51 protein-coding genes and 7 pseudogenes (1 of these 58 cut by a window edge) are annotated in these 56,410 nt (G+C 70.1%); 27 read left to right on the top strand and 31 right to left on the bottom strand.

Annotated elements, in window-relative coordinates; genetic code table 11:
• Positions 1-49 (top strand): annotated as a pseudogene (locus AB0C96_RS35120) (hypothetical protein); its annotated part reaches 298 nt to the left of the window's first position; the annotation flags it as partial.
• Positions 50-164: 115 nt separating this feature from the next.
• On the opposite strand, the gene AB0C96_RS35115 reads toward AB0C96_RS35120, so the two are convergent.
• Positions 165-584 (bottom strand): CBS domain-containing protein, encoded by a 420-nt coding sequence (locus AB0C96_RS35115; protein WP_362923242.1) that lies wholly within the window; start codon positions 582-584, stop codon positions 165-167.
• A gap of 527 nt (positions 585-1,111) precedes the next feature.
• Here AB0C96_RS35115 and AB0C96_RS35110 point away from each other — a divergent pair.
• Positions 1,112-1,495 (top strand): hypothetical protein, encoded by a 384-nt coding sequence (locus tag AB0C96_RS35110; protein ID WP_362923240.1) that lies wholly within the window; start codon positions 1,112-1,114, stop codon positions 1,493-1,495.
• Positions 1,496-1,641: 146 nt separating this feature from the next.
• Here the strand turns inward: AB0C96_RS35110 and AB0C96_RS35105 are convergent, their stop codons facing one another.
• The 4 genes and pseudogenes from AB0C96_RS35105 to AB0C96_RS35090 form a co-directional block, all read right to left on the bottom strand.
• Entirely contained in the window at positions 1,642-1,941 is a 300-nt protein-coding gene (locus AB0C96_RS35105) for an Hsp20/alpha crystallin family protein (RefSeq protein WP_362923238.1), read from the bottom strand.
• A 58-nt stretch (positions 1,942-1,999) separates the two neighbouring features.
• Positions 2,000-2,125 (bottom strand): hypothetical protein, encoded by a 126-nt coding sequence (locus tag AB0C96_RS35100; protein ID WP_362923236.1) that lies wholly within the window; start codon positions 2,123-2,125, stop codon positions 2,000-2,002.
• Between the two features lie 332 nt (positions 2,126-2,457).
• Positions 2,458-2,673 (bottom strand): DUF1918 domain-containing protein, encoded by a 216-nt coding sequence (locus AB0C96_RS35095; protein ID WP_362923235.1) that lies wholly within the window; start codon positions 2,671-2,673, stop codon positions 2,458-2,460.
• Between the two features lie 200 nt (positions 2,674-2,873).
• Positions 2,874-3,037 (bottom strand): annotated as a pseudogene (locus tag AB0C96_RS35090) (CBS domain-containing protein); the annotation flags it as partial.
• Between the two features lie 305 nt (positions 3,038-3,342).
• On the opposite strand from AB0C96_RS35090, the gene AB0C96_RS35085 reads away from it, so the two are divergent.
• The 3 genes and pseudogenes from AB0C96_RS35085 to AB0C96_RS35075 form a co-directional block, all read left to right on the top strand.
• On the top strand, positions 3,343-3,729 hold the full coding sequence (locus tag AB0C96_RS35085; protein ID WP_362923233.1) for a universal stress protein: 387 nt from the start codon (positions 3,343-3,345) through the stop codon (positions 3,727-3,729).
• Positions 3,730-3,744: 15 nt separating this feature from the next.
• A complete protein-coding gene (locus AB0C96_RS35080) occupies positions 3,745-4,245 on the top strand; it encodes a universal stress protein (protein WP_362923231.1) in 501 nt (166 codons plus the stop codon).
• Positions 4,246-4,347: 102 nt separating this feature from the next.
• A pseudogene (locus AB0C96_RS35075) lies at positions 4,348-4,953 on the top strand (PEP/pyruvate-binding domain-containing protein); the annotation flags it as partial.
• 289 nt (positions 4,954-5,242) lie between these two features.
• Here AB0C96_RS35075 and AB0C96_RS35070 read toward each other — a convergent pair.
• Together AB0C96_RS35070 and AB0C96_RS35065 are read right to left on the bottom strand one after the other, a co-directional pair.
• Positions 5,243-5,635, bottom strand: coding sequence for a group 1 truncated hemoglobin (locus AB0C96_RS35070; protein WP_362923230.1), 393 nt, complete (start codon positions 5,633-5,635; stop codon positions 5,243-5,245).
• Positions 5,636-5,675: 40 nt separating this feature from the next.
• Positions 5,676-6,533, bottom strand: a complete 858-nt coding sequence (locus AB0C96_RS35065; protein ID WP_362923228.1) for an MOSC N-terminal beta barrel domain-containing protein — start codon at positions 6,531-6,533, stop codon at positions 5,676-5,678.
• A gap of 499 nt (positions 6,534-7,032) precedes the next feature.
• Here AB0C96_RS35065 and AB0C96_RS35060 point away from each other — a divergent pair, with 499 nt between their 5' ends.
• From AB0C96_RS35060 to AB0C96_RS35045, 4 genes are all read left to right on the top strand, one after another.
• Positions 7,033-8,718 carry an NAD(P)H-dependent oxidoreductase subunit E gene (locus tag AB0C96_RS35060; RefSeq protein WP_362923226.1) on the top strand — a complete coding sequence of 562 codons (1,686 nt, stop codon included), beginning with the start codon at positions 7,033-7,035 and terminating at the stop codon, positions 8,716-8,718.
• A complete protein-coding gene (fdhF, locus tag AB0C96_RS35055) occupies positions 8,715-11,429 on the top strand; it encodes a formate dehydrogenase subunit alpha (RefSeq protein WP_362923225.1) in 2,715 nt (904 codons plus the stop codon). The genes AB0C96_RS35060 and fdhF overlap by 4 nt, the downstream gene beginning before the upstream one ends.
• Positions 11,430-11,897: 468 nt before the next feature.
• Positions 11,898-12,248: a hypothetical protein gene (locus AB0C96_RS35050; RefSeq protein ID WP_362923223.1), complete on the top strand. Its 351-nt coding sequence runs from the start codon at positions 11,898-11,900 to the stop codon at positions 12,246-12,248.
• 313 nt (positions 12,249-12,561) lie between these two features.
• Positions 12,562-13,389: a hypothetical protein gene (locus AB0C96_RS35045; protein WP_362923222.1), complete on the top strand. Its 828-nt coding sequence runs from the start codon at positions 12,562-12,564 to the stop codon at positions 13,387-13,389.
• A gap of 276 nt (positions 13,390-13,665) precedes the next feature.
• On the opposite strand, the gene AB0C96_RS35040 is transcribed toward AB0C96_RS35045, so the two are convergent.
• Positions 13,666-15,090, bottom strand: a complete 1,425-nt coding sequence (locus tag AB0C96_RS35040; protein WP_362923220.1) for an RtcB family protein — start codon at positions 15,088-15,090, stop codon at positions 13,666-13,668.
• A gap of 46 nt (positions 15,091-15,136) precedes the next feature.
• Positions 15,137-15,580, bottom strand: coding sequence for an archease (locus tag AB0C96_RS35035; protein WP_362923219.1), 444 nt, complete (start codon positions 15,578-15,580; stop codon positions 15,137-15,139).
• A gap of 395 nt (positions 15,581-15,975) precedes the next feature.
• Between AB0C96_RS35035 and AB0C96_RS35030 the strand changes: the two are divergent.
• A pseudogene (locus AB0C96_RS35030) lies at positions 15,976-16,071 on the top strand (hypothetical protein); the annotation flags it as partial.
• Between the two features lie 88 nt (positions 16,072-16,159).
• Here AB0C96_RS35030 and AB0C96_RS35025 read toward each other — a convergent pair.
• Together AB0C96_RS35025 and AB0C96_RS35020 are read right to left on the bottom strand one after the other, a co-directional pair.
• Positions 16,160-17,557 (bottom strand): GAF domain-containing SpoIIE family protein phosphatase, encoded by a 1,398-nt coding sequence (locus AB0C96_RS35025; RefSeq protein ID WP_362923217.1) that lies wholly within the window; start codon positions 17,555-17,557, stop codon positions 16,160-16,162.
• A gap of 127 nt (positions 17,558-17,684) precedes the next feature.
• Complete coding sequence (locus tag AB0C96_RS35020) at positions 17,685-18,356, bottom strand: CBS domain-containing protein (protein WP_362923215.1); 672 nt, start codon at positions 18,354-18,356, stop codon at positions 17,685-17,687.
• Between the two features lie 251 nt (positions 18,357-18,607).
• Between AB0C96_RS35020 and AB0C96_RS35015 the strand changes: the two genes are divergently transcribed.
• A complete protein-coding gene (locus AB0C96_RS35015; protein WP_362923213.1) occupies positions 18,608-19,498 on the top strand; it encodes a universal stress protein in 891 nt (296 codons plus the stop codon).
• 67 nt (positions 19,499-19,565) lie between these two features.
• Here the strand turns inward: AB0C96_RS35015 and AB0C96_RS35010 are convergent, their stop codons facing one another.
• From AB0C96_RS35010 to AB0C96_RS34990, 5 genes are all read right to left on the bottom strand, one after another.
• Positions 19,566-20,591, bottom strand: coding sequence for a 6-phosphofructokinase (locus tag AB0C96_RS35010; RefSeq protein WP_362923211.1), 1,026 nt, complete (start codon positions 20,589-20,591; stop codon positions 19,566-19,568).
• Positions 20,592-21,099: 508 nt separating this feature from the next.
• Positions 21,100-21,984, bottom strand: a complete 885-nt coding sequence (locus AB0C96_RS35005) for a universal stress protein (protein ID WP_362923209.1) — start codon at positions 21,982-21,984, stop codon at positions 21,100-21,102.
• 451 nt (positions 21,985-22,435) lie between these two features.
• Positions 22,436-23,488 (bottom strand): class I fructose-bisphosphate aldolase, encoded by a 1,053-nt coding sequence (locus tag AB0C96_RS35000; RefSeq protein ID WP_362923207.1) that lies wholly within the window; start codon positions 23,486-23,488, stop codon positions 22,436-22,438.
• The gene (locus AB0C96_RS34995) at positions 23,485-24,093 is read right to left on the bottom strand and encodes a universal stress protein (RefSeq protein WP_362923206.1); all 609 of its coding nucleotides are present in this window, start codon (positions 24,091-24,093) and stop codon (positions 23,485-23,487) included. The genes AB0C96_RS35000 and AB0C96_RS34995 overlap by 4 nt, the downstream gene beginning before the upstream one ends.
• A gap of 701 nt (positions 24,094-24,794) precedes the next feature.
• Positions 24,795-25,724 carry a pyridoxamine 5'-phosphate oxidase family protein gene (locus AB0C96_RS34990; RefSeq protein ID WP_362923204.1) on the bottom strand — a complete coding sequence of 310 codons (930 nt, stop codon included), beginning with the start codon at positions 25,722-25,724 and terminating at the stop codon, positions 24,795-24,797.
• Between the two features lie 228 nt (positions 25,725-25,952).
• Between AB0C96_RS34990 and AB0C96_RS34985 the strand changes: the two are divergent.
• A pseudogene (locus AB0C96_RS34985) lies at positions 25,953-26,123 on the top strand (CBS domain-containing protein); the annotation flags it as partial.
• A 407-nt stretch (positions 26,124-26,530) separates the two neighbouring features.
• Here the strand turns inward: AB0C96_RS34985 and AB0C96_RS34980 are convergent.
• Entirely contained in the window at positions 26,531-27,301 is a 771-nt protein-coding gene (locus tag AB0C96_RS34980; protein WP_362923202.1) for a universal stress protein, read from the bottom strand.
• A 241-nt stretch (positions 27,302-27,542) separates the two neighbouring features.
• On the opposite strand from AB0C96_RS34980, the gene AB0C96_RS34975 reads away from it, so the two are divergent.
• From AB0C96_RS34975 to AB0C96_RS34950, 6 genes are all read left to right on the top strand, one after another.
• Complete coding sequence (locus tag AB0C96_RS34975) at positions 27,543-28,418, top strand: universal stress protein (RefSeq protein ID WP_362923200.1); 876 nt, start codon at positions 27,543-27,545, stop codon at positions 28,416-28,418.
• Positions 28,419-28,851: 433 nt separating this feature from the next.
• The gene (gene acsA, locus AB0C96_RS34970; RefSeq protein ID WP_362923198.1) at positions 28,852-30,642 is read left to right on the top strand and encodes an acetate--CoA ligase; all 1,791 of its coding nucleotides are present in this window, start codon (positions 28,852-28,854) and stop codon (positions 30,640-30,642) included.
• Positions 30,639-31,721, top strand: a complete 1,083-nt coding sequence (pdhA, locus tag AB0C96_RS34965; RefSeq protein WP_362923197.1) for a pyruvate dehydrogenase (acetyl-transferring) E1 component subunit alpha — start codon at positions 30,639-30,641, stop codon at positions 31,719-31,721. Before acsA ends, pdhA begins: the two co-directional genes overlap by 4 nt.
• Positions 31,722-31,723: 2 nt before the next feature.
• Positions 31,724-32,722 (top strand): alpha-ketoacid dehydrogenase subunit beta, encoded by a 999-nt coding sequence (locus tag AB0C96_RS34960; RefSeq protein ID WP_362923195.1) that lies wholly within the window; start codon positions 31,724-31,726, stop codon positions 32,720-32,722.
• 2 nt (positions 32,723-32,724) lie between these two features.
• On the top strand, positions 32,725-34,110 hold the full coding sequence (locus AB0C96_RS34955; protein ID WP_362923193.1) for a 2-oxo acid dehydrogenase subunit E2: 1,386 nt from the start codon (positions 32,725-32,727) through the stop codon (positions 34,108-34,110).
• Complete coding sequence (locus AB0C96_RS34950) at positions 34,107-34,352, top strand: acyl carrier protein (protein WP_362923191.1); 246 nt, start codon at positions 34,107-34,109, stop codon at positions 34,350-34,352. Before AB0C96_RS34955 ends, AB0C96_RS34950 begins: the two co-directional genes overlap by 4 nt.
• A 173-nt stretch (positions 34,353-34,525) precedes the next feature.
• Here AB0C96_RS34950 and AB0C96_RS34945 read toward each other — a convergent pair whose 3' ends face one another.
• From AB0C96_RS34945 to AB0C96_RS34900, 10 genes are all read right to left on the bottom strand, one after another.
• Positions 34,526-35,158 (bottom strand): V-type ATP synthase subunit D, encoded by a 633-nt coding sequence (locus AB0C96_RS34945; RefSeq protein ID WP_362923189.1) that lies wholly within the window; start codon positions 35,156-35,158, stop codon positions 34,526-34,528.
• A 5-nt stretch (positions 35,159-35,163) separates the two neighbouring features.
• Positions 35,164-36,546: a V-type ATP synthase subunit B gene (locus AB0C96_RS34940; RefSeq protein ID WP_362923187.1), complete on the bottom strand. Its 1,383-nt coding sequence runs from the start codon at positions 36,544-36,546 to the stop codon at positions 35,164-35,166.
• A complete protein-coding gene (locus AB0C96_RS34935) occupies positions 36,543-38,303 on the bottom strand; it encodes a V-type ATP synthase subunit A (RefSeq protein ID WP_362923185.1) in 1,761 nt (586 codons plus the stop codon). The genes AB0C96_RS34940 and AB0C96_RS34935 overlap by 4 nt, the downstream gene beginning before the upstream one ends.
• 5 nt (positions 38,304-38,308) lie before the next feature.
• Positions 38,309-38,836 (bottom strand): hypothetical protein, encoded by a 528-nt coding sequence (locus AB0C96_RS34930; RefSeq protein WP_362923184.1) that lies wholly within the window; start codon positions 38,834-38,836, stop codon positions 38,309-38,311.
• Positions 38,833-39,054: a V-type ATP synthase subunit F gene (locus AB0C96_RS34925; protein ID WP_362923182.1), complete on the bottom strand. Its 222-nt coding sequence runs from the start codon at positions 39,052-39,054 to the stop codon at positions 38,833-38,835. The genes AB0C96_RS34930 and AB0C96_RS34925 overlap by 4 nt, the downstream gene beginning before the upstream one ends.
• A gap of 2 nt (positions 39,055-39,056) precedes the next feature.
• Positions 39,057-39,479: an ATP synthase subunit C gene (locus AB0C96_RS34920; protein WP_362923180.1), complete on the bottom strand. Its 423-nt coding sequence runs from the start codon at positions 39,477-39,479 to the stop codon at positions 39,057-39,059.
• Complete coding sequence (locus tag AB0C96_RS34915) at positions 39,476-40,882, bottom strand: V-type ATPase 116kDa subunit family protein (protein WP_362923179.1); 1,407 nt, start codon at positions 40,880-40,882, stop codon at positions 39,476-39,478. The genes AB0C96_RS34920 and AB0C96_RS34915 overlap by 4 nt, the downstream gene beginning before the upstream one ends.
• Positions 40,869-41,777 (bottom strand): V-type ATPase subunit, encoded by a 909-nt coding sequence (locus AB0C96_RS34910; RefSeq protein ID WP_362923177.1) that lies wholly within the window; start codon positions 41,775-41,777, stop codon positions 40,869-40,871. The genes AB0C96_RS34915 and AB0C96_RS34910 overlap by 14 nt, the downstream gene beginning before the upstream one ends.
• 29 nt (positions 41,778-41,806) lie before the next feature.
• Positions 41,807-42,262: a hypothetical protein gene (locus AB0C96_RS34905; RefSeq protein WP_362923175.1), complete on the bottom strand. Its 456-nt coding sequence runs from the start codon at positions 42,260-42,262 to the stop codon at positions 41,807-41,809.
• Between the two features lie 126 nt (positions 42,263-42,388).
• Positions 42,389-42,547, bottom strand: coding sequence for a hypothetical protein (locus tag AB0C96_RS34900; protein ID WP_362923173.1), 159 nt, complete (start codon positions 42,545-42,547; stop codon positions 42,389-42,391).
• Positions 42,548-42,794: 247 nt separating this feature from the next.
• Here AB0C96_RS34900 and AB0C96_RS34895 point away from each other — a divergent pair, with 247 nt between their 5' ends.
• The 3 genes from AB0C96_RS34895 (at position 42,795) to AB0C96_RS34885 (ending at position 44,646) form a co-directional block, all read left to right on the top strand.
• On the top strand, positions 42,795-43,061 hold the full coding sequence (locus AB0C96_RS34895; protein WP_362923172.1) for an Hsp20/alpha crystallin family protein: 267 nt from the start codon (positions 42,795-42,797) through the stop codon (positions 43,059-43,061).
• A gap of 270 nt (positions 43,062-43,331) precedes the next feature.
• A complete protein-coding gene (locus tag AB0C96_RS34890) occupies positions 43,332-43,709 on the top strand; it encodes a carboxymuconolactone decarboxylase family protein (protein WP_362923170.1) in 378 nt (125 codons plus the stop codon).
• Between the two features lie 58 nt (positions 43,710-43,767).
• Positions 43,768-44,646, top strand: coding sequence for a universal stress protein (locus AB0C96_RS34885; RefSeq protein ID WP_362923168.1), 879 nt, complete (start codon positions 43,768-43,770; stop codon positions 44,644-44,646).
• Positions 44,647-44,848: 202 nt separating this feature from the next.
• Here AB0C96_RS34885 and AB0C96_RS34880 read toward each other — a convergent pair whose 3' ends face one another.
• Positions 44,849-45,991 carry a substrate-binding domain-containing protein gene (locus AB0C96_RS34880; RefSeq protein ID WP_362923167.1) on the bottom strand — a complete coding sequence of 381 codons (1,143 nt, stop codon included), beginning with the start codon at positions 45,989-45,991 and terminating at the stop codon, positions 44,849-44,851.
• 566 nt (positions 45,992-46,557) lie between these two features.
• Between AB0C96_RS34880 and AB0C96_RS34875 the strand changes: the two genes are divergently transcribed.
• Genes AB0C96_RS34875 through AB0C96_RS34860 form a run of 4 tightly spaced genes read left to right on the top strand, consistent with a single transcriptional unit; the run spans position 46,558 to position 50,441 of the window.
• Positions 46,558-48,927 (top strand): ATP-binding protein, encoded by a 2,370-nt coding sequence (locus tag AB0C96_RS34875; protein ID WP_362923252.1) that lies wholly within the window; start codon positions 46,558-46,560, stop codon positions 48,925-48,927.
• On the top strand, positions 48,908-49,384 hold the full coding sequence (locus AB0C96_RS34870; protein ID WP_362923165.1) for a roadblock/LC7 domain-containing protein: 477 nt from the start codon (positions 48,908-48,910) through the stop codon (positions 49,382-49,384). Before AB0C96_RS34875 ends, AB0C96_RS34870 begins: the two co-directional genes overlap by 20 nt.
• 51 nt (positions 49,385-49,435) lie before the next feature.
• Entirely contained in the window at positions 49,436-49,879 is a 444-nt protein-coding gene (locus tag AB0C96_RS34865; protein WP_362923250.1) for a DUF742 domain-containing protein, read from the top strand.
• Complete coding sequence (locus AB0C96_RS34860; RefSeq protein WP_362923164.1) at positions 49,827-50,441, top strand: ATP/GTP-binding protein; 615 nt, start codon at positions 49,827-49,829, stop codon at positions 50,439-50,441. Before AB0C96_RS34865 ends, AB0C96_RS34860 begins: the two co-directional genes overlap by 53 nt.
• A 207-nt stretch (positions 50,442-50,648) precedes the next feature.
• Here AB0C96_RS34860 and AB0C96_RS34855 read toward each other — a convergent pair whose 3' ends face one another.
• Complete coding sequence (locus AB0C96_RS34855) at positions 50,649-51,443, bottom strand: Pr6Pr family membrane protein (protein ID WP_362923163.1); 795 nt, start codon at positions 51,441-51,443, stop codon at positions 50,649-50,651.
• A 587-nt stretch (positions 51,444-52,030) separates the two neighbouring features.
• Positions 52,031-52,162: pseudogene (locus AB0C96_RS34850) on the bottom strand (flavin reductase family protein); the annotation flags it as partial.
• 79 nt (positions 52,163-52,241) lie between these two features.
• On the opposite strand from AB0C96_RS34850, the pseudogene AB0C96_RS34845 reads away from it, so the two are divergent.
• Positions 52,242-52,691: pseudogene (locus AB0C96_RS34845) on the top strand (recombinase family protein); the annotation flags it as partial.
• A gap of 147 nt (positions 52,692-52,838) precedes the next feature.
• Here the strand turns inward: AB0C96_RS34845 and AB0C96_RS34840 are convergent.
• Positions 52,839-54,056, bottom strand: a complete 1,218-nt coding sequence (locus tag AB0C96_RS34840; protein WP_362923256.1) for a hypothetical protein — start codon at positions 54,054-54,056, stop codon at positions 52,839-52,841.
• A gap of 190 nt (positions 54,057-54,246) precedes the next feature.
• Between AB0C96_RS34840 and AB0C96_RS34835 the strand changes: the two genes are divergently transcribed.
• Positions 54,247-55,512 (top strand): hypothetical protein, encoded by a 1,266-nt coding sequence (locus AB0C96_RS34835; RefSeq protein WP_362923162.1) that lies wholly within the window; start codon positions 54,247-54,249, stop codon positions 55,510-55,512.
• Positions 55,513-56,410: the final 898 nt, after the last annotated feature.

Raw genomic sequence — 56,410 nt, 5'->3', positions numbered from 1 at the left:
CCTCGTCAATGATCTGCACGCGGTCAACACCGCCCTGCAAGACAGCGGCAAGCCCAGTCCCCGCCCCCGAAATGTGGCACCGCCCCGGCGACGAACTCCTCGTCGCTTCCCACACCGCCTTCCCATGACGGCCGTCCGTCCCGACCAAGGGCACGGCCGAGTGGTCAGTGGGCCGCGCACACCACCTCGACGAAATGGCCCACCTGTTCCTCCGGCAGGCGCCGGGCGAGATCCGCCTCGCTGATCATGCCGACCAGCCGATGGTTTTCGATGACCGGCAGCCGCCGGATCTTGTGCTCCTCCATGGCCCGCAGGACTTGGTCCGTGCCGGCTTCGACGTCAATCGTGATCGGCTTGCCCTGCTCGAGCATGCCTGCAGTCATGGTCTTCGGGTCCTTGCCCTTGGCGAGACACTTCACCACGATGTCCCGGTCGGTAATGATCCCGTGAAGCCGTTCGTCCGGCCCGCAGATCGGGAGAGCTCCAACGTCCAGCTCACTCATCCGACGCGCCGCGTCCTCCAGCGTCTCGCTCTCTTGGACGCAGGTGGCACCGGCATGCATGATCTCCCGTGCAGTGGTCATGACCGTCTCCTTCCAACCTCGCGATCTGCGCGGGGAGGCCCGTTGAAGCCGGCCCCGCCCCGACTGGTACGCCTCACAGCCAGTGTGAAATCTCCGGGTCCCCTATGCATGCCGGGAAAAGGGCAGGTGGTGCCCTGCTTGCGGTGGACGTTCCGGTCGCAGCCGGGCCCGCAGACGCATGACCGCATGGCCAGGCTCCGCGGCCATAGGTTCGGCGCCCAGCACGCTCTCCTCGGGAGGACGGGGCGGGTGACGCACCGCTGCGGGGGCGCCAGGCTCGGCGCCGAATGCAACGCCGGGCAGACCGGCGCAGGCGGCCTGGCGCCGTTGGGCAGCACACACCTGATCGAAGAGGATTCTTCGGTCCGCACTCGGCGTGTGGGCCAAGTGCTGCTCGGTATGCAGGGTACGGTCCGCGGCTATGCCGGTGTTTTCTGGTGAGGGATCGTCGTGGGCGGCCGCCCACCGTCCAGCTGGGCTGTGCGCCGCCTGCTTCCCGGTCGCGGTCCGGCAGGGGGTGCACGGCGTTGTCTAACATCTATGCGCTGATCAATCCTGATACCAGTTTGGACTTCCGGGGCGGACTCCCTGACCTGATGCTGCGGGGCGCCGACCCGCATCACGGCATGACGTCCGAGTTCACCATCCAGCGTGAATCTCTGGCACGGAACGGTATGCACGGCTTCTTCGCTCACGCCGCTGGGCTGGGCAGGGACAAATATCCCCCCAATCATGTGGCCGGCCCACTGATCGCCGCTCTGGGCGGGCCGGATCGGTACTGGTTCGGGAGCCTGACCATCTGCGGTTGCCGGCCAGTGGCGGCTACGGGCAGGGCGGAGTTGTGCGGCCTGAGCATGGCCCAGCAGCGCCTCATCGCCCAAGTCCATGCCACGGTGCTCGCCGGTGCATGACCGCAAGCGCTGTCGGCTGCCCCATACGGCCCCGACGGCCCGACCGTCCACCCACGCGGACCGAGGACGGCCAGTACTCGCACGGCCCTCCGCGGCGTGGGGCCGGCGCCGGGAGGAGCCCGCCCCAGGGGCTGCTGCCGCTGGCCTCAGCTCGTGATCTCGATGTGCCGGGGCTTTGCGGCCTGTGCCTTGGGCACGGTCACGGTCAGCACCCCGTCCGTCAGGTTCGCCTTGACCTCGCCAGTCTTCACGTCGGTGGGCAGCAGGGAGCGGTACTCGAAGTGGCCTGTTCGGCGGGTGGTACGGCGCAGCACGCCCTCGCGCTCGCACGCCTTGTACTCGCCGGCGATACACAGCTCCCGGCCGCTGACCTCGACGTCGATATCGTCACGTTTCACGCCGGGCAGCTCCGCCTCGATGATGTAGGCGTCGTCCGCTTCGTGCATGTCCGCCAGCGGCGCCCAGGGTGCCCCTGCACTCAGCGTGGGCATTGCCCAGGCGGACTCAAGCAGATGGCTCGTCCGCTCGTAACAGGTCATTGATCTCCGAGGTGATGGGCTCGCCCCAGTGCAGGGAGGGCATGGCCCGCTCCAGCAGGCTGCCGGGCCGGTGTCGCACAGGCATGTTCATCGCGGTTCACCTCCGCGAAACGACTGCATTCGGGTGTTTCCATGCTGCGCGCCCGAACCGCACTCGGCGACTCAGCTCGGGCCGCCGTCGCGCCGGAGCTTGGGTTTGTCAACCGAACAGCTTGCGCACGCGGATCGTCCGGATACGCCGTTTCGGCATCGTGTGCAGCGGCAGCCGTCCGCCAGGGAGGCTACCGGCAGCCGCAGGCTCCTCGGCTTGCTCGCTCCCGCAGCCGACCGCGGCCTCGTCCTGTCCACTGACCGTGTTATTCCATGTATCAGCCGGATTCTGCCGGTGCGGCGTTCTCGCCCTCTTCCTCCGCCCCATCGGAGCTAAACCGTGTGCTCGGGCTTGCCCGCAGGCGCCGGACGGCTGTCGATCACGCAGCCTGCGCCGGGGAACACCTCTGTTTCACGGCCGTCGTCGTACCGCACCCGGTAGGGCGGCTCCCCGTTGGGCCCGAGAACTTCCACAACTACCGCCCGGTGCTCCGGCGTTCCCACAGCTCGTCCGGTGAACCGCAGTACATCACCCGTCTCTGCCCGCATCACCGCTCACGCCTTCCCTGTGCTCGGCTGGCTCTTGCGCGAACCGTCCAGCTCTCTCCTTCCAGTGTGCGTCTGCTGCCCACGGGTGCATGACGATCTTGTGCGGGCGACTCCGTTCACGGCTGTTCCTGGCCGATCACCTCCGGCGCTGGAGAGCCGATGACCGGCGTTGCTTTCGGTCCGGCGTCGGGCAGCCTGGCCTCGACCTCGGAGACCACGCCGACCACCCGCCCTTCGCCCTCCAGGACCGGCAGGGCGCTCACCTTCCGCTGCTCTCGACGATGTCTTTGGACCGGGCCTCCTGGCCGATGGCGATCACCCTCTGTGTCATCACGTCGCTGATGATGCCCGGGGTGTGCTGCATGATCTCACCTGGTGCGCATGCCGTCCTCGCTACGGACCACCGTCACACGGCCGCTGTGACACCTCCGGCGTGGAATCCGCCCGACAGCCCCGGGCAGGGGTCATCCGGCACCTTCGCCCCGCTGGCCGGTCGAGTCGAGGAAGCGGATCGAGTGGCTCGCCGCGCGCCCTCGCCTGTCGCCTGCATCCGGACCGCCGTGTGGGCCGGTCGGCCCGCGAGAAGGCTCTGCGGCCCATCAGCGTGGCCCTACGCGCCGTGCAACTGTGGAAGGCGAACCGTTGAACCGCTCCCATCGGAGGCGCACGATGACCCGACCTGTGGCCGTCGGGCTGGACGGCTCCCCGGAGAGCCTCGCCGCCGCGGACTGGGGTGCGCGGGAGGCACTGCGCAGGGATGTTCCGCTGCGCCTCGTCCACGTCTGGGAGTGGCAGCCGTACTCGCACGCACCGCTGGTGGGGACGGACGCACCTCGGCTGTGGTCCGAGCGCCTGCCTCGAGAAGCCGCCGCGGAACTGCGCAACCGCTACCCGGACCTGGCCATCTCCGCGGACCATTTCACGGGCCCGGCGCCGGAAGTGCTGTGCGATGTTGCCTCGGAAGCGGAGCTGCTGGTCATCGGCTCCGCGGGAGTAGGCGGCCTGACCGGCTTCCTGGTCGGATCTGTCGCGATGGCGACGGTCGCGCACATCTAGGAGCCGGTCGTCCTCGTGCGCGCCGGGACGAAGGCAGCGGATGAGCATGTGCCCGCCATGGGCGGGCGGCCACCGTTGGCCACGCTCTTCCGTCCGGTGGTGCTCGGCCTGGATCTGAGCCGGCCCTGCCACGACGTGATCGGGTTCGCCTTCGATGCCGCCGCGCTCCGGACAGCTCCGCTGCGGGTCGTCCACGGCTGGAATTCGCCGGCCTACTTTGCCTACGGGGCGGCCGTGGACCCGAGCTGGCAGGCTGACATGAGGGCACAGGAATCCGACGCACTGCGGGCCGCACTGCGGCCGTGGCGGGAGAAGTACCCCGGCATCGACGTGATCGAGCAGTCCGTGGTCGGCCAGCCGGCACACCATCTGGTGGAGGCCGGGAGCGATGCGGGGCTCCTCGTCATCGGCCGGCGGTCCCATCGTTCGAGGGCCGCGTATCCCCTCATCGGGCATGTCGCACATGCCGTCCTGCACCATTGCCCGGCCCCGGTAGCCGTCGTCCCGCACACTTGACAGTGCCGCCATCGATGTCCGGCACCGGGACCGCGCGCTCGTGCTGGCCGTACGAGGGCGTGAGCGGCCAACGGCTTCGGAAAGGGAAGCCGGTCGAATCTCATGATCCGTTACGTGTACGACTTCGCCGAGGGGCGCGTCGCCATGGCCGATCTCCTCGGGGACAAGGGCGCCCACCTCGCTGAGATGACCCGTATCGGTCTGCCCGTGCCACCGGGTTTTCACCATCACCACGGCGGCCTGCCGGTCCTTCCTGGCCACCGGCAACGTCGGCCGCCGCCTGGTCCGGTCGGGGCCCGTCACTCCATGCCGGGCATGGTGGAGACGATCCTCGACATCGGTCTCGACGACGCGTCCGTACGGGGTCCGGCCGCTTCCCCGGGGTGCGCGGAATTCGCCTGGGACTCCTACCGGTGGCTTCTCCAAAAGTACGGGGCCACCGTGCTGGGTATCGACGCGGACCTCTTCGCCGCGGAGCTGGTCGCCACCCGGATCCGCGTGAACTCCCGCTGGTCGTCGAGGAGTTCATGGGAATCGGCGGTGACGGGTGAGGGCTTTCCGCAGGAGCCTGCGGAGCGGCTGCGTCGGGCGGTGCGCGCGGTCTTCTCGTTCTGGAACGGTGAGCGCGCACGGATCTACCGGCGTCGTGAACACATCGCCGATGACCTGGGTACCGCGGTCACCGTCCAGACCATGGTCCACGGAAATCCTCGGCCCGGACTCCGGAACGGTGAAGCCCCGACGACCTGCCCGGCATGATCGCCGCCAGCGCCGTGCTCACGGCCGCGATGGACGGACTGCCGGTCACCATCCGACTGCTCGACCCGCCGCTGCACGAATTCCTCCCGGACCGTACCGAGTTGACCGCCCGGACCGCCGCACTTCGTGCATCCGGCGGCACACCCGATGATGATCGAGCTGCCCCGGGCCACGCCGACCGCAGGCCCCATCGCCCAGGAGGCGGACTTCTTCTCCTTCGGTAACACGACCGAGTCGCTCAGGACACCGGTACGACGATGGCGTCCCGCGTGCTCTGCACGATGGCGAGCAACTCCGACCGTTCCTGCTCCGCCACCCCGAACTTGTCCAGCGTCTGGTTGAGGTCGTCCATGAAGGCCTCCCACTCGTTCGCGGTGATCCGCAGGTCGCGGTGGGAGTCCTCCATCGTGCGCCCCGTGTATCGCTGGGGTCCCCCGGTCGCTTCCCCGACCATCTCCGTGACCAGGTACTTGAACCCCGGAGGCAACACACGGTGGTGCGCGTCGTCCACGCGCGGATTGGCGTTCAGCCGGTCGTCCACCATGATCCGGTCGATGAAGTCGTCGACCACCGTGGCGATGCTGTAAATACCGCCGAGTCGCTCGTAGAGCGAGGTTGGCTGCGTTTCCATGTTCGCTCCCTCCGGAGCGGGGTATGCCGCGTCGTCCGATTCACGCCAGGATGATGTGATCTCCGCGCCGGATCGTTCCGCCCGTGATCACGTCGGCGTAGACCCCTACGTTCACCTGGTTGTGCTCCGCCGCCGTACGCAGGATGCCCGCGTCGTGCGGCAAGTCCCCCTGGGGCAGCGTGGTCATGACGCAGCGAGGGCAGGGGCCGGTGATCCGTAGGCGGACCTCGTCGCCGATCGCCGCCGTGTGGCCGACCCAGTCGTTCTCCACGAAACCCTGCAGCTCCGGACGGGTCGCCACGACGATGTTCGGCCGGAACCGGCGAGCCTCGAAGCGCCCTTCGGGATAGAGGGCGCGCAGCTGATCGATCGTCGCCGTCGTCAGCAGGTGCACCACCGCGAGATCGAAGAAGGTCCCTGTCGGCAGGTCCCACTCGGTCACGGTGTCGCGGTGGTCGAGCCCTGCCATGTCCGGCCAGTACTCCTCGGCCGTCGTGCGTGACGACTCATCGTCGCCCTGTGCCGTCGCGAGCGTGACCTCCCGGCCGAGCGCTTCGGACAGCAGCCGGGCCACATCGGGCTGGGCGCTCGTCACCATGGTCCCGTCGGGCAGGGTCAGGCGGACGGCAGGCAGTTGTCCGCCCGCCCGCGGAGGATCGACATACGCGGCTCGGAACTCGAAGAAGTTTCCCCATCTATGCGGATTCTTGGCACCCGCGACCTTGCCCGTCGCCGGATCGACCACGGCGAACCGCCGATCCCCGACAAGACCGCGTTCCGTGACCTCTGAGGCGTTCAGCTCCTCCCCCATCATCGACTTCACTGGATAGCGCCACAGTCCGACAACCGCACCATCGGCGACATCCGCCGACGGCGGGTGCGACGAGTGCGCTGTCATGACGGTCTCCTTCGGTCCGGCGCTGGAGCGGAACGTTGCGTCGGCGTCTCCCTACAAGCGCAAACCTCCGGCCACGTCCTGTCAAACGCTGACGTGCGCGGCGGAGCCGGTCCCGCCGGCGACATGCCAGAGCTCGCCGAAAAGGCCGCCGCCGTCGAACAGTTCGACTGCCCCACCTGTGAGGTGCCCGCCGGAAGCACCTGACGCACCCGCGGCGGCAAGGTCGGCCCGAAGTACCACACTCCGCACTTCATGCTCGTCCCCCAGCTTCGCGCCGAACTCGAAGTCCGCACCCCCGCCAACCGCGGACCCGGCCGCGCGTGGGAGACGGGCCCGGCGATCGACACTGCGGTGCCCGAGGCCGCCACGAAGCCCATGAGGCTGAGGTACGCCCGTTGCAGTACCGCCCGGCGGGAAGCATGCGCGCGAAGATCCACGGCCGTTCACAGACGCCGGAGCCGGGATTGCGGCCTTGCCTGGCCGACTCCACGATGAAGGCATGGTTCCCGTCGGTCCTGCTGACCGTTTCGACGCGTTCAGGGCCCTGGCCGACCGGCGTGGGCGGCCCGGAGACAGGTTGATCGGGTCGCTGGCCAAGGCGAGGGCGGAAACGGCGGACGGGCCCGGGGTCTGGGCACCGGCTGCTGCCGCCCGTTTCGGACTGCCTGGAGCCGCCGCGCTCGGACCGGCCAGCTACTACGCGGACCTGGCAGCCCCACATCGCGACCGTCATATCAGAGTGTGCACCGCGACGGCGTGCTTCGCTGCGCAAGCCGGACGGCACCTCGCTGATGTGGAGGACGAGCTGGGGGTCATCACGAACACCGCCTCACCGGAGGGTGACGTAGCGGTGCAGGCCGTCCGCTGTCTGGGCTACTGCTACGCGGGGCCCGCGGCGCTCGACGGCGACACGCCCTGCACAGGTCCGACCCTCGCCGGTCAGCTCGCCGGCCGGGAGCCACTGTGGGCACCGGAGATCCCGGCGGCCGACGACACCGGTGACCCGGTCCTGCTGGGCGGTGTGATCTCCGGTGAGCCCACGTGGCAGGTGTGGCCGCGTACGGTGACGGCGCGTACTCCGGACGAGGTCCAGCGAGAGGTGGCGGCATCCGGGCTGCGGGGGCGGGGCGGCGCAGGATTCCGGGTGGCCGCAAAATGGGCGACTGCCAAACGCGCGCCCGACACCGTGGTCGTTGCCAACGGCGACGAAGGTGATCCGGGCTCATACGCCGACAGGCTGCTGATGGAGGCCGACCCAGCGCGCGTACTGGAGGGCCTGGCCCTGGCCTGCTTCGCCTGCGGAGCCCGTCAGGGCGTGGTGCTGGTCCGCTCCGAATACCCACGCGCGCTGGCCCGGCTGCGCGAGGCGGTCGACCAGGCATACGCTGACGGCCATCTCGGCCCGTCCGTACAGGGAACCACCACCTCACTGGACATCCAGGTCGTCGAGGGGGCCGGATCCTATGTCGCCGGTGAGGAGACGGCGCTGATCGCAGGGCTGGAGGGCAGCCGGGGCTGCGCCCGGCCCCGCCCGCCGTACCCGACCGAGCGCGGCCTGTGGGACGCGCCGACCGTGGTCAACAACGTCGAGACCCTGGCGGCTGTCCCGTGGATCGTCAGCCGTGGCGGCGAGGCGTACGCCCGGCGCGGGAGGCGCGGCGAGACCGGGACGAAGCTGGTCTGCCTGTCCGAAAGGTTCGCCCGGCCGGGTTGCTACGAGGTCGAGCTCGGCACGTCAGTGCAGCGGATCGTCGCCGAGCTGGGTGGCGGTCTGAAGGACGGCGCCGAACTGGTCGCACTCCAGGTCGGCGGACCGCTGGGCGGCTTCCTCGCAGCCGACGCGCTGGACGTCCCCTTGTCGGAATCAGGACTGTCGGCCAGGGGCGCTGCCCTCGGCCACGCCGGACTGGTCGCCTTCGACCAGCACGTGACACCGGAGGAAGTGCTCCAGCACATCTGGCAGTTCGCCGCGGCAGAGAGCTGTGGCGCGTGCTCACCCTGCCGCGTCGGCTCGCGCCGCGGCCTGGACATGGCATCCACCGGTACCCCGCCAGGCCAGGAGTGGCAGCGGCTTTCGCGTGTCCTGGCCGAGGCGAGCCTGTGTGCCTTCGGACGGCGGATCCCGCCCGCCGTGCACAGCCTCGCCCGCGCCTACGGAGATCGACTGGCGGGATGGGGCCCATGACCGGAATCGAGACCGAGGTCGACGGCACGAGCGTCGTCGTGCCCGAGGGAGCTTCGCTGCTCACGGCGGTGCGGGAGGCCGGCATCGCGCTGCCCGCGCTCTGCTTCGACGACCGGCTCAGCCCCGCAGGCTCCTGCCGTACCTGCCTCGTACGGGCCGACGTGGGGGCACCTCCCAGCGGTAGCGGGGGGAGGATCGCGGCAGCCTGCGTCACCCCTGCCTCGCCCGGTGTTCGCATCGAAACCGCAACCGACGACCTTGTGCAGCTGCGCCGGGACGCAGTGGAGCTCATCGCCTCCGCTCTGCCGTCCCGGGCCCTCGCCGCGGACAATCCCAGCGAGTTGGCACAGGTCTGCCGGTCCATGGGGGTCGGCCCCGATGCGGCGCAGGGTGCCGGAGGCCGGGGCGCGGACGACTCCCACCCGTATGTCCGTCTCGACCGGGACCTGTGCATTGCCTGCGGCCGGTGTGTGCAGATGTGCTCCGAGGTGCAGGGCACCTTCGCCCTCACCTTGGTCGGCAGGGGTAGCGACACGGTCGTGGCCCCTGGCACCGGCGGGTCCTGGGCCGCGTCGGACTGCGTGGCCTGCGGCGGCTGCGTCGACACCTGCCCCACAGGGGCGATCACTCAGCCCGGACCGGCGCGCGGGCTCACCTCCGCATTCCACCCTGCGGCAACCACCACGCGCACCACCTGCGGCTACTGCGGTGTGGGCTGCACCCTCGATGTGATCACCCAGGACGGCGAGATCGCGGCGGCGCTGCCCGCCCGGGACGGCCCGGTCAACCTCGGTCACGCATGCGTGAAGGGCCGCTTCGCCCATGGATTTCGCACATCCCCCGAACGGCTCACCCAGCCCCTGGTGCGGCGCGGCGGCACCCTGGAGCCGGTCGGCTGGGACGAGGCATTGGACCAGGTCGCACGGGGACTGCGTGCGGCCGTCAAGGCCGGCGGCCCCGACGCCGTGGCGGCGATCTCCTCGGCCCGCGCCACCAACGAGGACAACTACCTCGTCCAGAAGTTCATGCGGGTCGTCATCGGCACCAACAACGTCGACAACTGCTCCCGGCTCTGCCACTCCCCATCCGCCGCCGGCCTCACGGCATCCCTCGGACTCCCCGGCGGCACCGACACCTTCGACGACGTCGAGCAGGCCGACTGTCTGCTGGTGGTCGGGGCCAATCCCGTCGAAGCCCACCCGGTGGTCGGAGCCCGGCTGCTGAGGCGCGTGCTGCACGGAGCCAAGCTCGTCGTCGCCGACCCCCGCGCGATCGGCCTGGCCCTGCACGCCGACGTGCATCTGCGGCCCCGCCCGGGCACCAACGTCGCGCTCTTCCACGGGCTCGCCCACATCCTGCTCGCCGAAGGCATGACCGACGAGATGTTCCTGCGCCAGCGGGCCACTGGGCTGACAGAACTCACTGAACTGCTGGCTGACTACCCGCCCGACCGGGTCGCGGACATCACCGGGGTGCCCGCCCGGGACCTGGCGGCCGCCGCCCGGCTGTACGGCCGTGCCCGACAGCCCGCGATCGTCTACGGCCTAGGGGTCACCGAGCACCTGCACGGCACGGACGGGGTGCGGTCGCTGGCCAATCTGGCGATTCTTCGCGGCGCCGTGGGAACCGACCGGGGCTACGGGGTCAACCCGCTGCGCGGCCAGAACAACGTCCAGGGCGCCTCTGACATGGGCGCCCTGCCGGACGTCCTGCCCGGGTACGGAAAAGTCACCGACCCGGCCGTCCGCTCCCGAGCAGAGGACATCTGGGGCCTGCCCGTTCCGAAACGGCCCGGTCTGCGCATCCCTCAGATGTTCGCCGCCGCCCGCGCGGGGGATCTACAGGCGCTGTGGGTCATCGGCGAGGACGTGTGCGCCACCGACCCCGACGCCAACCGGGTCGCCCAAGCGCTGGACACCTGCCCGCTCGTCGTCTGCAACGAACTGTTCCTGTCCGAGACCGCCCGGCACGCCGACGTCGTACTGCCCGTCGCCTCCTGGCTGGAGAAGGACGGCACCTTCGTCAACTTCGACCGCCGGTTCCAGCGGGTCCGCCCCGCCGTACCCCCGCCGGGAGAGGCCCGAGCCGACTTCGACACCGTACGTTCACTCGCCACGGTGATGGGTGTCGACCTCGGCTGCCCCACTCCGGCCGACGCCCTCGCCGAGTGCGGACGCATCGCGCCCGTCTTCGCCGGGCTCTCCCACGACCGGCTGGACCGCGAGGGCGCCGTGCCGTGGCCCTGCCCCGACCCCGACCGGCCGGGCGAGGCCAAGCTGTACACGGAGACGTTCGCCACGCCGGACGGGCGGGCGCACCTTGCCGCGCCCCCCTATCTCCCACCGGGCGAGCAGCCCGACGACGACTATCCGCTGGTCCTGGTCACCGGGCGGCGGTGGGCGCACTACAACTCCGGGAGCATGACGCGACGCGGCGGCAACCTTGCCCTCGATCCGGTCGACTTCCTCGATCTCCACCCCGACGACTGTGTCCGGTACGACGTGCGGGACGGCGAGGAGGTCACGGTGGAGAGCCGGCACGGCCGGGCCCGTCTCATCGCCCGGGTCGGTGAACAGACAGTCCCCGGCCAGGTGTTCTGCTCCTTCCACTTCCCGGCGAGTGGAGTGAACCGGCTCACCTCCGACCAGGCGGACACCGTCACGTCCTGCCCCGAGTACAAGGTCACGGCGGTCCGCGTGTCCGCGCCGTGACGGCAACCGTACGAGGCTCTCGGCGATGGGTAGCAGACCCCCCGTGCTGACACCCGGAGACGGAGGCCGGTGGCCGGCGACGCCGAGCGGGACGGGCACCCCTGCGGTGCAGACGCTGGCGGCCGAGGAAGTCTTCGCAGTGCTGGACGCCTCGCCGCGGGGACTGGCGTCCGCGGATGTGGCGGCGCGGCAAAACCGGTTCGGGCCGCGGAGTTGTGCGGCCTGAGCATGGCCCACCGCGCTGCACCAAGTCGAGGGTCCCGGGTGGGCACCACGGCATGAGCCAGGCGAAGCCGTCGGGTTCCCTGCACAGCCCGCGCCCCGCCCGTGGACGGTGGCCGGCAGCCCCACGGCGTACTCCGATCAGCCCAGTGGGTGGGGCGGGGGCCGATGGCCGGAGGTGTACTGGACGCACAGACGCACAGGCGCCAGACGATGCCACCGGCCACCGAATGAGGGGAGCGGTCCGTGTCGCCATCGGATTCCGCTGCCCACCCGGTGAAACCTGGCCAGGTATTCGACCGGGAGACCGAGTGGGCCGACCTGATGGGCTTCGCATGCGATCCGTGTCCCGGGGCCACGCTCGGCCTGGTCTCGGGACAGCAGAGGCAGGGCAAGACCTTCCTGCTGGAAGCCGTTGCCAAGGCCGTCGGCGGTTTCTACTTCGACGGGCAGGCGGCGGCAGAGGCCGAGACATTGCACCGCCTCGCCGCCCGCTTCGGCGAGCACACCGAGCGACGCATCCACCACGCTGGCGGCGCTGGGAGGATGCCGTGGACGCCCTGCTGGAGCTGGGCGACCAGCGCCCGTTCCTCGTGATCATCGACAACTTCCCCGACCTTGTGGGACCGAGCCCGGCACTACCGTCCGTTGTTCACGGCGCCTACCGCCGTCTGCACCAGGTGCGGGGCCACAACCGCGCCCGCCTCATCCTCAGCGGCGGGACACCCGCCCTCATGCGGAGGCTCTTCTCCGGCCCGTCCTCTTTGCACCGGCTTGCCTCGTTGGAACTCCTGGTGCGGCCCTTCGACTTCCGTGTGGCGGCGCGGTTCCGGGGGATCCGAGCCCCTCGGCTTGCCGTGCGGGTGCATGCCGTCGTGGGGGGGGAACTCCCGCCTACCGTGGCGACCTTGTGCGTGACGATGCTCCCGCCGGCTCGGAGGATTTCGACGCCTGGGTGTGCAGAACCGTCCTCAACCCACGCGTTCCCCTGTTCTGGGAGGCGCGCAATCTGCTGGAAGGAGAGGCGAATCACGCGGACCGGGCGCTGTGCCACTCCGCACTGGTCGCGATCGCTGCCGGCTGCTCCACACCCGGCGGGATCGCCGATCGAATCGAAGCCCCGCTGACCGACACAACCCACGTCCTGGCCGTGCTGCAGAATCGTGGTCTGCTGCACGGCGAGCCCGACGCGTTCCGGCCGGGGCTGACGCGCTACCGCGTCGCCGAGCCCCTGTTGGCCTTCGAGCACGCCGTCGCATGGCCCCACCGCGCCGCGATCGAGCAGGAGGACACCGCCAGTGTGTGGCGCCGGGCCGGCACCGCTTTCGATTCCGCCGTGGCCGCACCGCACTTCGCCCAGCTGTGCCGGGACTGGGCCACCGAATATGCCGTCCCCGACACCTTCGGAGGGGACCCCGAAACGGCCGTGCGCGGCAGCGTCTCCGATCCTGCGGGGCACGGCCGTCTCGACGTCGACGTGGCGGTACGTGGGACTGTCGAAGGCAGGCCCGGAGTCCTGCTGTCGGTCGGACTCGCCCGCTGGAACGAGACCATGGACATCCACCACCTGGAGCGGTTGCGCCACATCCTGTCCGTCCTCGCGGCTTCCGGCGAGGACGTCAGCCAGGCCAGGCCGGGCTGCTACAGCGCGATCGGGTTCGGCCCGGAACTGCGGGCCGCCGAAGTCAGGGGCGAGGTCCTCCTGGTCGACGTCGACAGGCTCTACCACGGCGAGTGACCGCCGGTGCTCGGGCGTGACGACGATCATGGCCGGGGTGGGCTCAGGCGGTCACACACGCGGCGCCGCTGTGCATGATGTCGCGTGCGGTCGTCATTGCGCTGACGTTTCTCACGTTCGTACGGGACGGGCGTACGGCCTGAACCCCCGCCCGTCGTCCTGTGGGACCTGGAGCCAGGCTCTGGCGTATGGACTGCACATGGACACGGGCGAGCGGTCCCGCTTCGGGGGGGAGCAGTCGGTCGTCGGCCGCGCCGCTCGATCGAGGACGGCCGGTCATCCCTTGAGCACTCCCAGGGGGACGAGGCGTGCGACGAGGTGCCCGAGGCCATTGTGCTCACCGGCGCTGACCACGGCGTCGACATCCTTGTACGCCTCGGGCGCTTCTTCGGTCACGCTCCGCCAGGAGGTGGGGCGTACGGTGACGCCGGCGTCGGCGAGTTCGTCGCGCAGGTGCCCTGTGGTGACCTCCCGAAGGGCACGGTGGCGGCTCCAAAGCCGACCGGCACCGTGGCAGCAGGAGTCGAAGGCTTCGTTGCCTCTGACACCGGTCAGGACGTACGAGGCGGTGCCCATCGTGCCGGGGACGAAAACCGGCTGGCCCACGGCCGCGAGGTCTTCAGGGAGGTCGGGATGGCCGGGTGGCAGGGCCCGGGTGGCGCCCTTGCGGTGCACACACAAGGTCTTGCGGGTCCCGTCCGTTGGATGGCTCTCCAGTTTGGCGAGGTTGTGCGAGACGTCGTAGACCAGACTCAGGTCGGCGCGGGCCACGGCCCAGAAGGCGCGCCGGGCGGCATCGGAGAGCCACTGGCGGTTGGCCCTGGCGTAGTTGGCGGCGGCTGCCATCGCTGCGAGGTAGTCGCGGCCCTCGAGAGAGTCGACAGGGGTGCAGGCGAGCTGCGGGTCGGGTACCGAGATGCCGTAGCGGCGCTGCGCGGAGTCCATCCGGCGGACGTGGTCGCTGCAGATCTGGTGGCCCAGGCCGCGCGAGCCACAGTGGATCATGACGCAGACCTGGCCGGCGCGGAGGCCGAACGCCCGCGCGCACGGCCCGTCCAGGACCTCGTCGACGGTCTGGACCTCCAGGAAGTGGTTGGCCGACCCCAGGCTGCCGACCTGCCAGGTGCCCCGTTCCAGAGCTCGCTCCGAGACCTGTGAGACATCGGCGTCGTCCACCACGCCGTGGTCTTCGCAGCGGTCCAGGTCGCGGGGGACCCCGCGGCCCTGTCCCACGACGTAGCGGGCGCCGCCCAGCAGTACCTCGTACAGCTCACCGCGGTCACGCGGCCGCCACAGGCTGCCGCGTCCCAGGCCACGGGGGATCACCCGGTCGAGCCGGTCCATCAGGTCGGGCAGGTGGGGCAGCAGAGCGGCGCGGTCCAGGTCCGCGGCCAACAACCGCACGCCGCAGGAGATGTCGAAGCCGACGCCTCCGGGGGACACGACGCCTCCGGCGGTGACGTCGGTCGCCGCCACGCCGCCGATCGGGAAGCCGTAGCCCCAGTGGAGGTCGGGCATCGCATACGACGCCCGGACGATGCCGGTCAAGGTGGCGACGTTCGCCACCTGCTCCAGCGACTTGTCCCCGGGCTCGGACGGCAACAGGTCCCGAGGTGCGAAGGCCACTCCGGGCACACGCATACCGTTCGTCTGCTCGATACGGAACCGCCAGGGGCCTTCCTCGACGAGACGGATGGGCATGGAGCCGCTCCTCACCTGCGGGCCAGCCCGCGGTCGGAGCGAGCTGTCATACGTCCAGCGTGACGCGACCCGCCCAGCCCTGCGCGTCATGAGCCAGCCGGAGCCCGTGCAAGGACACTGCCTTGGGAACGGCACCGATCTGTCCGACCAAGCCACTGCTGACCATCGTGAACCGCAGACGGACCCCGTGGTCGGCCGCGGTCACCCGAATGTCGGCCGGGACCTCGGCGGCCGCCTCCATCCGGTAGATGACATCCTCGATCACCGCTGCCAGCAGCCGCTCGTCGGTGTCGGCTCTCAGCTCGCACTCACGGGTGATCCCGGCGGCCACTCCCGCCGTGTCGGTGAAGCTGCCGATCACTCCCCGTACCGCTTCGGCAATGCACTCCTCGCGGGTGCCCGCCCACGCCTCTATACAGAGATCGGCGGTGTGCGGCACGCTCCGATGGCCACTCGCCGACGACTCCTGGCCACGGTGCCCGCTTGTCACTCACACCTCCGTCGATGGTCACGCCCGAAATCCAGGCCGTTCAAGCCGGATGAGGCATCAGCCCGAGCGGATCTTCGGGCGAGGTCGGCGTGTGTGCGCAGCTCCCGGAGGACGCCACTGAGGACTCGCAGCGATCGCGTGAGAGTGAGGGCGCCGGGGCGCACAACTCCGCTTCCTGTCTCTTCCCAGTCAACGCTGCCCGAGACCACCGCGCTACCTGGATCGATCCGGTGCAGCCCCAGCAGGCGGGCATCACCGCCTCCAGCAGCGGTGGCGGCAGCTGGCCGGGGACGGTGTTGGCGGTGTTCCTGCCGCTGGTACTGGTCGGTCGCCGTCCATGAGTCCGGCCATGCTCTCGTCGCGGCCCATGCGAGCATGCCGACCCGGTCGCGAAGGTGACCATCGGGCCGTCCGGACCGACCTTGGGAGCCACCGAGCAGCTTCCCGAAGCCGAGCGGTACCTCTACAGCGAGGCACATCTGACCGACCTGCTGTCGGTCCGGCTCGGAGGGCGGGCCGCCGAACTCGTCGCCTCCGGTGAAGGCTCGACGGTGCTGGAAGCCCTCGCCGCGCTGCTCGTCACCCACGAAGCCGTCGCCGGTCCGGTCGTCCTGGACGTGCTGCGACAGCACCAGCGAACCGATGACGGCGATGCCACCGCGGTGGGGTGCGGAGGGCGAGGATGGCCATGTCGTCGTGGCCGTCGCTGGGGTGGCGGTCGGCCAGGGCCTGAACGAAGTCCTCCAGGGGCAGAGCGGCGCGTTCGGTGGCGAGGACGGCCAGGCGCTCCAGCCCTGTCTCGATGGAATGTACGGGGTGTTCGAAGAGCCCGTCGGTGAAGAAGATCACCGTGGAGCCCGCCGGCATGGGGTGGGTGTGGTCGTTGCGCGGCTGGGCGACATCGACGCCGAGGGGAAGGTCGGGGTCGGCGTGCAGGTAACAGGCTTGGCTGTCGGGGGTGAGCAGCAGGGGCGGTGGGTGGCCCGCGGTGCTCCAGCGCAGTGTCCAGGTGCCCGGCGGGGAGGGTTCGAGACGGGCAAGGCATACGGTGGTGACGGGCTGGTCTGTGATCGCCTGGAGGACCCGGTCCAGGCGGGCGAGGACGGTGCTGGGTGGGGTGCGCTGGTCGTAGAGCAGGGCGCGCAGCATGTTGCGGATCTGGGCCATGGCGGCCGCTGCCTTCAGGTCGTGGCCGATGACGTCGCCGATTACGGCTGCGCAGGCGTGGTCGGGGACCAGGAGGGCGTCGTACCAGTCTCCGCCGATGTGATCGGGGGTTCCGGCGGGGCGGTAGGCAGCGGCGGCGTCGAAGGGCTGTAGATCGGGCAGGTGCGGCAGCAGAAGCCGTTGGAAGTGTTCGGCGTCGAGACGGGTTTGCTCGTAGAGGCGGGCGTCGTCGATGGCCAGGCCCGCGGCGCCGGCGAGCGCGACGATGAGTGCTTCGTCGTGGGCGTCGAAGGGGCGGCCGTCGCGCCGTTCGGCGACGTAGAGGTCCCCGTAGATTTTGCCGCGGGTGCTGATCGCGGCCCCGAGCAGGGTGCGCATCGGCGGGTGGCCGGGTGGGAAGCCGGCCGAGTCCGGGTGGGCGGCGATGTCATCGACGCGCAGCGATTCGGGGACGGCGATCAGGTGTCCCAGCAGTCCACGGCCGCGCGGGAGCTCCACCTCGGTCAGATCGGCCCGTTCCTGCTCCGACAGGCCGACCGGGATGAACTGTGCGAGGTATTCGCCGTCCTCATTGAGCACGCCGAGCGCGCCGTAACGGGCGCCGACCAGTTCCATTGCGGTATCGACGATCAGCCGCAGCACCACGGGGAGGTCCACGTCCCGGCCGAGGACCGCCTCATACAGATCATGCAACCGGTCCTGGGCGCGCGCCAGCGATCTGAGCTGCTCGGCGATCAGCTCAAGCTCGACGCCCAGACGCAGACGCCGGGACCCATCCGACGGCTCTGGGCTGTTCTGGTTCTCTGGCATCAACGGCGCCTGTTCGTCTGACGTTCGTTCTCGGCGACCTTGAGCCGATAGGAGTCGGAACCGGTCATGGACCTTCCGTTCGAAGGCGGTATCGCGTCAGTGACCTCGTCCGCGGCACGGATGCGGGTCACCGCCGTGGTGTACCGGCTGTGGCGACGGTCTGGGCGCGGAGGTGATTCGTGACGTCGACAACACCGTCGACGCTCTCGGACAGCCGTACCGCGATGGGGATGAGGCTTTCCTGCGGCACTGTGCCACTCAGCGTCACCCGTCCGTCGGTGACTTGGACGGTGACCTCGCCAGGGGACAGGCCCAGGGCCCGGGTCAGGACGTCCGTCGTGATCTCCTCGCGGATCGTGAGGTCTCGCCGTAGGAAGACGCGCAGCAGGTCAGCGCGGCTGATGATGCCCACCAGCCGGCCGGCGTCGTCCACGACGGGCAGCCGTTTGACATGGTGGTGGGCCATGACGCGGGCCGCCTCCACGACCGACCACTGCGGTCGCGCCGTGACGGCCGGGCTCGTCATCAACTCCTCGGCGGTCAGCGCGTGGGCCTTGGCACGTTCCGTGGGCCGCAGGTGCGCGGCGGACAGATGTCCGCCCGGATCCGTCTGGCTCTCCTGTTTGCGCAGCAGGTCCGCCTCCGACACCACGCCGATCGGGCGTCCCTGGCCATCGACGACCGGTACCGCCGTGATGTCGTGCTCCGCGAGGTGCTCGGCGATGTCCTTGAAGCCCGTGTCCCGCCGCACGCTCACAACGGCCGCGGTCATGAGGTCTCCGACCGTTCGATGCAGCATGTCGCTCCCTCCTCAGCGCTCGCCGCGCGGGTCCTCCCTCCACTGTCCGCCCCTTGGAGAGCACCTGCACTGTCCACCCGTCCTGGGCGCACCAGGCCGGGCCCCCGGCGGCTATCCGTATGGGGGCCGCCGGACCTTTGGGCCCCGCATCCGGTGGAGGCGCTGGAGCAGCCCTGCCGTGGAACAGTGGAAGGAAGGAGACGGGCCGTGTGCAGCCCCGCAGAGGTACAAGCCGGGCGAAGGAGGACACGATGAGTCAGCCTGTGCTGGCGGGAATTGACGGGTCCGAACGCAGTTCGGCGGCAGCCGCCTGGGCGGCGCGGGAAGCCGAGCTGCGTGGCGTGCGACTGCTCCTGGTACACGCCTCTCCATCGCTTCCGGGCACCGCCGTGCCGGTCCCGGCCCTGAACAGGTTGCATCACATGGGTGAGCGGATGCTCCAACAGGCGGTCGCCGACCTCGTCGACCGCCACCCGGACCTCGAGGTGCGGGGCGAGCAGGCCGATGACGCCCCGGCCGCGGCACTCCTTGCGGCGGGACGTGGCGCCGGGCTCCTCGTCGTCGGCACACGGGGGGCGGGCGGCTTCGACGGTCTCGAGGTCGGCTCAGTGGCCCTGCGGATGGCAGCAGCAGCTCCTTGCCCCGTCGTGTTGGTGCCCCAAGAGCCCGCCGGCACCTTCGGGGAAGGGATGCGCGCGGCGGGTGACACTGCTCAAGTGGTGGTGGGTTTCGATGCGCATCACCCGGTCAGTGCGGCAGTGGACTTCGCGTTCCAGGCCGCCGAGGCGCGCGGAGCGCCTCTGCGGGTGGTCCAGGCATGGGCTCTGCCCGCCGAGTCCGTGTCGTCACGGACGCTGGTGGTGACCGAGAAGGACCGCGCTACCTGGGAAGACCAGGAGGTTTTGCGGCTTTCCGACGCCGTGCGCGCGTTTCAGGAGACGTACCCACAGGTGGCGGTCCGCACTGATGTCATGCTGCTCCACCCCGCGGAAGCGCTCTTGAACGCGTCCCGGGGTGCGGACCTGCTCGTCGTGGGCCGCCGCACCGACCCTCCGACGGCCGAGGGACGGCTGGGTCCGGTCACCCACGCCGTTCTGCACCACAGCCGCTGCCCGGTGGCGGTCGTGCCGCACACGGGCTGAGGGCGGACCAGCAGCTCTGACGGCAGAACGGTTGGTCCGGCAACGACCCGACGATCGCCTGCGGCACTCAGCCGAAGAGAACGTCGAACTCGTCGTACAGTGACGGATCGACCTTCTTGGTCTGCGCCGTGGCATCGGCGAGGGGGAGGCGGACGATCTGGGTGCCACGCAGGGCGACCATCATGCCGAAGGCACCGTCCTTGACCGCCTCGATGGCGTGCAGCCCGAAGCGCGTCGCCAGCCAGCGGTCGAAGGCACTCGGTGTGCCGCCGCGCTGGATGTGCCCCAGGACCGTGGTGCGGGCATCCGAGCCCGTGCGTTCCGAGATCTCCTTGGCCAGCCACTCGCCGATGCCGGACAGTCGTACATGGCCGAACTCGTCCAGTGACTGGTCCTTGACGCTCATCTGCCCCTCTTTGGGCACGGCCCCTTCGGCCACCACCACGATCGGCGCGTAATTGATCTTGAACCGGCTCTTCACCTGCTCACAGACCTGATCGATGTCGAACGGTCGCTCCGGGATGAGGATCACGTTGGCGCCGCCCGCGATGCCGGCGTGCAGCGCGATCCACCCGGAGTGCCGCCCCATCACCTCCAGGACCAGGACGCGCATGTGCGACTCGGCGGTGGTGTGGAGGCGGTCGATGGCCTCGGTCGCGATGCCGACGGCGGTGTCGAAGCCAAAGGTGTAGTCGGTGCCGGACACGTCGTTGTCGATGGTCTTCGGTACGCCGACCAGATTGATCCCCTGACGGCTCAGCTCGGAGGCCACGCCGAGCGTGTCCTCGCCGCCGATCACGACGAGCGCATCCACGTCATACGTGGAAAGGGTGTCCCGCACGCGCCGCACCCCGTCCTCGTGCTTGAACGGGTTGGTGCGGGAGGAGCCGAGGATCGTTCCGCCTCGGGGGAGGATTCCGCGCACGCTGGGGATGTCCAGCGGCACGACCTTGCCCTGGAGCGCGCCGAGCCAGCCGTCTCGCAATCCGACGAAGTCAAAGGCGTACTCCTGGGCACCTTTGCGGACGACGCTGCGGATCACGGCATTGAGGCCGGGACAGTCACCGCCGCCGGTCAGCACTCCGACCTTCATGGCGTCTCCCTTCCGCTGGTCACCCCACCCAGTGGCAGCCATCTCAGGATCCACACCCCTGTCGGGGGGCACGGAGCGTCTCCCCTCCAGCCTCCCCCCATTCGATCCGCAGTGGCCACTCCACGGACTCCCGCAGGTGCCAGGTGGCTCGCCCGCGGCATCTCCAGCGTTCTCGGCCGCGGCATCTCCAGCGTTGGGCTCATCCCGCTCGGCGAGGCTCTGGGTGGGAGAAGAACACACAGCTCCCGGACGCGGCGCGGGGTGGGCTTGAGGGGCCGCGACGGTCGGCAACCGAGGACCTTCAGCCTCGCGACGGGCCTTCCCCGCCACGGTGAGCCGCAGGTCGCGCCACTGCACGACCAGGCCGAGCGGACGGCGGTCCTGGCCGTCCACGGCCGCGGCACGTCACGCCGCGAACGGAGGCGTCCGGTAGGAACTCGACTGCCGACAGTGCCGCGTGCGGCGCCTGCCGTTTCGCGTTCCGGTGTGGGGCGACTCCTTCCGCAAGCTACCGGTCGTGTGCGTGCGGGACAGTGATGACCGGGCAGCGTGCGTGCTGTAGTACACCCTGGCTGACGGAGCCCAGCAGCATCCCGGTGAAGCCGCCGTGCCCGCGTGTGCCCACGACCAGGCCGAGGGCATGTTCGGACGCCTTCGCAAGGACCTGTACCGGGTGGCCCCGCACGACCTCATGGTGCAGTTCCACCTCGGGATGCGCGGCGGTGCGCCCGGCAACCGTCTCCGAAAGCAGCCGTCGGCACTCCTGGAGGGCAGCGTCCTCGTCCAGGACTCCGAGCCGCGGAGGGTGCCACACGAACAGGGCCCGCAGGGCCGCGCCGCGCAGGGCGGCCTCGTCGAAGGCGAAGTCGACTGCGGCGGCGGATCGAGGGCTGCCGTCGACCCCGACCACGAAGTACGGCTGCTGCTGGGTGATGTGCTCCGAGTACGGTACGACCACCACCGGGCAGGGAGCGTGGGCGATGAGCGGCAGGGCGACTGAGGCGGTGGTGAAAACCTCCTGGAGAGCACTCAGGTGCCAGCAATCGAGCACGACCTCCGTGGCGTTCTGCGCCTGCTCACGCAGCACCCACGCCGGATGGCCCTCCGCCAGCAGCCCGGACACCCGCACCCGCGGATGCCGGGACTCGACGAAGGCCACAGCTTCCTTCAGCACGCGATCGCCCGTCGTGTGCAGCGCCTTGTTCCACTCCTCCCAGGACGGCCGCCCGCCCGTCGGCCGGTATCCGAGGGTCGGCACGTTCTGCGCGAGGACCAGCAGCAGCGGCAGGCGGCGCCGGGTCGCCTCGTCGGCGGCCCAGGCGAGCGCCGTGCGTTTGCCCGGATCGGGGTCGACGCCGACCACGATCGGCTTACGTCCCTGTGTATGCGTCATCGCCGACTCCCCAGTGGTCACTTCGACGGACACGTCGGCGCCGGTGCAGGCCGGTGCTGGTGCCGGCCACCGCGGCCGACTCTGCCGCTTCCGGCGCTGCGGTGCGTCTACAGGCCCCGGGAGAGCAGGAACTCGTGGGCGAGTAGTGCACCGTGTGCCGCTTCCTCGGGCGGAATGACTTCTGACGGGATGCTCTCCAGGCCATGGACGAGTACTCGGGCGGCCTCGGCCAGGGTCGCGACCTGCGCGGTCGGCTCCGGCAGCGCGTGCCCTGCCGATCACCGCTCATAGCCAGTAAACAACGGTCGACCGGAGCCCGCAGCGAACAGGGCCCTTGTGGCGTATCGCCGGGCCCTCCCGGTAGTGCGGCCGTGGGACGAGGAGGCAGTGAGAGGAGCGGGTGTTGCGGCGGGTACGGCACATCGAGCAACGCCGCCTGGAGCAGACGGGGCTATGCCACCGTGATGGTGTCGTCGGCGTAGACGTCCTGGACGGTGTTCAGCAGCTCGATCCCCTCGCTGGTGGGCCGTTGGAATGCCTTGCGGCCGGTGATCAGCCCGGTGCCGCCGGCTCGCTTGTTGATCACTGCCGTGCGGGCCGCCGCGGCGAGATCACCCTTGCCGGACGACGCACCGCCGCTATTGATCAGCCCCACCCGGCCCATGTAGCAGTTGGCCACTTGCCACCGGGTGAGGTCGATCGGGTGATCGGTGGTGAGCCTGCCGTACAGGAGCTTGTCGGTCCTGCCGAAGTCCAGTGCCGGATAACCGCCGTTGTTCTCCGCCTGCTTCTGCTTGACGATGTCGGCCTCAATGGTCACCCCCAGGTGATTGGCCTGGCCGGTCAGGTCGGCGGACACCGAGTAGTCCACGCCGTCCTTCTTGAACGCCGAGTTACGCAGGTAACACCACAACACGGTGAACATGCCCAGTTCGTGGGCGCGCGCGAAGACCTCGCTGGCCTCCTGCAACTGGCGATCCGACTCCTGCGAGCCGAAGTAGACCGTGGCACCGACACCGGCCGCGCCGAGGGCAAAGCACTGCTCGACATTCCCGAACATGATCTGGTCATACCGGTTCGGGTAGGTCAGCAACTCGTTGTGGTTGAGTTTGACGATGAAAGGGATCTTGTGCGCGTAGCGCCGCGATACGGCCCCCAGCACGCCGAGGGTACTGGCGACCGCGTTGCAGCCGCCCTCGATGGCGAGCTCGACGATGTTCGCGGGGTCGAGGTACCGGGGGTTGGCGGCGAACGCCGATGCCGCGGAGTGCTCGATGCCCTGGTCGACCGGCAGGACCGAGAGATAACCCGTACCCGCCAGGCGGCCGTGGTCGAAGACCGACTGCAAGTTCCGCAGCACCCGGGGCGTACGGTCGGTCTGGGCCACTACCCGGTCGACGAAGTCGCTGCCCGGAAGTATCAGTTCGTCCTTGGGGATCCCCTGGCAGGTATGCGTCAGCAGATCCTTGGCCTCCTCACCCAGCAGGCTCTGCACATCGTTCATCGTTCCACCTCCCGATCACTTGGACACCGCGAACCGGAACCGCTGCCGCTCTCCGACGTCGGGCACTCCACGCATGCAGGGCTTGCAGTTCGGCACCGCGCAGGGACGCCTGCTGGAAGGCGTACGCATGCGGCTCGGGAATGCGCTGAACCGTCGGCGCCGACAACGATGCGACGGTGGCCGGTGGTGACGTGGTTGACGATGACCACGGGACTCGCCGCGTGGCCGACGACTTGCAGGGCGACCGAGCCCAGCAGCAGGCTCCCGAAGCCCCCCAGGCCCTTCGCGCCGAGCACCACCGTGTGAGCACGCTCGGACTCGGCCAGCAGCACGGCCGCTGGAGCACCGGAAGGCAGGGCAGACGTCACCTCCAGGTCCGGATGGGCTTCTTGGACGATCGCGGTGGCCTCGGCCACGACGCCCTGATCGCGGCGGCTCTCTTCCCGAACGCGATCCTCCAGGGTGCCCGCGTATCCGTGTTCACGGGGCAGGACATGAATGATGTGCAGTGCGCAGCGGCGCAACGCCGCCTCGTGGGCGGCCCACACCAGGGCGCGCAGACTGCGCCCGGAGCCGTCGACTCCGACCACGATCGGTTCAGTCATCGTCTCTCCCGAGGTGCGGGTCGTCAGCGTTCCGTGTTGCCGTATCGGCAAAGCTCGTCAAGGTCGCGGCGGACCCTGGCGATCTCCTCCTCCAGCCGCAGGTAGTCCCCCAACTCCTCCGCGTCGACTGTCCGGCGCCGTGGGCGAGGGCGCTCGGGCGGGGGCGCCGCAGTACTCCGGCGGCGGGTAGTAGCCGGACGGGTGGGGGTGCATGTGGTGATGCCGCGGCCCATGTCCACACCAGCCGCTCATGGGGCGCTCCCTCCTTCTCCTTCTACCGTCCGGTATGCACGCCTGCGGGGCATCTCGGCAGGGGTTCAGCGGCCCACGGGCCGTCCGGCGTTGCCTCGTACAGGTCGAGCGGGCCCGTGTTCGGCCAGCGGCAGGTGGCAGGGGGCCTGGAGGTCATTGAGGTTTGGAAGCCAGAAGATCCGCCGCGGGTCGGCGACCTGCCACATCCCGCTCGGGCACGGGTGGCGAAGAGGACCTGGTCGTGGTTGCCGACCTGGCAGCGTTCATCCGACGGCTTCCCGGGCGGCCCACCGCTCCTTGACGTGGGAGTCGTACAAGCGCTCGCGCCGCAGCACGACGCCCCTCTCACTCTTGGGCGCGGCATCGGACTCAGCGACGATACGCACCTTGTCCTCGGGACTGAAGGCGCGTGCAGGGGCGGGGTTTCCGGCCACCCGTGAAATGGCCACTCACTGATTGGGCGCGCTGATGCGGCGCCCTGTGAGGCGCGTGGGCTGGATCGACACCCACATCTCGCGTTCGCCTCCCGCCCATGGTCGGGTGTGGGCGCGCTCGGCCAGCCTTCGTACCTCGTCGGGTTCCGTGACCACCCGGGCGGGGCCAACAGCAAGCACGCTCCAGCCCTGGCTCATGGCCTCGTCCACATGGTCGACCTCAAAGGCCACCTCTTGTCCTACGGCCGCCGCAGGTACCGAGTCCGGCGCGGTCCGGAAGGCGATCGCATCGTCGATGACCTCGTAGTTCACTGGGATCACGGCCGGGCCATCGGGTGTCGCCACCGCCAAGCGCCCAACACCGTGCGTGGAAAGCCGGGCGCGGCATTCATCGTCGCCGAGGTTCCGCAACTGAGGGTGGAGGAGCGCCTGGCCTTGGCCAGGTGGCAGATCGATCCCGCCCCCGCGCAGCGCCGCGACGGTGGTGCCCAGCGCGTCGGCCAGCCTGATGAGACTCCCCGGGCTCGGGTCGGCCGGCCGTTCTTCGAGGTACGCCAGGTAGCCCGGCGCCATTCCGGCGCGACGGGCTGTTTCTTCCCGGGTCAGACCTTGCCGCTTGCGCTCGGCAGCAATGCGCCGGCCGATGTCGCCGGAGTCGGGTGCCCCGCCCTTCGAGGTCCTGTCGGACACGGTACCCGCCTGCTTGGTCAGCTCATCCACGCCTGGCTGGTAAGGCTCATGGGCGCTCGGGGGCCCGTGCTCCATGTGACGGATATGCGCGTCGGGCCCGGGGAACACGAGCGTCACCTCGTCCGTATCCGACCAGCGCACGTCGTAGGGAGGTGTTCCGTCCGTGTGGTGGAGTCCCACGATCTCGCCATCCCGCCTGGTAGCGCCGGTGGCCGGGCTTTCGACAACGAGTTGATCGCCGAGTTGAGCTCGCATGATCGCCGCCGTTTCCTCAAAATGTTGCTGTACCCAACGTGCCACGCGCGGCGTGCCGCCGCAGGGCACGAGAACCCTGATCCGGGGAGCCGGCCGGGCCGGTCTCAGGCCGACCGGCCCCAATCGGGTCCGGGGCAGCTCATCCGTAGTAACCGGCACCTGACACAGGTGACACACCTGACACGTGAGCACCGCTGGCAGTCACCAACCCGGAACGGAGAAGGCGACATCCATCACCGTACGGTCGCAGAGCTCATGACCCGGAACGTCGTCAGGGCACCGCGCGACATGCCGTTCAAGGAGATCGTCAAGCTGCTCGCGGAGAACGACGTCACCGCCGTTCCCGTGGTGGACGAGCTGGACCGCCGCATGGGTGTGGTGTCGGAGGCCGACCTGCTTGATCCCCATCATCGAGCGGCTGTGCCGGAGCGTTGACGGCGTGGTCTCGGTCTCTGAGCACATCGCGTATCGGACCGACGATCCCCGGAGGCCCCAGGCGCGTGACTGATGCAGGGGCAGCAAGTGCCGCCCCTGGCCTGTCACTTACGGAAGCGCGCGGACCACAGGGGCTCCACCAGGTCCCAGTCGGTGTCCCACTGCGCGTACCTTCTACGGTCCAGCATCCGACGGATACCCCGCCGCGTCGCGAAGACCCCGGGCACAGCCCCACCCGCGGTCCTGCCCTGCTACAGGCGGCGGTTCCGGTCCGTTGCCTACCGTCCTTCTCGGTCCAGCGGAACTGCGCCCTTTGCTTTTCCTCCCTGGCACTGCCCGGTGCTCCTTCAGGTTCCGTCCGGCGGGGACACTCACCTCTGCGGAACGACCGCGATCGGACACGGCGCGTGGTGCAGCACGGCATGGTTCACCAGGCCCAACTGGAGACCGACGTGCCCGCGCCGCCTGCGGGCTCCGACGATGAGCAGGTCAGCACCCGACGGAACGTGCCTGTAACGCTCTGCGGAGCCACGCAGAGCATCGTCGAGCACCTGCTCCGGCGGGCGCCGGTGGGCTTCGAGAGCGTAGCCGGAGAGGGGCACAGGCTCGGGGTACCCGACCGGGGCACTCCAGGCGTGCACCGCCACCAGCCGACAGCGCCGCAGGTGGGCCTCCCGGAACGCGAACCGCACCGCCGTGCCGCTGCCCTCCCCGTCCTCGACGCCGACGCCGACGCCGACGCTCCCGAACCGGGCGTTTCGGTACTCCGCCCCGCCGCGCACCACGACGACCGGGCAGTCGGCACGGGCAGCCACAGCCAGGCTGACCGAGCCCAGGAGCAGCCCGGCAAGATCTCCGAGTCCCCTGGACCCGAGTACCAGCGCGAGGGCGTTGCGCCCTTTGCCGACCAGGGCGGACGCCGCGTCCTGATGCAGCACCTCGCTCGACAGCCGAATGCCAGGTGCGCTCTTCCTGGCTCGTTCCGAGGCAGCGGCAATCAGGCCGGACGCCTCATGGTTCGGCGCCGCGGCATGCACGAGGTGAAGCGGCACCTCGTGTCGGACTGCCTCGTCGGCGGCCCAGTCCACCGCCTCAAGGCTGGCCTCGGACCCGTCGATGCCGACCACCAGGGGAATCGCCACTGCTCTTACCTCCTCCTCATGCCGGCCTCCGCGACTGTCAGGCCCTGCCACACCAGGGTCCGCATGCGCCCCAGGCAGATGTGCGGTAGTCCTCGGATGAGAAGTGCCGTGCTCAGGGCCCCGGCGCAGACGCTCATACGTCGAGTACTCCTCACGGTCGCCTGCACGGCCATCGACGCAGGGACGACAGCAGTCTGGACTTACCGTCATTCCAGCTTCGTACGAGACGGAGGCAGCCGCCATGGAACGAGCCGTCACCGTGGGCCTCGACGGCTCACCCGAAAGCCTTGCCGCCGCCCGTTGGGCCGCCGATGAGGCCGAGCGGCTGGGGCTCACGCTGCGCCTGCTGCATGCGTGGCCCCTGCTGGTGCCGGAACCGACCCACATCCCCGCGGAGATGGATCAGAACTACTGGGCGAGGCGGATCGTGCACAACGCGCGAGCGGAGCTCCAGGTGCACCACCCGGGCCTGGAAATCGTCGGCGACCTGGTCGCTGACGACGCCCAGGACGCACTGCTGCAAGCGGCTTCGGAGTCCGAGATGCTCGTGGTCGGTTCGCGGGGGCTGGAGCTCGTCGAGAGTTATTTCCTGGGCGACATCAGCATGTCCGTCGTGGCACGGGCCAAGCGGCCGGTGGTCCTGGTACGTGCCGAGACGCGCGAAGAAGGACCGGCGCCCGCTTCAGGTGCGGCAGGCGGCGTAGTGGTGGCACTGAAACTGCATGGTCCATGCGACGACCTGCTCGAATTCGCCTTCGGGACCGCCGCGGCGCGGCACGTGCCCCTTCGAGCCGTCCACGGCCACAGCTTGCCGGTCCATGCGTACGTTCCCTGGGGCGTGGACCACGACGTCACCGATGGGATCACGCAGGACGCACAGAAGCACCTGAGCCAGGCCCTCCGGCCCTGGCGCGAGAAGTTTCCGGGTGTGGAGGTGGCCGACCGCGTCGAACTCGACAGCCCCGCCAAGGCCCTCGTCCGGTCCGCCAAGGGCGCCGGGCTGCTGGTCGTCGGCCGACGTAAGCACCGTCCTGCGCTGGCCCCACGCCTGGGCCCGGTAGCCCAAGCCGCCATCCACCACGCACGCTGCCCTGTCGCCGTCGTCCCCCATGACTGAGCCGATCACCACAGGGGGCCGTCGATGCGGTACATCAGACCGACGCGTCCGTGCTCCGGACCGGCGCCGTCCCCAAGGCGCCGCTGCTCAAGGTGGCCACCGCCATGGCAGCCACGGAACCGCCATGGTCGGGAGCCGTCATGTGGTCGACACCAGCGGCCGCTTGGAGGCCAAGGTTGTTCGGGCGCTGGCAGCCACACGTCCTCTCCTCAGGAGGGCCCAGCTGAGCTGAGCGGCTGCCGCCGTCGAATGAGCCCTCGGTGGTTGCTGTTGCCCGGATATCCGTCGAGAGGGACAGTGGACACTCATCAGACACGGGGAAGCAGGGCGAAGACCGCGCACCGTATCCCGGTCGGGACCCGTCACCGTGCGCCCCGGACCAGGCTCGGCGATTCTGGAGGCAGAGGCAGGCAGGCGTCGGGAGGAGCGCCCCATGCACTGGGAGACGATCCTTAAGGGCGCCGCGCCGGGCATCACGCCGAATCTCACCGACTACGACCAGGCTCGTTCCGATTTCACCTGGTCGCAGGCGCGCAACGCGCTGGCCGGGCTGCCCAGGGGCGGGCTGAACATCGCGCACGAGGCCGTCGACCGGCATGCAGGACCGCAGTACGGGGAGAAGGTCGCGCTGCGGTGCATCACCCGCGACAACGCCGTGTCGACCGTCACGTACGCCGAGCTGGCCCACCGTACGGCCCGCTTCGCAAACGTCCTGCGGTCGCTCGGCGTCGGCCATGGGGATCGGGTGTTCACCCTGCTCGGCCGCTGTCCTGAGCTCTACACGGCGGTGCTGGGCACGTTGAAGAACACCAGCGTGGTATGCCCGCTCTTCTCTGCGTTCGGCCCTGACCCGGTCGAGCAGAGACTACGACTCGGCGACGCCCGCGTGCTGGTGACCACCGCCGCCCTGTACCGGCGCAAGGTCGCCGACCGCCAGGCGTCGCTGCCCGGTCTCGAGCACGTGCTCATCGTCGGGCCCGGTGCCGAGGAGCTGCCCGGCACGGTCTCCTTCGACTCGTTGATGTCCGCGGCATCGGACGGGTTCGCCATCCCGCCGACCTCGCCGGAGGACATGGCGCTGCTGCACTTCACCAGCGGAACCACCGGGACCCCCAAGGGTGCGATCCATGTCCACGAAGCGGTTGTCGCCCATCACGCCACGGCGGCGTACGCGCTCGATCTGCATCCTGAGGACGTGTACTGGTGCACCGCCGACCCAGGTTGGGTCACCGGCATGTCGTACGGCATCATCGCCCCGCTCGTTCACGGCGTCACCGTCGTCGTCGACGAGGGCGAGTTCGACGCCCGGCGCTGGTATCGGATCCTGGGCGAACAGCGGGTGAGCGTGTGGTACACCGCGCCGACGGCCCTGCGGATGCTCATGCGTGCCACGCCCCGCCAAGGCCCGTACGACCTGCCGCACTCGCACGACCTGTCAGCCCTGCGCTTCATCGCTTCGGTCGGCGAGCCCCTCAACCCCGAGGCCGTGGTGTGGGGCCAGGAGGTGCTGGGGCTGCCGGTCCATGACAACTGGTGGCAGACCGAGACCGGCTGCATCATGATCGCGAACTTCGCGGCGTGCGATATTCGGCCCGGCTCGATGGGGCGGCCGCTGCCGGGTGTCGAGGCGGCCGTGCTGAAGCGGGGCGAGGACGGTCGGGCGTTGATCACCGACGGCAGGGTGACGGAGGTGGACAGCCCTGACGTGGAGGGCGAGTTGGCGCTGCGGCCGGGCTGGCCGTCCATGTTCCGCGGCTATCTGCACGACAAGGAGCGTTATGAGACGTCGTTCGCCGACGGCTGGTATGTGACCGGCGATTTGGTCAGGCGTGACGGGGACGGCTGGTACTGGTTCGTGGGGCGCGCGGACGACGTCATCAAGTCGGCGGGCCATCTGATCGGCCCCTTCGAGGTGGAGAGCGCGCTTATGGAGCACCCGGCGGTCGCGGAGGCCGGGGTGATCGGCCGTCCGGACCCGGTGGCCGGGAACATCGTCAAGGCATTCGTGTCGCTGGGCCCCGGTATCGAGGCGAGCCCAGATCTGGAGCGGGAGGTGCTGGCCTTCGCCCGGCGCCGACTGGGCCCGGCCGTCGCGCCCCGGGAGATCGCTTTCGACCAGAACCTGCCGAAGACCCGTAGCGGCAAGGTCATGCGCCGACTGCTGCGTGCACGTGAACTCGGCCTGCCCACGGGTGACTTGTCAACCCTGGAGGGATCCGTATGAGCCCCGCCCGCTCTCCCGGCACGCGGAAGGCCGCAGCGACAACGAAGGCGTCGAAGAAGGCCCCGACGAGCAAGCGGGCCGCGAAGACAGAGGTCCTCGCCGACCAGCCCGCCACCGGACACAGGGGGGATCTGCTGGAGGCCATGCTGCGCATCCGGCGCTTCGAGGAGCGATGCGTCGAGCTGTACAGCGCCGCGAAGATCCGCGGCTTCGTTCACCTCTACATCGGAGAGGAGGCCGTCGCCGTCGGCGTCAACGAGACTCTCACCCCCGAGGACGCTGTGGTCTCCACCTACCGCGAGCACGGCCACGCGCTCGCCCGTGGCATCCCCGCCGAGGCCGTCATGGCAGAGATGTACGGCAGGACGACCGGATGCAGCGCGGGCCGTGGCGGGTCCATGCACTTGTTCGACGCGAGCCGCCGCTTCTACGGCGGCAGCGCGATCGTCGCCGGTGGTCTCCCGCTGGCCGCGGGTCTCGCCCTCGCCGACCGCATGCGCGGGCAGAACCGCGTCACATGCTGCTTCTTCGGCGACGGAGCCTTCGCCGAGGGCGAGTTCCACGAGACAGCAAACCTCGCAGCCCTGTGGAACCTGCCGCTCCTGCTCGCCTGCGAGAACAACCTCTACGCCATGGGCACAGCCCTCGCCCGGGAGCACGCGCAGACCGACCTGGCCATGCGCGCCGCCTCCTACGGCATGCCTGCCTGGGCCGTGGACGGCATGGACGTCGAAGCCGTCGAGCAGGCCGCCCGCCGGGCCACCGAGGGTATCCGGGCCGGCACCGGACCGCACTTCCTGGAGCTGCGCACCTACCGCTTCCGCGCCCACTCCATGTACGACCCGGACCGCTACCGCGACAAAGCAGAGATCGAGCGGTGGAAGACCCGGGACCCGATCAACCAGCTCATGGACCGCATGCGTGAGAACGGTGAGCTGGGCGACAAGGAGCTCGCCGGCATCGAGCGCCGGGTCACCGAGGAGGTCGACGGTGCCGTCGAAGCGGCCGAGCAGGCGCCCGAGCCACTGGTCGAAGACCTGCTGCGGTATGTCATCAGCACGTCGGCGGAGGTGAGCTGACCATGGGCACCGGCGGGCAGCCGGAGGAGCGGAAGACGACCTACCGGGAAGCGATGCGCGAGGCTCTGCGGGAGGCATTGCGTGCCGACGACCGGGTCTTTCTCATGGGCGAGGACGTGGGCCGGTACGGCGGATGCTTCGGCGTCAGCCTCGGCCTGCTGGAGGAGTTCGGGCCGGACCGGATCCGCGACACCCCGCTGTCGGAGTCGGCGTTCGTGGGGGCGGGCATCGGTGCGGCCCTGGCCGGGATGCGGCCGATCGTCGAGATCATGACCGTCAACTTCAGCCTGCTCGCCCTCGACCAGATCCTCAACAACGCCGCCACCCTGCTGCACATGTCGGGCGGCCAACTGCCCGTCCCGCTGGTGATCCGCATGACGACGGGCGCGGGACGCCAGCTCGCCGCCCAGCACTCGCACAGCCTGGAGGGCTGGTACGCGCACATCCCCGGCATCCGCGTCCTCGCACCGGCCACCGTCGAGGACGCCCGCCACATGCTCGCTCCGGCCCTGGCCGACCCCGACCCCGTGCTGATCTTCGAGCACGGCAGTCTCTACAACGCCACCGGTGAACTCGCTCCGCTCACCGCCTCCGTGGACATCGACCACGCCGCGGTCCGCAGGCCCGGCACCGACGTCTCCCTGATCACCTATGGTGGTTCGCTGCCGAAGTCGCTGGCCGCGGCGGACGAGTTGGCCGCCCAGGGCATCAGCGCCGAGGTGATCGACCTGCGCACACTCCGTCCTCTCGACGACGCGACGATCGCCGCCACCGTGGCCCGTACACACCGAGTCGTGATCACCGACGAGGCTTGGCGCACCGGCAGCCTCGCCGCCGAGATCTCCGCGCGCATCGCCGAGGGATCGTTCTACGAACTGGACGCGCCCGTGGAGCGGGTGTGCAGCGCGGAGGTGCCCATCCCGTACGCCCGGCAGCTTGAGGAGGCCGCCCTGCCGCAGACCGCCGACATCGTCGCGGCGGCACACCGGGCGGTGGACTGACCATGGCCGAGTTCACCATGCCGTCCCTGGGTGCCGACATGGACGAGGGCACGCTCCAGGAGTGGCTGGTACAGCCCGGCGACCGGGTCCGCAAGGGCGATCCCGTCGCGGTTGTCGAGACCGCGAAGTCCTTGATCGAGGTGGAGTGCTTCGAGACCGGGACGATGGTGAGGCTGCTGGTCGAGCCGGGTACGACGGTGGCCGTCGGCACGCCGCTTGCGCTGATCGAGCCGACCGCAGAAGAGCCCAAGCAGCGCGAGAAGCCTCGAAAGGCCGAGAAGGCCGAGGAGAAACGACCAGTCCCGGCGGCACCGAAACGTGCGGCGCCCCCCACCCGGCCCGAACCCGCCCGTCTTCCAGCGCCGCCCGCTGCCCACAAGCGCGGGCACATCGAGGCGGGCCCCTTGATCCGCCACCTCGCGGAGCGGAGCGGCATCGAACTGGAGGCCCTGCAAGGATCCGGGCCCGGCGGGCGCGTCACCCGGACCGACATCGAGCAAGCAGCCACTGCCACCGTGGCTGTGGCTCCGTCATCGCGGCTACGGGCCACCCCACTCGCCCGACGGCTCGCCGCCGAACTGGACGTCGACCTGGCCACGGTGACGGGAACCGGCAAAGACGGTGCCGTCCGCGCCGACGACGTACGCAGGGCAGCCCCGGGCCCGGCAACTACCGCCCCACCCTCGCGCCACCTCGCCGCCCCGGTGCGCTCTCCTGAAGACCGGACAGCCGCGATGCGCCAGGCGATCGCCGGACTGATGGCCCGCGCCAATCGGGACATTCCGCACTACTACCTGTCCACGACCGTCGACCTGGCCGCCGCCATGAACTGGCTGCACGAGCACAACCGGCGCAGCCCGGTCGGCGGGCGGCTGCTTCCCGCGGCCCTGCTGCTCAAGGCAGCGGCCCTCGCGGCCCGGGAGGTCCCTCAGCTCAACGGCTTCTGGACCGACGACCACTTCACTGCCGGCGACGGCGTACACCTCGGCGTGGCGGTGTCCTTGCGTGGCGGGGGGCTCGTCGCTCCCGCCCTGCGCAACGCCGACACCCTCCGGCTTCCCCAGCTGATGACCGGCTTGAAGGATCTGGTCGCCCGCGCCCGCACGGGCCGGCTTCGCGGTTCGGAGGTGTCCGACTCCACGATCACGGTCACCAATCTCGGGGATCAGGGTGTGGAGAGCGTCCTCGGAGTGATCTATCCCCCGCAAGTGGCGCTGGTCGGCTTCGGACGGGTCGTCGACCGGCCGTGCGCCGTCGACGGACTGCTCGGCGTACGGCCCGTCGTCACAGCCACCCTGTCGGCGGACCACCGAGCAACCGACGGTGCCGTTGGAGCCCGTTTCCTGACAGCGATCGACCGCCTCCTGCAGAATCCGGAGCAGCTGTGAACCGTACCGAAGCACTGGACATCGTCAAGGAATCTATCGCCCGCGTCATCCCCGACGCCGACTTCGCCACCTTGGGGCCCGACGATACGTTCCGCGACGCCCTGGAGATGGACTCGCTGGACTTCCTGAGCTTCATCGAGACCCTCAGTGACCGCACCGGTGTCCGCATCGACGACGAGGACACCCCGCAGCTCACCACGCTGTCCTCAAGCGCCGACTTCCTCGTCGCCCGCACGCAGTGAGGTGCCTTGGCCAAACGTGTCGGCAGAGGCCAGGGGGGTGCCGGGGTGGCTGAGGCGGGCACGCGCCGACTGCGCCGGGTCCGGCGAGCAGGAGTCAGCCGGTCACGCCGTGCGGTCAGAATCCGGCCCGCGCTCGCCGTCCGGGTCGTCAGCTGCGACATCCTCGTGGCACGTCAGCCGGACGGCTCGCCCTCTTCCCCCACGTGAGCAGCCCACCGTCGCCGGACGGCGTCCTCGTGCTCGTTCTGCTCCAGGGCAAGATCCACTTGGGTGAGGGCGTCCTGCAGGCGTGGAATCCAGTGGCGCCGCAGCGCCCGGGCCCGTTGGCGGGTGCTGAGCACCTCCGCGCCGACGATGCGGGCGGCGGCCTGGTGGCAGGCGTAGTCGGCGGCTGCCACCACCGCTCGCCGGTAGGTGACTTCGGCGTTGATCAGGGCTGTGTTGCCCGGTGCGGCGGCGGTCGGCGGGCGAGCCGGGACCGTACAGGAGACCTCTGACGGGTGATGGGCCCCCATGAACATGGTCCAGCCGAAGGTGACCTCCGCCGGAGCGAGGCCGGCCGCTGCCGCGTCCAGAGCGCGCTCCCCGCTCAGGACGAGCCCACGCAGCAGCCAGGTCTCGGCCTCCCCCAGCAGCTCGTGCCAGGCGGCGGCAGCGGCCTGTTCGGCCTGTACGAGGCGCTGGTGCTCCGTACGGAGGATGCTCAGCTTCTTCTCTAGAAGGTCGGCGCCACGCACGGCCACGGCCAGACTGCGCCGCAGACGCAGCCGTCCGGCACGTCCAGGGGGAATCCGGAGGGTGGCCATCGCCTTCACCCCCGCTCAGCGCCGTGCGTGTCCAGCAGCGCGCCCGGGAGCATGTCGAGCTGACTGCGGGGCAGGTCGAGCAGGACCTGCCAGGCTTTCTCCAACGTCTCGTCGAGCGTGCGCAGTTCGTCACGTCGCTGGTGCACGAAGCGCCGCAGGAACGCCTCGTCGAAGTCCAGGTACCGGCGGTCGGTGGGGCTGAGCGCCGTCTGCCCGACCAGGTCGGCGAGTTCGCGGACCTGCCGGGCGCGGGCGAGGGCGGCGAGCATCTGTGCGGCGACATCGAGGTGGTCGGGCCGGGTGCGGCCGGGCCCGGCTCCTTTGCGCATCAGGCGGGAGAGCGACGACAGGGCGTCCACCGGCGGGTACACGCCGAGCGCGTGCGTCTCGCGGGACAGCACGATCTGCCCCTCCGTGATGTACCCGGTCAGGTCCGGCACCGGATGCGTGATGTCGCCGGCGGGCATGGTGAGCACCGGGAGGACGGTGACGGAGCCGGGCCGGCCCCGGATGCGCCCGCAACGCTCGTAGAGAGAGGCGAGGTCGCTGTAGAGGTAGCCGGGGTAGGCGCGGCGGGCGGGGATCTCGCCGCGTGCCGCGGAGACCTCGCGCAGCGCCTCGGCGTAGCTGGTCATGTCGGTCATGACCACGAGCACGTGCCTGCCTGCGTCGAAGGCGAGGTGTTCGGCGACGGTGAGCGCGATCCTCGGGGTCAGGATGCGTTCGATCACCGGATCGTCCGCGGTGTTGAGCAGCAGCACCAACTCTCCCGCGGCGGACCGCTCCTCCAGGGCGTCGCGGACGAAGGAGGCGTCGGCGTGGGTGAGCCCCATACCGGCGAAGACGACGCTGAACGCCTCCCCGGCCGCCGTCGACTGGGCGGCGATCTGGGCAGCCAGTTCCAGATGCGGCAGCCCCGCGATGGAGAACACCGGCAGCTTCTGGCCCCGTACGAGCGTGGTGAGCGCGTCCACGGCTCCGACGCCGGTGAGCACCGGCTCCGCGGGAGGTTCCCGGCGCACCGGGTTGATCGGGTTCCCGCCGACCGCCGCGGTGACCGACCCGAAGACCGGCGGCCCACCGTCGACCGGCTCACCGCGGCCGTTGCACATGCGGCCCAGCCAGCCGGAACCGACCGGGATACGCAGCGGCCCACCGGCGAAGGCCATCCGGACCCCCGCCGGATCCATCCCGGCGGTGTCCTCCAGGACTTGTACGACGGCGAGTCCACGGTCCACCTCCAGCACGAGTCCGTGCCGCTCCTCGCCGGAGTCGAGCGTGATCCGGACGAACTCGTCCCAGCCGATCCCCGCCACCCCCTCGACGACGGCGAGGGGACCGCGCAGTTCGCGGATCGCCGTGTACTCGATCTCGCCCCAGCCGGTCAATGCGCCTCCCGCAGTCCGGCGAGCGCGGCAAGGATGGCGTCCCGCCGGGTCGCGACGCCTGCGGCATCGTCGGGGCCGACGTCCTCGCGGGTACGGAGCAACGGTCCGAAGTCCGCCTCCTCGATCACCGGGGCGGGGACGCCGGACTCGACGAGTTCCCGGCACCGGTCGACGACCGCGAGGACGGTCTCGACCAGAGCTGCGGCCTTGTCCGCACCGCAGTAGGCGTCCTGGGCCGACAGCGCGCTCTGCTGGAGGACGCCCTCGCGCATCAGCCGTCCGCCGAGCACGCTGATCCGTTCCTGGGCGGGAAGCGCGGTGATGCCGATCAGGTCGACGAGGTCGGCCAGCCGGTCCGCCTCGGCCAGCAGTCCGGCTGTCCGGGCGCGCCGGGCGGCCCAGTCGAGGTCGCCGGCTTCCGCGTGGGCGGAGGCGAGGATCTCCGCGTCACGGGAGAAGGAGCCCGCCCACGAGACAGCCGGGTAGTGGCGGGCGTAGGCGAGGTCGCGGTCGAGGGTCCACAGGCAGCGTACGAACCGTTCGGTGTGGGCGGTGACCGGCTCCGTCATGTCGCCGCCGGGCGGCGAGACCGCGCCGATGACGGTGACCGAACCCTGGTCACCGCCGAGCGTGGTGACCGAGCCCGCTCGTTCGTAGAAGGCGGCGATCGCGGAGGCCAGACTCGCCGGATAGCCTTCTTCCGCCGGCAGCGCACCGGTACGGGAGGCGAACTCGCGCAGCGCCTCGGCCCACCGGGAGGTCGAGTCGGCGATGACCACTACGTCGAACCCCATGTCGCGGAAGTACTCGGCGACCGTGGTTCCCGTGTGGATGCTCGCCTCGCGGGCCATCATCGGCATGTTGGAGGTGTTGGCGATCGTCACCGTGCGCTCGGCGAGCCGCCCTCCGGTGCGGGGATCTTCGAGCGCGGCCAGTTCGGTGATGACGTCGGCCATCTCGTTGCCGCGCTCTCCGCAGCCGATGTAGACGATCACGTCGGCGTCGCACCACTTGGCGATCTGCTGTAGCAGCACCGTCTTGCCGGTGCCGAAGCCTCCGGGTACGGCGACCGTGCTGCCCCGTGCCACGGGGAAGAGCAGGTCGATCGCGCGCTGCCCGGTGTTCAACGGGTGCTGTGCGGCGAGGCGTTCGCGGACCGGGCGCGGGCGGCGGATGGGCCAGTCGACGGTCATGCGGACCTCGGTGCCGCCGACGACGGCCAGCGCCGCGCGCTCGGGGTGCTCCGCCTCGGGGACGATCCGCTCCACCGTGCCACCGGCGCCTGGCGGTACGAGGATCCGCACGGGCACCGGTCCGGTGCCCTGGACCTCGCCCAGGATCTGGCCTTCGGACACCCGCTCCCCCTCCCTCACCCGGGGTGTGAACCGCCACGAGCGGTTGCGGTCCCCGGTCGCGCTCGCGCCGGGCAGAAGCCATTCGCCGCTGCCCGCCAGCGGGCGCAGCAGGCCGTCGAAGATTCCACCGAGCAGACCGGGACCGAGCCGGGCGGACAGCGGGATACGCAGGGGTCGGGCGCTGTGCCCGGGGGCGAGACCGCCGGTGTACTCATACGCCTGGACCGTGACCACGTTCCCTTTGATCGCCACCACCTCGCCGGGCAGGCCGGCATCGCCCAGGGCGACCAGGTCGTACATGGCCGTGCCGTCTGCGTACTCCATTTCGACCAGCGGGCCGGCGACCCGCAGGATGTGGCAGGGCAGCTCCGGTCGGCCGTCCATAGCGGCTGCCTCGGGCACGCCCCTCACGGTGCCCACAACGTCTCCGCCTCCGCGCCGAACCTGTCCAGGGCACGGGCGGCGAGGGCGTCCAGGGTGCAGTCGGCCCGACGGCCCCGCGCCTGGGCCACGAATCCCCCTCTGGGGTGCTCGGTGATGTCGGCGTCCGGGCCGAGGAGTCGGCGGGCCCGTTGGTACAGCCGGTCGCGGATCGCCGGGTAGTCCGCGGTGTGCCGCAGTTCGCGGACGCGTTCGGTGGTACGGCGGCGCAGTTCCTCGTAGCCATGCCTGCGCACGCCGAGTTCGCGGGCGCGGGTGATCCTGCCGACCCGGGTCAGTTCCGCGGTGCGCCCCCGGGCCGCGTCGGCCTCGCCCTGGCGGCGGGCGTCGTCGAGGATCGCCGCGGCCTGGGCCCTGGCCGCGTCGAGCAGTGCCTCGGCTTCACAGTCCGCGCGGGCCAGCAACTCCTCGGCGGCGGCCCGGGCCGAGCGCAGCAGCCGGTCCCGCACCGGTTCGAGGGCGGCGGCCGCGTGATCCGGGGCCGGGCGCGTCATGCCGGCATCACCGCCGTGAGTGGCCGGGGGCTCTCCAGCAGCGTCGGGCCCAGGGCGCCGGCGGCGGCCGGGGTGACGATCACCATGGCGACGTCCTGCGGCAGGTCCTGCCATGCCCGGTGCACGGCTGCCGGCTCCTCGGCGACCAGGACGGTCACGCCGGCCAGGGCCAGCCCCGCCACCCGGGTCTGCTCTCCGATGGCTGCCACACGACCCATGGTCAGGCTTTCCCGATGAGGATGATCGCGACGACGAGGCCGTAGATGGCGATGCCCTCGGCGAGTCCGACGATGACCATCGCCCGCCCGAACAGCTCGGGCCGCTCGCTCAATGCCGCCAGCGCGGCGGCTCCGGTGTAGGCGACGGCGATCGCTGCGCCGATCGATGCCCCGGCGACCGCGATCGCGGCCCCGATCAAAGCCGCCGAACCGGAACCCGAGGCATGGGCGGTGGCCTGGGTACCCGATGCCTGGGCGGGTGCGCCGCTCAGGGCCACCGTCAGCAGGGCCAGCCCGCCCACGAGCAGAGCCACGTCGGCCGCGACGATCAGCCGGACGGCCGCCCGGCCGCGCCGCCGCAGCAACAAGCGTGTGCCGAGGAAGGCCACCGCGACGACGGGCAGGGCGATGAGCCAGGCGATCACGACGCCACCTCCGTGTGCTGTACGGGAACGTGCCAAGGACGGAAGGGACGGCCCTGCGTCTCGAAGACCCGGGAAAACAATTCGTAGAACTCCAACCGCAGCGCCTGCACCCCGGCCACCAGCGCCTCCAGCGCGAACGCGAGGGCATTACCGACGGCGAAGACGACCACGGCCCCCAGCAGTGCCGCCGCCCCCTTGCCGGCCAGTGCGGTCGTGCCGCGCCAGACGACATCGCCCAGCGCGGCATGGGTGAGCCCGAAGGCCGCAAGCCGCGCGAAGGAGACCACGTTCGAGCCGAGGCGTACCACAACATCGAAGAGCTGGACCCCGGTCTGCGCGGCGCCTCCGACCCCGCCCGCGGTGGCCGTGAACAGCCCCGATCCCGCCAGCGCCAGACCGGTGAACGCCAGCACGCCGCCGCCGAGCGCGTAGCCGGCGCGGCCCAGGTAAGCCCCGCCGCCGAGCACGGCGAGCCCGAGGAAGAGCAGGGCGCCGGCGATGCCCGACGCCGCGTACAGGGCGTTCGCCGGTCCGCCCTCCCGCCAGCGGTTCACGGCGCCCGCCCCGTACGCCAGGGTCAGGAGCGCGGCGCCGAGCCCCATCGCGGCGGCGAGCAGGCGCATCGGCTGGTCCAGCGGGTCCAGCCACAGCACCGGCAGCACGCCGGTCGGGCCGAAGAACTCCCCGTACATGACGCCCGCCACGCTGCTGGTCAGCCCGGCTCCGGCCACGAACGGCCACAGGCGCCGCAGCGGCGCCAGTCTGCGCGGCCGCCCCAGATACAGCAGCAGGGCGGCCAGGAGCAGCAGCGCCCCGTGCCCGGCGTCGCCGAACATCACGCCGAACATGACCACGTAGACGATGCCGGCGGGCATGGTCGGGTCGAGGTCCGCGTACGGCACGGTGCCGTACGTGCCCACCAGTGGGGCGAAGGCGCCACGCACAACGCCGGTGGCGCGCAGCAAAGTCGGTGGATCGGTGCCGCTGGGTGTCCGCATCGGCACCAGAACGCCCCCGACATCGGCGAGGCGCGCGGCCGTCGGGCGTACTTCGACGGCGGGGCACCATCCGGCGAGCGCCGCCACTGTCCCGCGGCGGACGGCACTGCCGATCCGCTCCTCAAGTTGCGCCTCGCCCGCCAAGAGGTCGGTCTGGCCCGCTTGTTCGAGGGCGTCGAGGTCCGGTGGGACCGCGCACAGGAGGGCGCCCGAGGGCTCGGTACGCATCCGCTGCAGTCGGCGTGCCGCCGGGCCGGGAGCGGCATGCGCGGGGTCGTCGATCCGGTCGATCTCAACATTGCCGGCCTCGGCGATGCGGATCAGCGTCTCGCGCAGGGTCTCCTGCGGCGCGACGATCGCCACCCGCTGCATGCGGACCGGCCGCACGGCCTCAGACCAGGGCATCGAAGTCCTCCAGCGATCCGCCACCGCGCGCGGCCAGTTCGAGGGCGCCCCGAACCCGCCACGCATCGGCCGAGAGCATGGCGACGGCGCCCACGACGGGCGAGGAGCCGAGGCCGGAGCCGCGCATCAGATCGCGTCCATCCTGTTCCAGCCGGATCCACCACCTCGTCTCCGCGCGCCACAGGTCCGCCGGCGTCCCGATGCCGTCCACCACCCAGCGCGCAGTAGCCGGCAGACGCCGCAGGAAGTCGGGGAACGACGCGGCGCCCACGGCCTCGGAACCGAGGACCCGCGCGGCTCGGCGCGCGGACGACGGCGTCAGGGCGCGGTCGGCGAGGAACATCTCGCGGCCCACCAGCAGCGCGAGCCGCCCCGCCGCCCAGTGCACCGCTTGCGGTACGCCCGCCGCAGTCCGCTCGGCAGCAGTGATGCGCATACCGATAGCCACCCCTGCCGCGGAGTCTGCTCCCAGATCGCCCCATACCGAGCGGGCCAGCGCGGCCCGCAGTTCAGCCGGTGAGCTGGTCCCGGACAACCTCGGCCACGCGATGGCCAGTGAGCCGAGCCGATAGGGCTTGGCAGGCGGACGAGGCTCCGCAGCCGACAACGCACGGGCGTGGTCGTCGACGTTGGCAATCTCAAAACCGGAAGCGAGCAGTCGAAGCACGGCCGCTCCCGCGCGCGGCTGCCACCCGCCGAGTACCCGCAAATGCCACAGCAGGGTCGCCGAGACCGCCCGCTGGGCGTCGGCCAGCCCGGCTTCCGAGTCGAGATCGCGGCGGTACGGCGTGGCCGCCAGATATCTGAGGGCGTCGTCGAGCGTCGCGGCGCCGGCCACGTCCCGGGCACCGGAGATGCCCAGGCACCGGGACAGCATGGCCCTGGCTCGGGTCACGCCCGCTACCCAACCGGCGCCCACTGCGGTCAACCCCCTTCCGGCCGCGCGTCGTCCGGGGCGGCCAGGTCCTCGATCGCTCCGGCCACCACGCGGTCCACGAGTGCGGGCATGTGGCGCTCGACTCGGTCCCGCAGGGCGGCGACATCGCCTTCGGCGGCCGCGAGGAGTGCCGCAGCCTCGGCTTCGGTGGCGTCATGGATCCGGGCGGCACTCTCTTCCCGCACACGCTGGGCCGCGGCGTGGGCCTGCCCGACGATATCCGTGGCCGTCCGTTCGGCCGCCTCCCGGCGCCGCGCCGCTTCCTCGGACGCTTGCTCCCGTATCGTCCGCGCCTCAGACTCCGCCTCGCGCAGAAGAGCGAGCTGCGGTTCCAATTCGGCCGTAAGCTCCGCCGCCCGGTCCGCGGGCACCCCTCCCGCAGCGGCCGGGCCGGGCAGGCCGACCGGCCGGAACCGCATCAAGAAATCCCGGAATCCCGCCACAACAGCTCTCCTACGAGTCTGCCCCGCCGATCCGGTTCCAGTGTCCACGCTGGGGACGACCGCGTCTCGTGGAGTTGGGCCGCCCTTCCCCGCTCAAGGGCCGACCGGCTCTGCGCCCGCATGTCGTCACGGTCGGTGCAGCTGGACCTGCAATGTCGCCTCGGCTGCGGTGATGCACAGCGAGCAGCAGCGTTCTGTGGGCGCGTCCCACTGTGCGAGGTACTCGGCTCGGGCCAGGCGCCGCCCGCACAAGGTGGTGCAGCCGTCGTTGTCGGCACATGACATGCCACACAGGTCCCAGCCTGCTGGTCGTCGCGGGGCCGGCGCGCATCTCGTACATCGGACCTCCTGGACGTGGGCGAGCCTGCTCCCGCCCACTTGTCCCCATGCAAGGTCTGCCTACCTGATTGAGCCAAGTGGGGTAGCCCGACCGGGTGACAGCGAGGTCGGACGGTCCAGGTCGCCGACCGAGCCGTCACCGCTCAGGATGGAAGGGAGTCGAAAAGGTTCTTCGAGTTCACATTCCGCGGAGGTGAGCAGCATGCTGCCCGGCGTCAAGCGCGAGGACGTCGGCATCGAGGTCAGCGAACGGGAACTGTGCATCACCGGGGAGCTGAAGGAACGCGAAGGCGTGCTGCGCCGCGCCACGCGCCGCGCGGGGCGTTTCGAGTACAGGGCGTTGCTACCTACCGAGGTGAGGACCGAGGACGTTCATGCCAGCCTCGTCGACGGGATCCTCACAGTCACCATCCCCAAGACACAGGCGGCCAAGCCCCGCCACATCGAGATCGAAGGCTGACCCAGCCGCATGGTGCCGGTCGGCGGGTGTGGACGGCGCAGATGGCCGTCCACACCCGCGACATACCCGCGAGGCGAATGCGAACTCCAAGCCCGAGCGGGGCCGGACTCGTTCGGTGTGGAGTTCCCCGTGGTCACGGTGTTCCAGGGCACCTGATGTGATTCGACACCCACGACGAGGGCAGCGTCGTCACCTCGCAGGTGCGGCTGCGGCGGCTATCGAAAGCGTCTGCCTGTTCGAGCAGGTCACTGACAGAGAGGCGAATGCATCGTGAGCATCAGCTATGGCCAAGCCGTACGCGAGGAACTGCGCCCGCCTACACACAAGTTGCGTCACGCGATCCCAGACGTCTACCAGGGCTACAAGGAACTCCACGATGCGGCACTGCGCGCCGGTGCGCTTGATGCGAAGACCAAGGAGCTCATCGCCCTGGCCATCGCGGTGAGCAAGCAGTGCGACGGATGCATCGCAGCCCACGCGCACGGGGCCGTGCTCCATGGTGCGACGCCGCAGGAAGCAGCCGAGACCCTCGGCGTCACCTTCCTGATGAACGGCGGACCCGGCACCATCTACGGAGCCCGAGCCTTCGCAGCATTCAACGAGTTCTACGCCGGGCACACGAACACGCAACCCTCCTCGGCCACCTGAAAAACGCATGCGCCTTGCGCGCTTGATGCTGGTGATCAGAGAGCTGTGAGGAGGTCCCATGAACACACGGACCTGCGACAGTCGGGCGGACGGTCCGGTCGTAGTGGGCACGGACGGCTCGGCTGGTGCCGAACGGGCACTTGTATGGGCAGCACAGGAGGCCGCCCTGCGTCGTCAGCCGTTGCGCATCGTGCACGCCACCGACGTCGACGCCATGGCGGGACGGCTCTCGGATGATACCTTCCGGCTGGTCCTCGAGTCCGCTCAGAGCCTTGTGGACGAGGCTTCCAAGCTGACCTCCAACCGGGTCACGGGCCTGCAAGTCACCACCGAAGTCAGCCGGAAACCCGCTGCGATGAGCCTGCTGCGAGCGGCCGGAGAGGCGGGAACGATCATCGTCGGTTCCCGCGGACTGGGCGGTTTCTCCTCGCTGCTGCTGGGCTCGGTCGGGCTGAGAGTGGCGGGCCACGCGAACGGACCGGTGGTCGTGGTGCGCGGCACGGAACGGCCGGAGGCAGGCGTCGTCGTGGTTGGCGTACGAGACGAGGATGACCTCGACGCGGTGCGCTTCGCGGGGGAGACCGCCAGGCGACGGAAGGCGTCGCTGCGTCTGCTCAGCGCATGGTCGTTCGTCCAGTACCTCGAGAGCATGACGCCGGTGCCCGACGCTGTGCGTGCGGCCGCGGAGGCGGAGGCGGCAGCGAGCAGCGGCATGCTCGGATCGATTCGGGCAGAGTTTCCGGATCTGCCGGTGACCGAAAGTGTGGTGAGGGTGCCCTCCCCAGCCGGAGAGCTGGTTGCGGCGTCCTTCCAGGCCGACCTCCTGGTGGTGGGCACCCGCAGACCCACGCACGCCATGGGCGCCGCACTGGGCCGGGTCACGCACGCCGTTCTGCACCATGCCCACTGTCCGGTGGCCGTTATCCCCCGCCGGTGAACTCGGCGGCCTGTGCCGCGTCGATCGGTGGCCTCTACGGCTTGGGCCGGGTCATTTCCGCCGCCCCGACACCGGCGACTGCCTCGGTCCGCGAACTACGCCGGGGAGATGCCCGCCGTACAGCAGCCCCAGGCCGGTGGCCTGGGGCTGGCCGGGCGGTGGCGTGCTCGGCAGCGACCGCGGGGACATCCGAGCGGGCGCGTCAATCGCCCCAGATCTTGCGGTAGGCCTGGCGGTAGCCCTCGGAGTCCCAGGACAGTGCGCCACCACTGTTCGCGGCGGTGGTGATGTGGACGGGGGCGACGTACCCGCTGTCCGGGACACCGGCGAAGGCGCGGTTGAACTCGTCGATGATCTGCCAGCCCTGTTCAGAGAGCGGTTCGGGCACGGTGGCGGCCTGGAACTCCTCTCCGTTGACGCGCTGGAAGGCCGACGGGTCGCCGTCGCCGGCACCGATGTTGAACGGGGCGCCGGCGCCGTCCTTGCCCGCGGCCCGCAGGGCGGGGGCGGCGTGCCGGAAGTACAGGTCGTTGATGGCGGCGGAGTAGGTCCACTTGCGGCCGAAGCGGGACAGCAGGGAGCGGACCTCCCCGATGGAGCGCCTGTTGGCCTGGGGTATGGGGATGTTGGTGTAGCTCAGCAGCTCGGTGCCGGAGCAGGTGGCGAGTTCCTTCTTGATCAGGTCGGACTTGCGCTTCGCGAAGGGTATCGAGGTGTCGCTGAACAGGACGACGCCCGCGCGGCCGTGGGACCGGGCGATGATCCAGTCGGCGCTGATCTTCGCAACGTCCTCGACCCGGGAGGTGATGTTGCTGAAGAGCTGCGGGGCCTTGCTGGGGCCGGGTGCTGCGGTGGCGTGCCAGCCGATCAGCGGAATTCCCGCCTTGTTGGCTCTTTTGACGCCCTCCGCGACGACCGCGGGGTCGAACCCGCTGATGACGATGCCGTCCGGCTTGAGGCCGAGGGCCTGCTTGAAGGCGGCCCGGAGACCGTCGGGCGTGCCCTGTCCGTTGAGGGTGCGGGCGTGCCATCCGACGATCTTGGCAGCTTCCTGGACGCCCTGGGCGACACCGGCGACGCCGGGGTTGGTCAGGGTCTGGGCGATGTAGACGACGGTCTTGCCGTGGACGGCCTCGGGTCCGGTGGTGGGGCCCTTCCAGGGGGCGTTCACCTCCTCGGCCTTCTTGATGGCCTGTTCGGCTCTGGAGAGGGCAGCGGGGCATCCGGACTGGGGGGAGCTCCGGTGGGATGCGGTGGTGCCGGTGCCGGTGCCGGAATCGCATCCGGCGGCGGCCATGACCAGGAGTGCGGCGGCTGTCGCTACCGCCTTGCGGGTGGGGTGCACGGGGCTCCTCGCAGGGCACGATGAGGAAACGGGTTGGGGTGGGGGAGACAGGTTACGGGTGGCGGTGCTCGGCGGGGCAGCCGACTTCGATAGGTACGGTTCACACCCCCAGTGCCGGCGCCAGTCCGAATTGAGCCGATCCACGGCTATCCCTCCGCGGAGACCGGCACCTCGGCCAAGCGTCCGGCATGGCACCTCGCAAGGGGGTAACGGGCCAAAAGTGACAAAGAGCTGACGGGCGCATGACCATTGATGAGCCATGGCTTGCATGCGCCTCCGCAAGCGGTAGTGTTCACGGCCGGTTGGACATGTGGCGCGATCTTTTCGCTCGCCTTTGCGAGCGAGCTTGGCGAGCGTCGCGCAACCCCGTCGTCGGCGGTCGGCAACAACAACACCTCGGTCACCGCTCAGGAGCACGTCGTAAGGAGGCCCGGGTGTCTGTGGACGCAGTGGACCCGCCGCACGAACGGGACCCGTCCCAGCGTTCCCCGTCGAGGCCGCGGTTCCGTCAGCAGGCAGGCGCCCTCCTCGACCGGTGGCCGTTCCGGCGGAAGCTGAACGTCCTGGTGATCGCGCCCGTCGCGGTCGTCGGCGTGCTGCTGGGCGTCGGCGTCAACACACAGATGGAGAAGGCCCAGGACGCCAGCCGGACCGCGGAGTTGGTGCGCGACAGCGAGCAGGTCACCAGGCTGATCAACGACGTACAGGCCGAACACCGACAGGCGCTCCTGCTGTCCGTGGAGCAGGAGTCGGCCCGGCCCGGCGTCGCCCTGCCCTCCACCGCCGCCTACCGGCGGACACAGCAGGACACCGATCAGCAGGTCACCGCCGTGCGTTCGGCCTTCGGATCCGGCCTGCCGAAGCAGGAGGCGCAGGCCCTCAAGTACATCCGCGGCCTCGCCGTGCTGCGCGACAAGGTCGAACGGGGCTCGGTTCCGGCCGCCACCATCGATCCCGCCTACGCTGCCGCGGTCGGCTACCTGATCGACGGCATGGGCCTGGACCGCTTCGTCGGCACCTCGTCGTCCTCGGTCACTTATCTCCTCGACACCGTGCTGCGCGCCGACGCCGCCCACGCGGCCTTCGAGAGCGGGGTGTTCTCCGCCCAGACCCGGGACGCCAACGCGCTCACCGAGTACACCCGTGCGGTCGGCGCCCACAAGCTCTACGACGAACAGGTGGCGCGCTTCGGCAGGATCGCCGACCCGGACCAGGTCCTGCGCCTGGACGGGATCGAGCGGGACGCCGAGGAGAACGGCATCGAGGCCCAGTTCGCGGAGCTCCAGATCGATCCGGGCTCCCTACAGGGCCAGACCCCGCACCAGCTGCGCGCGGCGATCAGCGCCGGAACCCGGCAGGCCGAGGCCCGACTCGACATCACCCGGTCGCTGATCGACCAGATCGCCGCCCGGGCCGACAGCCTCTCCCGGAGCGCCCTGCACAACGCGCTGGCGATGCTCGGCCTCGCTCTGCTCGGCTTCGCCTGCTGGCTGACCTTCTCCGTCCTGGTCCGGCGCTCGGTCGTGCGCCCGCTCGCGGTCCTGACCGGCGCCGCCCAACAGGTGGTCGACGTGGCCGGTGAAGAGCTCGCAAAGGTCGAGGACGACGAGTCGGCGGACAGCACCCCGCTGCGTCCGCACCCGATCCCCGTTCCGGTCCGCGACGAGATCGGTCACCTGGCCGAGGCCTTCAACCAGGTGCAGGTCACCGCCGCGGCGCTGCTGGAGCGGCAGGTGCTCAGCCGCCGCAACGTCGCCGAGATGTTCGGCAACGTCGGACGCCGTGTCAGCAACCTCACCTCACGCCAGCTGATGCTGATCGACGCCGTGGAACGCGAGGAGTCCGACCCCGATGTCCTGGAGCGGATGTATCGCATCGACCACATCGCCGTACGCCTCCAGCGCAACGCCGACAGCCTGATGCTGCTCGCCGGAATCCGGGACCCCGAGGTGGAGGCCCGGCCGACCACCCTGGCCAACGTCATCCGGGCGGCGCTCGGCCAGATCGAGGGGTACCAGCGGGTGTCCCTGCGGTCCGAGACGGAGGTCACCGTCGGACCCGACATCGTCGACGACCTGACGCTGATGCTCGCCGAACTGCTGGAGAACGCGGCCTCGTTCTCCCCGTCCGACACACCCGTCGAGGTGGTCGTCCGGCCCGGCACCGACGTCACTGCGGACGGCGGCGCCCTGATCGAGGTCATCGACCACGGCCTCGGCATGAGCGCGGAACGCCTCGCCGAGGAGAACTCCCGGCTGGTCCGGCGGGAGCGCCTCGACCTCGTACCGACCAAGGTCCTCGGCCTGTTCGTGGTCGGCAACCTCGCCCGGCGCTCGGGCATACGGGTCACCCTGAGCCGTACGCCGGGCGGCGGGGTCACCGGCACCGTCTGGCTCCCCGCCACGCTGCTCCTGGCCGGGAACCCCGCCGCCGCACCGTCCCCGGGCGCGGGCCCGACCGACGCCGACGACGACGCGTCACCGCACCCGGCGACGCCCCAGCCGGAGTCCACCGCGCCCGTACCCGGGCCCGCACCGGCCTCCGCCACGCCCCTGCCGATGCGGAGCCCCGCCGCCACGCCCGAACGGCGGCCGGCCGGCACCGCTCCGCACGACGAACTCCCCCGGCGCCTGCCACACCGCACGGACGCGGAGCCGGCCGTACCCGCCGTCGAGCCGCGTCCGGCACAGCCCGGCCGGCAGCTGCGACGGCGGGTACGGGGTGCGACTCTCGGCATGACCGCCCCCGCGGCCGACCCTGCGGCCCAGGCCGTGCGCCGGCCCGTCGACGCCGACGCGGTCCGCTCGGAACTGGACGAGTTCGAGGCCGCGGTACGCAGGGCGGAGCAGGAGTCCGCCGCTGCCCCGAGGGATCCAGCATCATCGCAACACCAGCAACCCCGGAAGGAGTCGGGCAGTGAGCACGCCGACAGGTAACAGCGGTTCCGAGCGGGAGGAGCCCGCCGATCTGACAGCCGCCGCGGCCGACTTCACTTGGCTGCTCGACCGGTTCGCCACCCAGACCGCCGGCGTCGTCGACGCCATCGCAGTATCCTCCGACGGCCTGCTCATCGCCGTCTCCCAACTGCGCGAGCAGGCGGACTCCGAGCGGCTCGCAGCGATCGTTTCGGGCGTGACGAGCCTGGCCGCCGGTGCGTCCGGCAACTACGGCCTCGGCGGCCTCAACAAGGTCATCATCGACTTGGAGGGCGGCCATGTGCTGGTGTCGGCCATCGGCTGCGGTGCCGTCCTCGGCGTGGTGACCTCGAAGGAGGCGAAGCTCGGCAACATCGCCTACGAGATGACCCTCTTCGCCAACCGGGCCGGGAGCGCGCTCACCCCCCAGCTGGTGCTGGAGCTGAAGAAGACCGCTGGCGCCGCACCGGCCCGCTGACCCGTCCCACACCGCGGAGGCAGAGGTGCGGGGCTTGAGAAGAGGAGCATGATGGCCGGCGGTGAACCAGGACCGGACAAGACGGCCGACGGGGCCCGGGGCCCGTCGGAGCCGGCCGGCCGCGCCCCCGCGATCCGGCCCTTCCTGCTGACCGCCGGCCGGGTGGCAGGAGGCGGGGCCGGTCCCTCCCTCCCGGTCGAGACCCAGGTCGTGGCGACGTCGTCCGGGCTCTCGGTCCTGGACTCGCTGGCCTTCGAACAACGCGACATCGTCGCCGCCTGCCGACGGCCCCAGTCGATCGCGGAACTGGCCGCCCGGCTGCACCTCCACCTCAACGTGGTCCGGGTGTTGGCGGAGGACCTGCGCACCGCCGGACATCTGGCGGTCCACGTCCCGAACGCCAGGACAACCCACGACATCTCCGTACTGCGAAGGGTTATCGATGGTCTCCGTGCCGTCCCCGACTCACGGGACAGACTCCGTGACAGCGGTTGAACAGCCGCCGGTTCCGGTCAAGTTGATCATCGCCGGCGGCTTCGGCGTCGGCAAGACCACGGCCGTGGGCTCGATCTCCGAGATCCGGCCACTGACCACTGAGGCCGCCATCACCGAGGTCGCCGCAGGCGTGGACGACCTCTCGCACACTCCCGGCAAGACCACCACCACGGTCGCCATGGACTTCGGCTGCATCACCATCGACCCGACGCTGAAGCTCTACCTGTTCGGCACGCCGGGCCAGGACCGGTTCGGGTTCATGTGGGACGACGTGGTCGAGGGCGCGCTCGGCGGTCTGGTGATCGTGGACACCCGCCGCCTGGACGACTGTTACGCCGCGGTGGACTACTTCGAGCACAAGGGGATTCCGTTCGCCGTCGCCGTCAACGCGTTCGACGGCGAGGTCCACCACGAACTCGACGAGGTGCGGTGGGCACTGGACGTCTCCGACCACGTACCGCTGATCGTCTTCGACGCACGCACGACGGGCTCGGTCCGGGACGCGCTGCTGGTCGTGCTGGAAGTCGCCCTGTCCCGCGCGGAGAGCACCCCGGCGGGCTGACTCCCGGACAGGACGCCTAGCGGTCTCCCGGCCCCGGAGTCACCAGCTGGGCTATCGACGCGCTTGCGGTAGACGTCCTGGTGGATCCGGCTGAGCCGAAAGCGTCTGCGGCTCCCCGTGCCTCGGCGAGTTCTGCGCAGACTCCGTGCACGGGCATCGCGACGTGGCCCACTGGCCCATGACATGCGGGTCGCCCGGCCGTCGGCGTCAGCCGTCCCGCCGACCGGCCCCCGTAGCGGAAATCTGGTTCCGGGGGCCCCACAGGCGGGGGCGTATGCGATCGAGGAGGACGAGGGCGAGGGCCAGGCCGTAGAAGGCCAGGCCGAAGACGACGGCGTTGGTGGCGATACCGGCGTAGCCGTGGAGGTCGAGGTCGAGGAAGGGGTAGGGGTAGCGGCCGTCGGTGCCAGGCGCGAGGAGGGCTCCCCGGACGAGCGCGAAGGGGAGGTAGAGGAAGGGGTAGGCGAGCCACTGCCAGGCCCGGCGGAGAAGGAAGGAGCCGGGGGCGGTGAGGACAAGCCAGTCGAGGACGGCGGCGAGGGGGGTCGCGGTGTGGAGAAGCTGGCTGGCGGCCGTTTCGAGGGGGGTGCGGTGGCTGGTCATGGAGAAGCCGCTGGAGTCGTTCGACAGCACGAAGTGGAAGACGAGCCCCGTGATGCAGATGTAGAGCAGCGCCGCGCCGGTGATCCGCGGAGAGAGGGCGGGACGCCCGGTCCAGGCGCGACAGGCTGACCAGGCGAAGACGACGGCCAGCAGGATGTTGGACTGGATCGTGAAGTAGCTGAAGAGTCGGCCCAGGTCGTGGGAGGCGATCATGTCCAGAGCGAGGCCGGTGACCCCAGTCAGGGCCGCGAGCGTGCGGAAGGCCGCCGCGAGGGGGCGGCGCCCCTCCGAGAAGAAGGATGCGGGGGCGGCCGCCGCGTCGGGCCTGCCTGGCCGGGTCGTGGACTCGGTGGCGGCGGCAGAGGCCGTGGAGGTGGTGGGGGGTGTCGGATCGAGCATCGGCCCACCCTACGGCCCGGCTCCGGGACCACCTCCCCGAACTGCCGGATCGGGTGCGGGCAACAGCAGTCAAGTTCCGGACCAGCCACGGACCATGGAGCCGCCGACCGTCACCGTCGTCCCAAACGCACAGGTCAATCGGCATGGAGCTCTCGTACCACCAGCAGACGAAGAACCTGCTGGTGAGCTCCATCACCGAAGACGGTAGCCGCGGGAGCATCCACGTGCCGGCCGTGACGCACTCGAAGGCCCAGCGTTGCCTACCTGTCCGCAACAACGGGCACCTCCGCGGTCGACCGACTCACCGCCGACCACGAGCCAGGCCGACCATGCCTCGGACCCCGGTTCATACCCTCCGGCAATCCTCTGACACGAGCGAACGACCGCGCAGCCCCAACCACGACCAGGGCCCTCTCTACATCCCACCGGCTTATGGGCAAGCCGGTATCGGGGCGAGGAAAAGAGAAGGAGCCTGTGCCCAAGCCAAGGCCGGTTGCCAGGGCTTCAACTCCGATGCGAGCCCTTGCATGAGCTCCCTGACCTGGACTAACGTCCCATCCCCCGTACCACTTTCCTCAGAACTTCGCAGGGGCGAGGTTGTGGACGCCGTCCGCTGACATCGTCGAAACCCAGGCGATCGGCCGCGGCACCACCGTCGAGGTCAGCAGCTTGTAGAAGGCGTTGCGGGACATCTCAGCAGGATCAAAGTCAATGCGCATGGCGATCAGTATCCAGGAGGGCAGCCGCGGATCCTATGGCGGATCCACGGCACCACCAAACCCCTGAGTTCGACGGAGAGTGCCCGGTATCGGGAGCCACCGAGCACCAGGAGCCAACACCGTGCGAACAGCAGCCCCCACCATCTGGGAGGACTTCGAGGCCCCCGCCCATGCCCGCGGCGGTCACGTCACCCTCAACTTCCACGACCACCTGGCCGCCTACGCCCCCAAACGCCCCGGCGCCTACCTGCGCATCTCCTCCGACCGCTTCGGCCCCGAAGCCGGCGTCGACCGCCAGCTCGAAAACGCCGCAAACACCCGCGCCCACCTCCGCTGGGGCCCGTTCACCAAGATCTACCGGGAGAACGACACCTCCGCCTTCAAGAAGCGCAAGGTCGTCAAGCCCGACGGCTCCATCGACTGGATCGTCCTGCGCCCAGAATTCCGCCAGCTCCTCGCCGACCTCGCCAACGGTGTCATCGACGGCGTGATCTTCTACGACCTCGACCGGCTGGTCCGCCAGCCCCGGGACCTCGAAGACCTCATCGACATCGTCGAGTACGTCACGCGCCCGGTCACCGGCGCCACCGGCGGCCGCATGAACCTCATCAACGACAGCGACCGCCACATGGCCCGCATGATGTGCCCCGGGTGCCCGGGGAGGGAGGCCCGCCGCCTAGGGGGCGATGATCACCTCGTACCACTCCATCTCGAGGATGCGGTCCGCGACGACGGCTCGGCCGAGTTCACCCCCCGCCCCCGTGTTCTCGGGCAGGGGCACATGAGCCCGGATACAGGGCGCGTTATTACCGTGGGGGCTGTCCCGTACGACATCGACGCGCCACACCCCGGCGGTCTTCCTGGGGATGATCTCCGTGCACTCGGAGCCGTTCGTGCCACCCTGCACGGAGCTGGCGAAGGGAAACTCGTCGCAGGAGTCGTCCGTGACGCTGGGGTCCTTCTTGAAGGGGTCCGGGGCCGCCGTGCACGACTCCCTGCGCTTCTTGGCCGCCTCCTTCTTCCCACCGGAATTACGCTGCAGCGGCTTCGTCTCGGTGCCGAAGTTGCCGCCCTTGAGGTTGCTCTGCGCCCACCCGTAGGCGACGGCGGCGGCCCCGTAGGCGGATTCGCGGATGGTCACGTTGGGCATGTGTCCCATCACGATGCAGCCGGGGTACTGGCCGACCTGCGCATCACAGCGCAGATCGTGGCCGTTCCAGGTCACCGGGTTCGCAGGGCCGCCGCCCGCGTCAAGGATCTCCCCGAACGATGTATAGGTGGGGGAGATGAACGAGTAATTGCCCTTGGTGACAGTGGAGGTGAAGGACAGGTTCCCGGTCTTCTCATCGCCCAGCGCCAACTCGACGGGCGCGCCGCCCCAGGCCGGTGCGTCCACGGTGCACAGGCCGCTGCAGGTGGCGGACAGGTCCATCGACACGGTCTTCGCGTTGCCCCCCATCTCGGTGGCCTTGACGGCGATGTTCTCCGTCCACTTCCCGCTAGAGGAGCTCAGGCGAGCGAAGCTCACGGCCTCGACGACGGAGCGGCCTATCTCCTTGCCGTTGGTGTCGAAGGCCCAGTTCGTGAACTTCTCGCCCCAGCAGTAGTTGTGCCGGTCGGAGTTCCGGCCGTTGGCGCACGCACCATCCGAGACGCCGCGCACGATGCGTTCGGTGGCAGTGACAGGGGCGGCGACGGGCACCGCCTTGGCACAGGTCCAGCCGGTGCCCTGGCGGCGCGCCTGGGAGCCCGGGGCTGTGGCCTTGCATGTGCCGTAGCCCTTGGGGGCGGCCTTGGCGGGTGCGGCGGCGGCCGGTGAGGTGCCCAGGGCGAGGAGGGTCGCGGTGAGGGCGAGCGCGGCTACGGTCGCGAGCAGGTGTCTGACGCGTTTCAAAGGGTGGTTCCCCTCAATCGGTGGTGTACGGGTCCACCAGGGATCGAACCGGCCCGGCGCCCGCGCGCACAGGGGCGAAATAAGCCCCTCCGTGATCATTTTTGGCCCGTTGCGGGCTCACACCACCACCCCCGTGGCCGCTACGTTCACCCCTTGACCGAACACACACAACCAGGGGGAAAGGGCAACGATGCGCCGCACAAGACCCGTAAGCCGCATAGGCAGAACACTCATGGCCTGTGCCGCCTCGGCCGCTGTAGCCACCGTGGGACTTGCCGTCTCACCGGCCGCCGCCGCACCCGCCACCACCACGCAGGCCGAGCCCGGCGGCGCCTGCACAGCGACCGACCTCGGCACACGGCACCCGTACATCAAGACCTCCGAAGTGACCCCGACGATCACCCACTTCAAAGGCTGGTACGTCACCGGCGGCTCGACCGGTACCCAGTCCGTCAACACCAGCGTCCAGACGACCATCTCGGTGTCCGTCGGCCTCACCGGCAACGTCGAAGGTAGCTTCGCCGTCGAGACCCTCGGCAAAGTCGGCGCGAGCCTGGGCCTGAACGTGCAGGTGAACTACACCTCCACCAGCAGCACGTCGACGTCCGTCACGTGGAACTTCCGCAATCCCGGCTATTACGGCCTCTACAAGGGCACCAAGAAGGTCACCGGTACGTACGGCAGCCTCAACTGCAACCGCGTCCAACAGGACGACGGCAGTTGGGCGCTGAGGTGGATCGAAGGGGCCGACACCGGCAGCTACACCACCTACACCACGCTCGAAGAAGGCGCGGTGCGCTGCGAGGACAAGGTCCCTGCCAACAGCATCATGCGCAAGGCGCAGGACCTCCTCGACTGCGGCTCCGCCACCGCCACCGCGAAGCACCCGGCCGGGCCGGTCCCCTCGGCGAAGGCCGCCAAGGCCAGGCACGAAGCCGAGAAAGCCGCCAAGGCTGAGAAGAGCGTGAAGGCCACCGGGAGCCCGGCCCCCGCCACGCGGGCCGCCCTGAACTGCCAACCCGCCGTCTACAAGATCGACGTCCCCGGCAAGCCCCTGAACTGGAGCGCACCGCTCCTGGCCAACGACGGCATCCGCCTGCGCGAATCTACCTTCCTCAGCGCCCACCTGGACAACTGGCGGCTGTGCAACGTGACGGAGCACAACGGGGTCATCGAGGCGTCCCTGTGGAACTGGGGCAACGGCGGATGCGCGACCATCCCTGCGAACATCGCCAACCAGGAGCAGGCCTACCTGACGACGGCCACCTGCGGGGAGGACGACCTCCAGCGGTTCTACATCTACCGCGACGTACCCGGCAGCTCGAAGATCGGTGTGCAGAACAAGTACACCGGCTCCATGATGGGCCACGACCGGTACGCGGACGGTGAGTTGATCCGCCAGTACTCCAGCGGCAGGCAGGACGGTACGGGTACGTACACCCTGACCGGAGTCTGACGGCCCCCACCCCGTGAGCGCGGCCCCGCACGTGAACCCAAGGTTTTCCGTGCGGGGCCTTCCGCGTCTCTACCCCGAGCCCAGCCTTGGGGACCGGTGCCCGTGGCCGAACCCCGACTACAGAAACGAGGTCAACGCACGTGTATACGAGGCCTGTTGACAGTGGCCAACGAGTTCTCGTCTCGGGTCGTCGCCGACCCATCAGACAGGCCCTAGCGAGCCCACCCGCAGACCGGCCGGCATCGGCGGCGCGGAGTCAAAATCGCGTTCGCATTTCGCGAGCCTCGACCTCGTCCGTACCGTCCACGGAGTGAAGAACGCGCTCGGCGCAGGAACCGGACATGACTGACCCGGAGGCGCGTCCTCACCAGCCGATCGTGGGGTGGAAGCCTTGGCAGTCGGGATCTTGCAGAGGACAGGAGGGGTGCGGTTGGCGCTCCGCATCCGACTCTTGCGATGTGGTGTTGGATGTCCGCTCTTGCGCAGCGGCCTGGGCCGCGTATACGTACCCCTCACATGCGCATTGGGTACACGCGTCGAAGTGGTGTGGCGGTCCGTCATGCTCGTATCGCCCATGCCCACACAAACACTGGAACCTGACTCGCGTAGTCATCTGAACCTCCACGTTCCGGTTCTGCCGTCCCCGGTCCGACGGCTGCTTCAGTCCGTCCGGGCCGACTGCCGTTCCTGATGCTCCGCGCGCTTGTGCGCCCCAACGAGCCGCGCAACCAGCATGGTGACGCACACTGCGAGTAGCAAGCAGCCGAACAACAAAGCCATGGTGTGGTCTTCCGCCTGGCCCGCGGTCACGTCCGCTGGAGTGGTGTATCGACGGCCACTCGGTGATCTCGTTTTGAGGCTATGCGGTGAGTTCGGTGGGCAGGGTGGTCTCGTCGGT

Source organism: Streptomyces sp. NPDC048506, from assembly GCF_040651315.1.
Lineage (GTDB): Bacteria > Actinomycetota > Actinomycetes > Streptomycetales > Streptomycetaceae > Streptomyces.
Note: the sequence above shows the minus strand (reverse complement) of the source record. Positions and strands in the feature narration are given on the sequence as shown.

Coding starts and splice junctions, on each gene's coding strand:
- AB0C96_RS35115 (WP_362923242.1), bottom strand. CDS start 584: ATGACCACTGCACGGGAGATCATGCATGCCGGTGCCACCTGCGTCCAA.
- AB0C96_RS35105 (WP_362923238.1), bottom strand. CDS start 1,941: ATGCACGAAGCGGACGACGCCTACATCATCGAGGCGGAGCTGCCCGGC.
- AB0C96_RS35100 (WP_362923236.1), bottom strand. CDS start 2,125: ATGAACATGCCTGTGCGACACCGGCCCGGCAGCCTGCTGGAGCGGGCC.
- AB0C96_RS35095 (WP_362923235.1), bottom strand. CDS start 2,673: ATGCGGGCAGAGACGGGTGATGTACTGCGGTTCACCGGACGAGCTGTG.
- AB0C96_RS35085 (WP_362923233.1), top strand. CDS start 3,343: ATGACCCGACCTGTGGCCGTCGGGCTGGACGGCTCCCCGGAGAGCCTC.
- AB0C96_RS35070 (WP_362923230.1), bottom strand. CDS start 5,635: ATGGAAACGCAGCCAACCTCGCTCTACGAGCGACTCGGCGGTATTTAC.
- AB0C96_RS35065 (WP_362923228.1), bottom strand. CDS start 6,533: ATGACAGCGCACTCGTCGCACCCGCCGTCGGCGGATGTCGCCGATGGT.
- AB0C96_RS35060 (WP_362923226.1), top strand. CDS start 7,033: ATGGTTCCCGTCGGTCCTGCTGACCGTTTCGACGCGTTCAGGGCCCTG.
- fdhF (WP_362923225.1), top strand. CDS start 8,715: ATGACCGGAATCGAGACCGAGGTCGACGGCACGAGCGTCGTCGTGCCC.
- AB0C96_RS35040 (WP_362923220.1), bottom strand. CDS start 15,090: ATGCCCATCCGTCTCGTCGAGGAAGGCCCCTGGCGGTTCCGTATCGAG.
- AB0C96_RS35025 (WP_362923217.1), bottom strand. CDS start 17,557: ATGCCAGAGAACCAGAACAGCCCAGAGCCGTCGGATGGGTCCCGGCGT.
- AB0C96_RS35020 (WP_362923215.1), bottom strand. CDS start 18,356: ATGCTGCATCGAACGGTCGGAGACCTCATGACCGCGGCCGTTGTGAGC.
- AB0C96_RS35015 (WP_362923213.1), top strand. CDS start 18,608: ATGAGTCAGCCTGTGCTGGCGGGAATTGACGGGTCCGAACGCAGTTCG.
- AB0C96_RS35010 (WP_362923211.1), bottom strand. CDS start 20,591: ATGAAGGTCGGAGTGCTGACCGGCGGCGGTGACTGTCCCGGCCTCAAT.
- AB0C96_RS35005 (WP_362923209.1), bottom strand. CDS start 21,984: ATGACGCATACACAGGGACGTAAGCCGATCGTGGTCGGCGTCGACCCC.
- AB0C96_RS35000 (WP_362923207.1), bottom strand. CDS start 23,488: ATGAACGATGTGCAGAGCCTGCTGGGTGAGGAGGCCAAGGATCTGCTG.
- AB0C96_RS34995 (WP_362923206.1), bottom strand. CDS start 24,093: ATGACTGAACCGATCGTGGTCGGAGTCGACGGCTCCGGGCGCAGTCTG.
- AB0C96_RS34990 (WP_362923204.1), bottom strand. CDS start 25,724: ATGCGAGCTCAACTCGGCGATCAACTCGTTGTCGAAAGCCCGGCCACC.
- AB0C96_RS34975 (WP_362923200.1), top strand. CDS start 27,543: ATGGAACGAGCCGTCACCGTGGGCCTCGACGGCTCACCCGAAAGCCTT.
- acsA (WP_362923198.1), top strand. CDS start 28,852: ATGCACTGGGAGACGATCCTTAAGGGCGCCGCGCCGGGCATCACGCCG.
- pdhA (WP_362923197.1), top strand. CDS start 30,639: ATGAGCCCCGCCCGCTCTCCCGGCACGCGGAAGGCCGCAGCGACAACG.
- AB0C96_RS34960 (WP_362923195.1), top strand. CDS start 31,724: ATGGGCACCGGCGGGCAGCCGGAGGAGCGGAAGACGACCTACCGGGAA.
- AB0C96_RS34955 (WP_362923193.1), top strand. CDS start 32,725: ATGGCCGAGTTCACCATGCCGTCCCTGGGTGCCGACATGGACGAGGGC.
- AB0C96_RS34945 (WP_362923189.1), bottom strand. CDS start 35,158: ATGGCCACCCTCCGGATTCCCCCTGGACGTGCCGGACGGCTGCGTCTG.
- AB0C96_RS34930 (WP_362923184.1), bottom strand. CDS start 38,836: ATGACGCGCCCGGCCCCGGATCACGCGGCCGCCGCCCTCGAACCGGTG.
- AB0C96_RS34925 (WP_362923182.1), bottom strand. CDS start 39,054: ATGGGTCGTGTGGCAGCCATCGGAGAGCAGACCCGGGTGGCGGGGCTG.
- AB0C96_RS34915 (WP_362923179.1), bottom strand. CDS start 40,882: ATGCCCTGGTCTGAGGCCGTGCGGCCGGTCCGCATGCAGCGGGTGGCG.
- AB0C96_RS34900 (WP_362923173.1), bottom strand. CDS start 42,547: ATGTCATGTGCCGACAACGACGGCTGCACCACCTTGTGCGGGCGGCGC.
- AB0C96_RS34885 (WP_362923168.1), top strand. CDS start 43,768: ATGAACACACGGACCTGCGACAGTCGGGCGGACGGTCCGGTCGTAGTG.
- AB0C96_RS34865 (WP_362923250.1), top strand. CDS start 49,436: ATGGCCGGCGGTGAACCAGGACCGGACAAGACGGCCGACGGGGCCCGG.
- AB0C96_RS34860 (WP_362923164.1), top strand. CDS start 49,827: ATGGTCTCCGTGCCGTCCCCGACTCACGGGACAGACTCCGTGACAGCG.
- AB0C96_RS34855 (WP_362923163.1), bottom strand. CDS start 51,443: ATGCTCGATCCGACACCCCCCACCACCTCCACGGCCTCTGCCGCCGCC.
- AB0C96_RS34835 (WP_362923162.1), top strand. CDS start 54,247: ATGCGCCGCACAAGACCCGTAAGCCGCATAGGCAGAACACTCATGGCC.